Below are 55,144 nucleotides of genomic sequence, written 5' to 3' on the forward strand. Positions count from 1 at the left end.
CATGTACGGGGCGACGGTGCCGTTGGCGCCCGGCGCGATCAACGACCCGAACGACATGATCGTTCTGGGCGCGCCGGGCCGGATGCTGGCACTCCACCCATCGCGGGACACGCCGCTCGTGAACTTCACGTTCCGTGCGGCGCCGGCGCACGAGTACGACCGCCACGACGTCGCGTTGCGGAAGCAGATCGTGGCCGAGGCCTACGCCGACACGGGTTGGCGAGCACCGGAGTTCATCGCCGCCTACCAGGAGCACCCGGCACCCTACTTCGACCCGCTGACCAACGTACGTCTGGCGAAGTGGTCCCGCGGCCGGGTAGCCCTGCTCGGTGACGCGGCGTCCGCCGCAGCACTGCTCGGCGACGGATCCAGCATGGCGATCGCCGGAGCACACGTGCTCTCTCAGGCACTCGCGGCTCATCCGGATGACCACGCACGCGCCTTCCGCGTCTACGAGGCGAAGCACCGGCGGGAGGTGGAGAAACGCCAGCGGCGCGTCAGCCTGCTCGCCTCGTTCATGGTTCCACGAACACGCTATGGACTCGCCGTGCGCAACGCCGTGGCCCGTGCCGCAGGCTTCAGACACAGTCGGCCGACACAACACACGGAACCCGCTTCAGCCGCTTGAACGGGTCTGTCAAACGAGTGGTGTAACTCGGGGTTGAAGAGGGTTACTTGCGTCCGGCGGCCAGGCGGCCGTCGAAGGCGATCTCGAAGGCGTTGAGGGCAGGCTTCCAGCGGATCATCCAGCGTTTGCGTCCGGTGCCGGTCGGGTCCAGGCTCATCACCGCGTGGTGGACGCACGTGAGCGCGGCCTGCTCGTTGGGGAAATGGCCCCGGGCCTTCACCGCGCGGCGGATGCGGGCGTTCACGCTCTCGATGGCGTTGGTCGAGCAGATCACCCGCCGGATCTCCACGTCGAAGGGCAGGAAGGGCACGAACTCGGCCCAGGCGTTGTCCCAGAGCCGGACGATCGCCGGATAGCGGACGCCCCAGGCGTCGGCGAACTCGGCGAAACGCTCCTTGGCGGCGGCCTCGGTCGGGGCGGTGTAGACGGGTTTGAGGGCTTTGGCGATGGCGTCCCAGTGCTGGCGGCCGGCGTAGCGGAAGCTGGTGCGCAGCAGGTGGACGATGCAGGTCTGCACGACCGTGCGCGGCCAGACCGTGGTGACCGCGTCGGGCAGGCCGGTCAGCCCGTCGCAGACCAGCATCAGCACGTCGGCCACGCCGCGGTTGCGCAGCTCGGTGAGCACGTGCAGCCAGTACTTCGCGCCCTCGCCGCCGTCACCGGCCCAGATTCCGAGGATAAGGAGCGGGATGCCGCACGGCTGTGCTCATGCTGCTCACCGATTCGGGCACGGCCGAGGTCGGCGCACTGCGCGAGTTGTGCGACGGCGCGGACGACCCCGAGGAGACTGCCGGTCGTGGTGGGCGCGACGGCGCCCGCTCCGCGTGGACGAGATCGGTCAGGTGGCGGAAGGTGGGCGAGGAGCGTCCCTGAAGACCGACGAAGGTGCGCGTCGTTCCGGCGGCACGCGTCATCTCCTCGGCCTCGCGCAGGTCGACGGCGAGCGGCCACTCGGAGAGCACCGGCGCTCCCGCCTTCAGCACGGGCAACACGAGTTCGCGGTGCTGAGGCACTTTGACGGCGACAACGACGAGGTCGACGTTCTCGTCGCCGGTGAGCTGCTCGACCGATGTGTACGCGGGTACGCCATACGCTGCTCCCGCGGCCTGGGCCGAGGCTTCGGAGCTCGCCGCCAGCGCGCGAAGCTCGATCCCGTCGACGGCGCTCAGCGCGCAGGTGAGCCCCGGCCGCCAGCCTCCGGTGGAGCTCAGGCCGACGATGCCGACGCCGATCGGCTTGCTGAAGTCAGGCACCGAGCTGCCGCTTCAGGGTCTCGGCGTCGTGCAGGGCCGTCATGTGCACGAATCGCCCGTCACGAACCTGGTAGATGGCGTACTCGACGATCTCGAACGAGGCGCCGGTGGGAGCCACGCCGAGCCACTCCTCGGCGGGCGTGCCCGTGTTGGTCAGACCAGGACAATCGTCGTGACCTGCGACGCGAGCGGGCCGAATCGCGCTCCGTTCGCGTCGTAGGCCACACGACCCGCACCTGCCGATCTGTCCGCGAACCCAGAACTGCGAATCGAAGCTGCGGGCCGCCCGTTCTCCACATCCAGCTCGAGCGGCACCGGCCGGGGCCTCGACATCGGTTGCGACCGCTGACCGGCGCGGTTGTCGACTCGACGGCAACGGCTCGACAGGCCGTGCTCAAATGCCAGAAGCACTGGGAATCACGCCGCGCATCGCCCGCCGCGGCACCCGCACGGTTCCGGACTCAGCACCCCGACGGGGCGTGGAGCGCGCCTTACCGCGCTACCGGAGCGAACTTCACCCTCACTCGACGACCGGATGACCATCGCCTCGGCGGAGCCCAGCTCCTCGCTGTGCGCTGTCGTTCACGCCGCTGCGACCGATCAGGCAGACCTGCGCGGTGATCGCACGTCGATGGTCGCTCCGCACGACCGGGGCGGCGCACAGCACAGCCGTGCAGGGTCATCGGGATCAGGAGATCCGCGAGCGAAGGTCAGCTGAAGAACCCTCGAGGGCCGGGGCCGCTCGATCAGAGGCTTCGACGGCCCCCCGGCACTCGAACGCGCCCAGCAGATCACGCTCCGCAGCAGGTGATCATCCCAGCGACCCGACCCACCGCGCCCGCATCGCACTCGATCGCGTCCCCCAGGTCTGCACGATCCCGACATGATCGGTCCCCGAGTCGACTCCTTGCCAGCCGGGCAGTCGAGACGGTGGCCGCGTCCGGGCTGCTCGTCCGGCGCACGGTGATCCGCGTCTGGCCGATCCGCCCGCACCGCCACGACCCCGAGTCGCCGGGCATCCTCCCGCGACCGTCGAGTACGGCCACCGGTGTGCCGACAGCACCCGGCCGACGCCGGCGGGCACCTGCGCGATGAGACCAGCACGTGCCCGCACTGCTGGCGCAGCGCCGAACAGGAGCCCGGCGCAGGTCGGCTCCGGCCGCATCTCGCTTCGTGTGCGTCCCGGCGAACCTCGTGCGGGGATCTGATCGTGCGACGCGGGTGAGCGCGGACGGGATCGGCCACGGATGCGTGGACGAGCACCACGAACACCCGGTCGCACTCGGCGGTGCGCACGACCCGAGAACATCCCGGCCCCTCCGGTTCACCGGCTGTCCAGAGACACGCTGTCTGCAAGACAGGCGCGCCTGAGCGCTCGCGCACCCCCGGAGCGTGGTCAGCGCACGTCCGGCTGGATCGAGCAGGACTGCTGGAGGCCACCGAACGCTCCCACCAACGACACCGCGAGGGGGAAAGCTGTGGTCGCTGAGCCACCGGGGTGTCGGAACACCCCGGTTGTCGGACACGGCGGCCGCACCAGGTGAAGGGGTGCGGAGCGCACACTCCGCGCCCCTTCACGCCGGCACCTCCCCTGGTCGGTGACCGGGGGCTACTGTCCGTAGGACTTCGCGGTCCAGCCGAGCGCGCCGAGCGACCCGCCCTTGATGTCCGTGCCGATTTCGTCACCGCGGCTGGCGTCGAAGTACACCGACGCCGTCCCGGCCGGGGTGATGCCGATGAGCGACCGGCCGTTCGGGTGCGCCTGGCAGGACCCGATGCTCAGGCTGCTGAACCCGGACCAGCCGGCCGACCGCAGGACGGTCGAGTCGATCGTCGTCGGCGTGGCCAGGTTGATCCGCCACTCCTTCAGCTCGCCGTTGGTCTTCGTCCCCACCAGCACGTCGACCTCTGCGCTGCCCGTTCCCTCGCTGCGCGCGAAGGTCAGCGTGTTGACCGAGTCCCACCCGGTCGTGCGCAGCGTCAGCGGCGCGGAGACGGCGAACTGGCCGTTGGTGTAGGACACGGTGTAGCGGTGCAGGGAGCTGCCGGCAACGCGGTACAGGTAGGTCGTGCCGCTGGCCAGGATCCGCGTGTCGGCGAAGCCCGAGGCCATGCGCGTCGCGGTGTTCCTGGTCATCACCCACACGCCGTTGATCCGCTCACCCCGGCGCTCGATGTCGTACAGGTACCCGTCGGTGGGATGCGCGGCCACCTCGCTGCTGATGAACAGGTCGGGGTCGCCACCTCCGCCGAGCGCCTGCAAGGCGGACGGCACCCACGCCAGCGTGTCACCCCGGTAGGACGTGACATCGGTCGTACCGGCGGCGTACCTGTAGGCGAGCCGCTGGCCATCGGAGCGGTAGGCGGTCGTGTACGTCGAGCAGTCTGCCGGCACGTCGCCGATCGCGGCGTCGGCTGGCGCGGCGGTGAGGGTGGCGCCGACCGCGCTGAGAGCGAGCGCGGCGGCGGCGAAGGTTTTGCGCATGGGTGGTGGTTCCTCCGTGAGTTCACGACACAGTCCGCCTGTGTCGACGCGCGCGACCGCACAGACGGTTCCATCCGGAGATCGAAGTGCTCACGCGGCACCGTCCGACGACGGGGCCCGCGCCCACCCGGAACACCTGACAGCGGTCACTGCGGCGGTCGGGGAGTTCTGCGGCGCGCGGCCCGAACTCCCGCAGGTGCACGTGCCCAGCGAGGGTTCGGGCGGGCCCGGTGACCTGGCACGGGCGATCGCCCCGGTGGTGTTTCCGAGCGACGGCGCCGACCCGGACGAGATCACGCGACGCCAGGAGTGGGGCTCGGGGTCGAACTCGGCTCGATCGCCGTGCTGGTGTCGTTGATCAGGTACTGACCCGGACCACACCGTTCGACGGACCTCGTCGCCCACATCGGAGCAGCGGCGGCTGCACGGGTCTCGCGGACGGGCGCGGTGAAGCCGGAGAGCGGCTGCACCACACTCCCCCGGCAGGGCCCGGGGCTGCTGGTTGCCGTGCTCGACCGGCCGTGTGATCACCTCGCCGCGGTGTGATGGATCGGCGGCCGGGAACGTGGCGGGCCGCTGCGGGCGACAGTGGGTGTGAGGGCGACGAGCGAGCACACCGCCGGAGGCCGAGTGGCCGATCGCGGTTCAGACGACGACGTCGGCGATCGGCCGGACCTGTTCGGGCAGCGGCCCGCCACTTGCACGAGCCAGCGGTCACCACCGGACCAGCACTGACACCCCGCTCCCGGCCCGCCGACCTGTGTCGAACACCGAGTAGTGCGCGACCGCAACCCCGCGACAGGTGAACGGCCCGGACCCCCGACGAGCCGCACACGAGGCGGCGTGCGAACTCCTAGCAGGACACAGCCCGGCGCAGTGCGCACCTTCCGCGCCCCACGACCCGCACATCGTTGCCCACGCCGCGCACCGGCCCGGCGGTCAGGGCAGTGATCGCCGCGTCCCGCTGATGGACGCTCCCTCTCCGCCGAAGACCGACCTGGACCCGCGCGCCCGAGGTCAGGCGTTGGTGGGCGCTTCGGCAGCCGTCGGGTGGTCCACGTAGCCGACCGCGCCGCCGCCGAAGAACGTCTCCGGATCGGAGGTCGTGAGCGGGACTCCGCGGCGGAAGCGTGCGACCAGGTCGGGATTGCTGATGTAGGGCCGCCCGAACGCCGCCAGGTCGATCAGGCCGCTGTGGATCAGCTCCGTCGCGCTCTGCTGCGTCAGGCCTCCGGCCAGGATCACCGCGGTGCGGCCCAGTTCCGGGCGCATCGCGGTTCTCCCCCAGCACCGACACCACCGCGACGACCGACGAACCGCAGCCCGCGTTCAACACCCGGTTCAACGCCGTCGCCTGCATCGACTCCGACAACCCGCGCGATCCGCGGGCCGTCGGCCGCCACGCCCGCCTGGCCGGACCGGCCGCTCCCCGGTTCGCCCCGGCCCGGGTCTACCGCTCGTTGCCGTGCACGAGCTGGCCGATGACCGATCCCGACCGCTGCACCGGCCCGTGGAACCGCCCGACCGCCAACGCGGTGCTGCTCGTCGGCAACCGCCTCGGTGATCCGGCCACACCGTACGAGGACGCGGTGTCCACCAGCCACCTGCTCGGTCGGGCCCGCCTGCTCACCGCGGACGTCTCCGGACACGGGGTGGCCTGCAACGACCGGGACAAGTGCGTGGACCACTGGCTCGACGACTACCTGGTCAACCTGGCCCTGCCACCGGTCGGAACGGTCTGCGCGGCCGACCGCACGCCGTTCGACCCGCCGTCCGCTTCACGCTGACTGCTGGTGTTGTGAGTCGTTGATCCACGGGACCGGCCGAGTCGTCTTTGACGATCACCTGGTCCTCCAGCGCAAGCGTCGCGGGCACACCGGGGTCAACCGTTCCAGCTGAGCCCACAGCTCGTCGGTCAGGACCTCCTCGTGCGTTCCATGATCTTGGAATGTCCCGCCCCGCAGTCGAAATCGATACGCCAGCTCATTGTGAGCTGATCACCGACAGGTCAGAAGAGCGTGAGGCCTGCTCCTCCGCCGACCACGATCTCCTGGCCCGTGACGTAAGCGGCCCCATCAGAAGCGAGGAAGGCGACCGTCTCGGCGATCTCGGTCATCCGGCCGAGGCGGCCGAAGGGGATCTGTTCGGCCTGGTTCCGCTTGATCCGCGCGATGTCCTCCTCGGGAAGACCGGATTTGCCCAGAAGAGGTGTGTCGATGGCGCCGGGGCTGACCGCGTTGACGCGGATGCGGCGCGGCGCGAGTTCGACCGCGAGTGAGGGCACCATGGTGAGCAGGGCGCCGCGGCTGCCGGCTGCAACGCTCGCGCCCGCTACGCCGCGGGTCGCGGCGATCCCGACGGTGATGACGACCGAGGCACCTTCGGCGAGCAGGGGTTCCATCTTCTGCAGGGTGAAGAACTGGCCCTTGGCGTTGACGTCGAAGAGTTCGTCGTACATCTTCTCGTCGACTGTGGCGAGAGTGGCGGCACGGAACACGCCGGCGTTGAGGAAGAGCAGGTCGAGGTGACCGAACCGAGTGCGGACCTCGTCGGTGAGCCGGTCGATGTCCGGCAACGATCGGGAGTCCGCGCGCACCGCGGTGACCCCCTCGGGAAGGCCTGGCGCGACGGCGGCCACCGAGGCGTCGGTGCTGCCGGTGACCACGACCCGGTGGCCACGTCCGGCGAGCAGTTGCGCGGTGGCCAGGCCGATGCCGCTGGTGCCACCGGTGATCAGTGCGTTGGGCATGGGGTTCCTCCGGGCTCGGGGTGGGAGAACGGGTCAGAGCTGGGTGTAGCCACCGTCCACCGCCAGCTCGACGCCGGTGGTGTAGGTGGCGTCGAAGGCGAGGAACGCGGCCGCCGTGGCGATCTCGACAGGGGTGCCGAGACGCCGCAACGGGTTCTCCGCGACCCGCTGCGCGATGAACTCCGCGGCGGCTTCCGGGCTCATCTCCTTCTCGAGGACCCCTGTGTCGATCGGTCCGGGGCTGATCGCGTTGACCCGGATCTCCCGGCTGGTCAGCTCGGCGGCGAAGCTGCGAGCCAGGGAACGCAGCGCCGCCTTGCCGGCCGCGTACGCACTGGTGGTGGGGATGCCCATGACGTTCGCGGCCGAGGTCGTGAGGACGACCCCGGCGCCCCTGTTCAGCAACCGGGCGAGCTTCTGCACCGTGAAGTAGGCACCCTTGACGTTGACGTCGAACACTTCGTCGTACGCCTTCTCGGTCATCTCCTCCAGCGGCGCGGTGCGAGTGATGCCGGCGTTCACGAAGAGCGCGTCGAGGGAACCGAATTCCGCCAGCACCTGTTCGGCCAGCGAGTCCAGGTCCTCCAGCGAAGCCACGTCGCCGCGAACGGTCAACGCGTTCGCTCCGAGCTTCTCGCGGGCGGCGTCGAGCCGTTCCTGAGAGCGGCCGGTGATCACGACCCGCGCGCCGCGCTCCACCAGGAACTCGGCGATTCCGAGTCCGAGTCCGCTGGCTCCGCCGGTGATCACGGCGTGCTTTCCGGTGTACACACCCATCCTGATGTCTCCTGTGATTGGTTTCGCTGAGCTTCGAGGGTTCATCGCCGGTCGGGCGGTGGTGATCGTTCGAGTGTCGGTGACGGGCGAGGTCCACTGTGGAGGGAGGATGGCGAGCCCTCGGTCTCGGCCAGCCCGGACTCGCGCGGCGGCTGCATCGTGGACGAGCTGGAAGCCGGTGAAGCGCACCGTCCTGCCTTGCCAGACGCGGCCAGAGAACATCGCCAGGCCACCGTGCCTCTGGCGGTGTTCCCCTCCACGACTCGATCTCCGTGTCCGGTTCGCCCGGTGCGCAGAAGCTCGCCCATCAAGTCAGACCCAGCTCTCGCGGTGCCGGATCTGTCCCTGCGGGATTCCGGCATCACGACGTTGCGCGCTCTGGCCTCCGGCACGCCGACCACCGGTGCGGTGGTCGGGATGTCACCGAGGTCCATCTGGTCACCGACCTGCTCGAACCCGAACGGCTGATCGTAGAACGACCGCAGCGGCCCGGGTCGGTCGTGCGCACACCCACGTGGTGAACGCCCCGGATCACGGGCCTCCTCGGAAAACCGGTGGGCCCGGCCAGGACAGGCGGCCTGGTGTCAGCGGCGGGTTTCGATCTTCATTTCTCCGTGGGCCGCCATGCGGATGTGGTCGCTCGCGAGCAGGTCGTGCGGGTTGCCGAGGCTGATCGCGCTGACCTCGTCGAGGCGGGCGAGCTGATCATCGGTCAGCTCGACCTGCAAGGTGTCCAGGTTGCCCTGCAGTTGGTCAGGAGTACGTGCGCCGACGATCGGCGCCGCGACGTCCGGGTTTCGCAGAACCCACGCCAGTGCGACCTGGGCCGGTGTGCGGTCCTGCTCGACCGCGATGTCCCGCACGACGTCGGCGATGCCGAGCGTGCGTTCGGTCACCATGCCCAGGTTCGCGTTGAAGCTCTTGCGGTTGCTCTCGCCGGGTTCGGTGCTCGCCGGGGTGAGGTCGGCGCGACCGTACTTGCCGGACAACACGCCGCCGCCCAGCGGTGAGAACGGGGTCACGCCCAGCCCCATCCCGCGGGCCATGGGGATGAGGTCGCGTTCCGCGTCCCGGTTGATGAGGCTGTATTCGACCTGCAGTGCGATCAGTGGCGACCAGCCGCGCAGGTCGGCGACGGCCTGCATGCGCGAGATCTCCCAGGCCGGGACGTTGGACATCGCCACGTAGAGGACCTTGCCCTGGCGGACCACGTCGTCCAGGGCGCGGAGGATCTCCTCGACCGGTGTCGTGAAGTCCCACACGTGCAGGTACAGCAGGTCGATGTAGTCCGTGCCGAGTTGCCGCAGGCTGGCCTCGACCGACGAGAACAGGCTCTTGCGGTGCGGCCCGCCCGAGTTGGGGTCGCCGGGCGTGCGCAAGGTGGAGTACTTCGTGGCCAGGACCAGGCTTTCGCGCTGGCCACGGCTGAACTCCCCCACCAGCCGTTCAGAGCTTCCGTTGGTGTAGGTGGGAGCGGTGTCGATGAAGTTGCCGCCGTTCTCGAGGTAGGTGTCGAACAGCACGCGGGCATCGTCCTGCCCGGCGCCCCAGCCCCACTCGGTGCCGAACGTCGCGGTGCCGAGCGCCAGCGGGGAGACGCGGAGTCCGGAACGACCCAGCAACCGGTAGGTGTTCAGGGTGAGGGGCATCGAACTCTCCTGTGCTTGGTGAGCTCTGCGTGACAGATCGGCGTGGGTGCGGGCCTGCCACACGAGAGCGGGACACTTAAGTACAACGTCTGTGTACATAAGCTAGCGAAGGGGGCGCGATCCCGCAAGTTAAGTACACCGATCATTACCGGAGCTCGTATACTGGCGTCATGGCCGAGCTGGAGATGGGCCCGTCTAGCCGACGACGCGGTAGGGGCGCTCGCGAGCGCATCCTGGAGACGTCAGAGCGCCTGTTCCGCGAGCAGGGGATCGGCAACACCGGTATGGATCAGCTCTCCGCCGAGGCGCAGGTGTCCAAACGCACCGTGTACCAGCACTTCGGCGGCAAGAACGAGCTTGTGGCCGAGTACTTGCGCCGGCGCGACCCCGACACCATGCCCGAGGTCTTCGACCGCGACGACCTGTCTCCGCGCGACCGGCTGCTCGCGGCGTTCGACAAGCCCCGATCGGTGCCCCCGAACGAAACGACACCGCTGTGCCCCTTCATCGCGGCTGCCGTCGAGATCGCCGACCCGGAGGACCCCGGGCGCAGGTGCGCGCACGACTACAAGATGTCGGTCGCCACCCGCTTCGCCGAGACCGCTCGCCAGGCCGGTGCCACCGACCCCGAACGACTCGGCGAACAGCTGGCTCTGCTGTTGGACGGCGCCTCGGCGCGCACCAGAGCACTCGACACCGAGACTCTCCCGACTGCTGCGGCCATCGCGGCGATCCTCATCGACAACGCCCTCCGCGATGAGGAGTCCGAAGCTGCCGGGGCCTGACCACGAAGCCCGACGCTCGTCATCACTCGTTCGAGCCGGTAGCACCTGGCGAAGGGAAGAACGAGAAGCTCCATCGCGTGCGGCGCTGTCGTGAACGGTCCGGCTGGCCACGTGCCGGAACAGACCACGGCACCGTCGATCGAACAGGTGCCTTCCACGACCGCCAGCTCATCGATCCTGCGCCGCTACGCGCAGTCAGGGGGAGCTTTGTGAGCTGCCGCCACCGGGGTGCTCGCGCAACCAGAACTCCAGGACGGTCGCGTCGCAGCCGGGCAGGACCGCGACACGTCGACCGGTCCGGGCGTCGGTGATGATCGTGGCGTAGCGGTGGCGTCGGCGCAGGGCGAAGTCGTCCACACCGATCCCCCGCGGGACCATCAGTTCGGGCAGCGGCAGGCGTCGTGGACGGCGCGACGCGGTGCTGCGGGGCACCGGCCTGGCCAACGAGCTGGCCAGGCGCGCGGTCGCCCGACCACACAACCCCTGCGCCACGTGGGACATCTGTCCGACCAGCCGCACCGTCCGGCGGTGGTGCCCGTGCACCTTCGCCGTCGCGGTCCCGCACACGCCACGGCCACGTCCCGAGTGCGGGCCGGGACCACCACCATGCCGCTGTTCTCCGCCACGTCGAACGACCAGCGCCAGCAGTCCGGGAAACATCGTTCCCACGAGGGAGTCGACATCCATCACAAGATCATGATCTTGGCCGACTGCTCGACGTCATCACCGACCACGGGTCAGAGCCGAACGAGCGGTGCAGGTCGGGGTTGAGGGGGTCAGCTGCGTCCGGCGGCCAGGCGGCCGTCGAAGGTGATCCCGAAGGCTCGGACACCGCGGCTGTTGAGCAGCTCTCAGCGCTCGCCGCACCCGAGCAAGCGGCATCTCCGCATCGGGGGAACTCGCTGGCGGTAGCGAGTCCGCGCGTTCGCCGAGGGCTCGGATGCGAGCATGCGCCCGTTGACCGCCTTCTGCCCCCGTGACAGCCGCGGTCGTGCGGCGTGATGGCGGGCCGCGGTCAGGTCGCGGACAGCTCCGGGCAGCGCAGCCGAGGCCCGCACCAGCTGGCCCGTCGGGTCGGTGAGGACTTGGACGTTGACGCCGTGGCGACGGCGTTTGCCCGACCAGTACGGCTTCTGGTCGGCGAGGCGGTCGATCGGGACCAGGGTGCCGTCGAGGATCGCGCAGGCCAGGCGGGCGGCGCGTTCACCGGCGGCGTGGAGCTCCTCGGCCGGGGCGGCGAGCAGGTCCGCCGCTTCGCGGACGTAGCGCCAGACGGTGCTCAGGGAGATGCCGAACTCGGCGGCGAGGCGGGTTCGGGTGTCACCGCCTGCGCAGGTGCGCGAGCACGAGCAGCGCCCGACGACCAGGGTCGCGTCGCCGCCAACGAGACCGACGCCGAGTCCGCTCCGCGCGGATCAGGTCGCCCAGGCGGACGAGGGTGCAGGTGGACAACGGATCGTGGTCGATCGCTGTCCTACCGGGAGCCTCGTCCACCGCGCTTCCCACCGCTCGGCCTGCGCCGCGAGCTGCGACGTGACGATGAAGAAGGGCTGAGGGTTGCACCTTCCGTAGCGGCATGTGGTCCAGTGGACTCACGTCCCGATCCCTTGAGGAAAGGTTCCTGCTCGTGCATTCGTCTTTCATGCCACCCCGCCAGGTCAAGATCGGTGACGCGGCGGCCTTCGTCGGCAGCACGCCACGGGCGATTCGCCACTACCACGAGATCGGCCTGCTCCCCGAGCCCGAGCGGGGCGGTGATGACCGCCGACGCTACGGGTACGAGGACATGATCCGCCTGCTGTGGATTCGCAAGATGGCCAACGCCGGGATCGGCCTGGACGACATCCGTGACGCCTTCACCACCGGCACGGCGTCCGCCGGTGCGGACAGCGGAGACGGTGTCGCGGGCATCCTGCAGCGGGTGGAGGAGACCCTCGCCGAGCAGGAGGCGGAACTGCGACGGCAACGGACCGCCGTGCAGCGGATGCGCACCGAAGGCAGCCGGATGGGCCTGCTCTCCGACCTCGTCACCGAACGCCTCACGAGCCTGCCCGAAGGCTCCCTGCGTCAGGCGGACCTGGACAGTCTGCTGGTCACCGAGCGGATCTTCGGCCCGCTCGGCGCGGCCGTCCAGGCCACCCGCTTCGTCGTCCTGGCCACGCATCCCGCCCTGCGGGAGGAGTCCGACCGCATCGACGACGCCGAGGAGGCGCTCGATGACAGCGTCGCCGTCGATGATCCACGGGTGGCTCAGGTGGCCGTGGAGCGGCACGCCTTCGAAAGCGCCCTGCAGGCCGTCATCGAGGAGTCCGGTCTGGGCGAGGACGACGACGCCCTATTCGACGCCTGGGACACCGTGCACTCTGCTACCGCCGAGGACGACGAGGCCGACCTCAGCTCCGGCAGGCGGGAGGCTGACTCCATGAGCGCGTTCGAAGCCGTCGGCAAGATGCCGTACGACTTCTCCCCGGCCCGCCTGCGCTGTGTGGAACTGGCCGAAGAGCTGTCCGCCCGGGACTCACCCACCACCTGGTGAAGCGAAGGTGATCTGACGCTCTCCGGTTGTGGTGGAGGGCTGAAGGGCGCGTGCGCGGGCCTGCTGCCGAAGTGCTGTGTCGTCGCACCACAGCGGCACACCGCGCTGCTGGCCACCGCGATCGTCTCCTGCGCAGCACGTCGATCGCGGGCGGCACCGCGTCCGGGTCGCTTCTCGACCGCTGGACCTGTTCGGCCTTGGCCGGCATCCGGCAGCGGGAGCCCGGATCGCGCAGCTCGCCGTGGGCGATGTGACGCCACCCGTCCAGCAAGGCGCGGAGGGCGGCCAGGTCCTCGGGTGTCGTGACGTGCTCCGGCACCGGTTCTCACTCGCGGTCGAACACCGCGGTCACCACCGGGACCGCTGTCCGTGCGGCCGGTTCTCCACCGGACGGGACCGCGGCCTCGGGCTGCGGTCTGCCGATCGTCTCGGCGATCGCGGACGAGTCGATCTGGCTGCGTCCCCGGCGCAGGAGGTCGGCGAGCTCGCGGTTCGTGCGGCCACGCGGCCGATCGTTCGCCACCACGCCCGGATCGTGGGTGGACCTGCGCGTCCTAGGCCGCTCAGGGCGCGAGATGGACGTCCGAGGTGGCTCGTCGTGCACCAGGCTCGAACTCGTCCGGACCACACCTCCACCGGCCAGGGCCTCGAACTGGTCGCGCAACCGCTCGAACGCGGCGACCACGTGGCTGCGACGCCGCCGTCGTCACCGCGCCCACCACCGACTTCCCCACCCACCCCTCAGTCACCACGACACAGGAGACGACCACCGGTGAGCAAGATCCTGATCGTCATGTCCGCGGCCAGCACCTGGGAGCGCACCGACGGCTCGCTGTACCCGACCGGGTACTGGGCCGAGGAACTCGCAGTGCCGCACGAGAAGCTCGTCGCCGCGGGCTACACCGTCGACTTCGCCTCCCCCGGCGGGGTGCTCCAGCCGCTCGACGCGCACAGCGCCGATCCCGAGATCGCCGGACCGGACTGCGCGCACCACGTAGCGCACGCCGAGCGGGCCCTGCGCGAGTTCGGACCGCTGCTCGCGCTCGACGAGGTCGACGTCGACGACTACATCGCGGTGGTGCTGCCCGGCGGGCACGGTCCGGTGGTCGACCTGCACCAGGACGCCGCCCTCGGTCGGCTGCTCACCGCGGCCGACTCGGCCGGGAAGATCATCGCGGCCGTCTGCCACGGACCGGCCGCTCTGCTGTCCGCCGTCGCCCCCGACGGCGAGTGGCTGTTCGCCGGGCGGGAGATGACGGCCTTCACCGACGAGGAGGAGGAGCTGTTCGGCACCGCCGAGGGCGCTCCCTGGCTGCTGGCCGGTCGGCTGCGCGACAGGGGCGCGAAGCACTCGGGCGGACCTGCCTACCAGCCCTACACCGTGCGCGACGGAAACCTGTTCACCGGCCAGAACCCCGCCTCGAGCGGCCCCATGACCGACGCCGTCATCACGGCGCTGGCCTGACCACGTGCCGCCGCGGCCGGTGCCGTCCGCTCCTGCGGGCGGCACCGGCCACCTCATCACGACCACCTGAGGGAGAAGCATGAGTTCCGTGGCAGAACCACTGTCCGAGTTCGACGTCGTCGGTCGCGTGGAGAAGGGGCTGCTCGTCGGCGGACGCTGGCGGCCGGCGTCGGGCGGTGACGTGTTCGTGGTGGAGAACCCCGCCACGGGCGAACCGCTGTGCGAGGTGTCCGACGCGACGCCCGACGACGCGCTGGCCGCCCTCGACGCGGCGAACGCCGCTCAGCGGAGCTGGGCGGCCGTCTCCCCGCGCCGACGCGGTGACGTGCTGCGCCGCGCCCACGACCTGCTGGTCGAACGCGTCGAACAGTTCGCGCTGCTGATCACCCTGGAGATGGGCAAGTCGCTGGCCGAGTCCAGGGCCGAGGTCGCCTACGCCGCGGACTACCTGCGCTGGTTCGGCGAGGAGGCCGTCCGGATCGACGGCAGCTGGAAGGTCGGCCAGGACGGCACCACTCGCGTGCTGGTCGTGCGGCAACCGGTCGGTCCCTGCCTGTTGATCACACCGTGGAACGCGCCGCTGGCCATGCCCGCCCGCAAGATCGGCCCGGCCCTGGCCGCCGGGTGCACGGCGATCGTCAAGCCGGCGCCGCAGACACCGCTGACGATGGCCGCGCTGGCCGGGCTGCTGGCCGAGGCGGGGCTTCCCGACGGGGTGCTCAACGTCGTCCCCACCACGCGGGCCGCCGCCGTCACCGAGCCGCTCCTGCGGGACGGCAGGCTGCGCAAGCTGTCCTTCACCGGGTCCACCCCGGTCGGGCGGCTCCTGCTCTCCCGTGCGGCCGACACCGTCCTGCGGACCTCGATGGAGCTCGGGGGCAACGCCCCGTTCGTCGTCTGCCACGACGCCGACGTCGACGCCGCGGTCGACGGCGCGATGACCGCCAAGCTCCGCAACATCGGCGAGGCGTGCATCGCCGCCAACCGCTTCCTCGTCCACGCCGACCTGGCCGAGGAGTTCAGCGAGAAGCTCGTCGCGCGCATGGCCACGATCACCGTGGGCGCCGGCACGGACCCCACCACCGATCTCGGACCGCTGATCGACCACGGCCAGCGGCGCAGGGTCGCCGACCTGGTCGACGACGCCGTCACCGCGGGGGCTCGGCTGCGCGCCGGCGGCGGACTTCCGGCAGGACCGGGGTACTTCTACCCGCCGACCGTGCTCACCGACGTGCCCGCCGGCGCCCGCATCACCAGGACGGAGATCTTCGGCCCGGTCGCGGCGATCCGGACCTTCACCACCGAGGCGCAGGCGCTGCACGAGGCCAACGACACCGAGTTCGGCCTCGTGAGCTACCTCTACACGCGCGATCTGGACCGGGCGCTGCGCATGACCGAGCAGCTCGACACCGGCATGGTGGGCCTCAACCGCGGTCGCGTGTCCGACCCCAGCGCCCCGTTCGGCGGGATGAAGCAGTCCGGGAGCGGCCGCGAGGGCGGCAACACCGGTATCGACGAGTACCTGGAACAGAAGTACGTCGCCATCGACACGGGCCGGGTCGGGGACGGTGCCCGATGAGCGCCAGCACCGTCTTCGACTCCTTCCTGTTCCGCGACGCGTTCGGCACGCCGCAGATGCGCGCGGTCTTCAGCGACGAGTCCTGCGTGAGGACGATCGTCCGGGTCGAGGTCGCGCTCGCGCGGGCGCAGGCGGAGGTCGGGATCGTCCCGCGCGAGGTGGCCGACACCATCGCCGCGTCGTGCGACGCCGCGCGGCTGGACCGCGCGCGGCTGAGCCGCGACACCGCCCTGGTGGGCTACCCCGTCCTGCCGATCGTCGCCCAGCTCGCCGAGCAGTGCGGCCAGGCCGGGAACCACTTGCACTGGGGTGCCACCACTCAGGACGTCATGGACACCGCGACGATCCTGCAGTGCGCCGAAGGGCTGTCGCTGATCGCGGACGCGCTCGACCGCTTGCGCGAGCACCTGCGGCGACTGGCCACCGAGCACGTCGACACCGTCGCCGCCGGGCGTACCCACCTGCAGCACGCCCTGCCCATCACCTTCGGCTACCGGGTGGCGGTGTGGCTCTCGGCGCTGGACCGGCACGCCGAGCGGCTGGCCACCGTCCGGCAGCGGGACCTGGTGGTGCAGTTCGGCGGCGCTGCGGGAACCCTGGCCTCGCTCGGGCCAGGCCCGGAGGGTCTGCGGGCGCGCGCCGCGCTGGCCGCGGAACTCGGCCTGCGCGATCCCGAGATCACCTGGCACGTCGCCCGCGACGGCCTCGTCGAGATCGTCGGGCTCCTCGCCTCGATCGGCGCGTCCATCGGCAAGATCGGCACCGACGTGGCCATCAGCTGCTCGACGGAGTTCGGTGAGCTGGCCGAACCCTTCGTGCCCGGGCGGGGAGCCAGCTCCACCATGCCCCAGAAACGCAATCCGATCTCCAGCGAACTGGTGGTCGCGGCCGCGAAGCTCCTGCGGGACAAGTCCTCCGCCATGCTCGACGCGGCGGTGCAGGACTTCGAACGCGCCACCGGGCCGTGGCACGTCGAGTGGGCCGTCATCCCCGAAGCGTTCCTGCTGCTGTCCTCATCACTGGCGCAGGCCGCCGACATGATCGCCGGCCTGCGCGTCGACCCGGCGCGGATGCGCGCCAACCTCGACCTCAGCGGCGGGCTCATCGTCGCGGAAGCCGTGATGATGGCGCTGGCTCCCGCCCTCGGCCGTCAGCGCGCCCACGACCTCGTCTACGAGATCTGCAGCCGAGCGACCGACACCGGTCACGGCCTGGCCGCAGAACTGCGCGCAGACCCGCACGTGGTGGCACTCCTGGACGACGACCAGATCGAGCAGCTCTGCGACCCCGCCGGTTACCTCGGCAGCGCACGGGCGATGACCCGGTCCGTCACCGACGGTCCCGCACCCCACGGGCAGGCCCGGTGAACGGTGCCGTCATCGCCGGGCGAGGAGGAAGAACTCACCCAGAACCGTCCCGCACCACCACCTGCCGGTAGCAGATCAGCGCCGAGGCGCCGTGGATTCCGTGCCGCGCCCCGCTCGGCGCAGGGACGGGTACCGCGACCGGTGGCCGGGCGGCCCTGTCATCGGGTCGTCCGGCCACCGGTCAGCGTGCGAGCACGCCGTCGTCCGCCCACTCGGTTGCGTGCTCCTGGACGAACTCGGCGAAGGTGCGGGGCGGCCGGCCGGTCAGGTCCAGCACCGCGGTGCTGATCCGATCTTCCCGGCCAGCTCTGATGCCGACTTCCACCGCGGCGAGGGCGGCGGCGAACTCGGCGGGTACGCCTGCCGCCCGGTAGTCGGCCGCCTGCTCCTCGACCCCTGTCGGCACCACGCGGACCGGCCGTCCGGTGCGCCCGGTGATGATCGCCGCCGCGTCCCGGTAGCTCAACGCCTTCGGCCCGGTGAGCAGGTAGTCGCGCTGGTCGCCGGGCCCGACGTCGGGTTCGGTCAGGAGGGCGGAGGCCGCGGCCGCGATGTCCCGCGCGTCGATCCAGCCCACTCGGCCGTCGTCGGCGGCGGTGCGGATCTCGCCGTGCCGCCGGATCCGCTCGCCGACCGGGTGTGGGCTCAGGAAGTTCTGCATGAACCCGGACGCGCGCAGCACGACCCACCCGGGCCGGGACCGCACCTGCGCGGCCAGCTCCAGCGCACCAGGAGCGTTCGGCAGCACGACAGCGGAGCCGAGGAGCACCACCCGGCGCACGCCGAGGCGTTGCGCCTCGGCCAAGAACGGCCGGACCGGCGGCATCGGGTCCACGGTGTTCGTCGGGGGCACCAGGAAGACCCGGTCCACCCCGCGCAGCGCGGCCGGATGGGTGGCCGGGTCGTCCCAGTCGAACCGGACCGCGTCCGGGTCACCGGCGGACGGGTTGCGGCTGGCCACCCGGACCGGCACACCGCTGCCGCGCAGCAGTTCCACCAGCGCGGTCCCGGTCTTCCCGGTGCCGCCGGTCACCAGCACACCGGTCATCGGGCAGTCTCCGGACGCAGCGAGTCGAGCAGCTCGGGCAGCGTCCCGGCCGCCGCAGCGTTGGTCAGCGGGTTCCAGTAGTCCCGGAAGCGGGTGATCGAACCGTCCTGGACGGTGATCACCACGATGTAGTCCATCCGACAGGGCTCTCCGGTGCGCACCGAGTGTCCGTTCGCGTGGTACTCCACGACAACGGTGTCCGGCCGTTGCGTGTGGTGCACGGTGATCGGGGAGATCTCTCGCAGGTCATACACCTGCGGGAAGCTGGCCAGGTAGTCGCGGACCTCTTTCCGCCCGGTCAGCCGGCGCGGCGAGGTCCCGGCGGCGAACGGGAATTCGGCGGTGCCGTCCTCCGCCCACAAGTCGGCGACGGCGTCGGTGTCCTTGGCCAGCATCAGGTCCAGCAGTCGGCGCATCGTTTCCTCGGGAGTGCGCGGCACGGTGTCCTCCACTGTTCGACGGGGGTGCGACCAGTTCAGACTGGACGCGGGCCGGCATCCGGGGAACAGACCGCTGAGCCCCGGACCGCCGGTCCGTGGCCAAGCCGCGCACCCCGTGCCACCATGGGCGGGATGAGCAGAGCCGAACTGGCCGACTTCCTGCGCCGCCGGCGGGAAGCGCTGCGCCCGGACCAGGTGCCGGGCACGGCGACCCGCCCGTCCGGCCGACGCGCCCGGCGCACTCCCGGGCTGCGCCGCGAAGAGGTGGCCGCACTGGCCGGGATGTCGGTCAGCTACTACGAACGGCTGGAGCAGGCCCGCGCACCGCGCCCGTCCCCGGAGGTGCTGGCAGTACTGGGGACGGCACTGCAGCTCACCGCCGCGGAGCGTGAGCACCTGGCGCGGCTGGCCGGGCAGGTCCCGCCCGGCACGGACGCCGATCGGAGGCCGGTGCCCGCCGAGGCCCACCAGCTGCTGGACCGGCTCGGGCCGATACCCGCCTACCTGGTCGACGAGCGGCAGGACGTCGTGGCCTGGAACAGCGCAGCGGTCGCGTTGATCACCGATTTCGCGCTACTGCCCGCCGAAGAGCGCAACACCGTGCGAATGGCCATCCGGCTCGGCGGCACCTTCTGCGGAGCACCAGCAGGCGCGGAGGGCGAGTTCGCCCGGCAGCTCGCCGCCCAGCTGCGCTCGGCCAGCGTCCGCTACCCGACCGACCGCGTCCTCGGCGAGCTGGTCAACGAACTCGCCGCGCACAGCCCGGAATTCGCCGCCGGCTGGCGCGACCACGACGTGCGGCCCGTACCGACGCTGCGCAAGCACCTGCGCCACCCCGAGCTGGGCGACCTGGAGGTGATCTGCCAAATCCTGCTGCTGCCCGGCACGGACCTGCAGCTGGCGATGTACACCGCGGAGCCGGGCAGCCCGAGCGCCGCCGCGCTCGCCCAGTTGGCGTGAGCCCGCACGACGCGTGGCCAAGTGACCCTGGTGCGCGTGCGTCGACACAACGCTTCACTCCCTTCGACCGTCCACTTGACACGGACATCCCACAGGCGGCGCATCTGATCTGTCCAGGGCTCGGCAGACCAGTGCGTCAGTGCCAGCTGCGGAACTCGCTCGACCACCTTCATGAGCAACACGCCCTCACATCGCATTGCAGGACGTTGCGCGATCGCCTCGCGGCACCGACACACCGCGACGGGTGAAGGTGCGACAACTGGCCCGCAAGGACCTGAACCGATCAATCCGGTGCGTCCTCCTGCGTGGTGCGGAGAAACGTCCAGACCCGCGAGCTCGGACCCGGCGAACGCGGTCGCCCTCACGGCACGCCCTGCGAGAGCGAACACGCACCGTTGACTGAACTGTTGAGTCGAAAGTGTTCGGTTGCCCATATGATGGCGTAGCGGAGGTGGCGAGCCTGGAAGTAGCCGCGGACGATGTGCGGCTGACGTTGGCGGCGGCGCAGGAACCGTCGTGTCTCGTGGGCGAGCCGGTCGACGTTGTGGGCGCGTGAGGCGTTGACGTTGCGTGTGAGGTCGGCGCCCCGCAGTTCGTCGGGGTTGAGCGCTGGGCTGTGGTCGGGCACCAGGTGCAGTTCGATGCAGTCCGGGCCGCCGATCAACAGCTCCTCCGGCGTGTAGTCGGCCATCGCCGCGAACAGCGTGCCCCGATCCTCCGCACCGATCAGCTCGGCCGGGCCGGGACGTCCCCTGCGGGTCGTCAGGCCGTCGCGACCGTCCCGCCGGTAGGCACGCCACCAGGTGCCCACCGACCGTTCGGAGATCCCGAACACCTCCGCGGCCTGCCGATACCCCTAACCCGCCCGGCCTCCAACGCCGCCACCACCCGCAACCTCAGCACCTCACGCTCCGCACCTCACGCTCTGCAGGCGACAACCGGTGCGCACCCCCGACCTCCATCACGGAGCCTTTTTCATCCTGCGGTGATCTCGTAGTTCTGCAGGACGTGGATGGCTTTGGCCAGTCGGCCGGCGCGGTGGGGGCAGCAGCGGAGTTTGCGGAGGATGCGCCTGGTCTTGAGCTGGGCGTTGGCGCGTTCACCGGGTCCGCACAGGCGGGCACGGGCGCGGTTGGCGTCCTTCTGCGACTCGGGCTTGTTGCGGCCCTTGTACGGGGTGAGCACGTGTCGGCCGGTCTGGTCGCAACCGTGATGGCCCTTGTCGCCCAGGGCGATCAGCCCGGTGTCGCGCAGGGCGGCGAGGATGTTCCAGATCCGGGCCGCGGCGGTGTCGTGGGTGCTGCCGGGCAGGTCGCCGGACACCCACAGGATCGTGCCGTCTGGGAACGAATCGATGATGCGCCGAATCTTGCTCAGGTACATCCACCAGCGGTTTTCCCATCAGTCCCAGGGGTCATCGCTCCTTCGTTGGAGTACAGCCCGGGAACAGCCCTCCAAGGTCCTTCCGACTACGTCAGGAGTGCAGCAAAGCGCCTCGCGGCGCACACACTCTCCACCATTAGGGCAAAACATCTAGTTCAGCGGTGTAGCAGTACTCACCTGACGCACATTCGTGCAGTTATCTGTGCCCGAACGCGCAAGTCGATATGAACAAGCTGGGGTGGCCCTCTCGACGAAAAGTACCATGATGGACATGAAAATTAGTCGTTTCGCTCAAGGTCGAGGCTCGCTCCGGAGGGGTTTCGTCGCGGCATTGGCTGTCGCGGCTGGCCTGACGGTTGCGACTCCGGCAACCCCCGCCTTTGCGGCCAACTACACGTCTTGTGAGTCGGACGGCGTTCTGCGGACCTACCTTGCATGGATCAAGACGAGCACCGGTTCGCGGGTATGTTTCGCCAATGCGGGCAGCATGAAGATGAATGTTTACCGGGTTACGGATTTTCACACGGGCAACAACAAGGTCACATTTCAGTACACCATCGAAGAGAATGGCCACCAGAACCACCTGACCTTGGACAAGTGGAAGGACCACACCCTTACTTTCGGTCTCCACGCCCACGTAACCGATGTGGTTATCTGGTAACGTCGTTGAGGCTATGACGCTCGAGCACGTCGAGCGGCTCGACGCAGGCGGTCAAGCGGTTGTCCAAGTCAGCTGCCCGCGAACTTATTTCCGGACTGCTGACCTGACTTGCGCTCGAAAATGGATACCGTCACAGGACGCCGCGAGCCTTTTTCATCCTGGGCTGGACGGGATGGCAGGCAAGACTTCTCGTGTTGTTCTGTCGTGCCGCGCTGCGGTTGTCGGATCAGACCCCGACCTTCGTGTCCGGCCTGCTCCGCGCCCATCGCAAGCAGCTCGGATCGGTGTGGCGCACGCTCAACCCAGGACAACAAGCCCTGCTGGTGCTGGTGTACCTGCGCAAAGGGAGAAGTTCGCCGACCTGGGCGCCGGGTTCGCGGTCTCGGCCACGACCTGCTGGCGCTACGTCAACGAAACCCTCGAACTGCTGGCCCAGCGGTCCCCGAAGCTGCGAGAAGCGCTGCGCAAGGCCAAACGCCAGGGCCTGGCCTACGTGGTGATCGACGGCACGCTCATCCCGATCGACCGGATCACCGCCGACCGCCCGTTCTGCTCCCGCGAACCCAGGATGCACGGGGTGGACCTGCAGATGATCGCCTCCCCAGACGGCACGATCCTGTGGGTGTCCGGCGACCTGCCCGGCAGCACCCACGACACCGCCGCGGCCCGGATCTGGAACATCCTCGCCGCCCTGCGCGACACCGGGCTGATCGCCCTGTGCGGACCCGGTGAACGCGCCAACGCCCAGCTCAAGACCAGGCGCATCCTCCGCAAACTCCGCTGCTGCCCCCACCGCTCCGGCCGACTGGCCAAAGCCATCCACGTCCTGCAGAACTACGAGATCACCGCAGGACGAAAAAGGCTCACGGCTGATCGATCCACAGGAAGATGATCAGTTTCGACTCAACAAGATCGGACTCGTCGCATTCCCATCGCAACAGTGCTGGCGGACGGCACTGGGGTGGGCAACCCCCAGTGCGGGTGGTGGGGCTGGCACCAGCACAGGTCGGGTGGTTGGCCTGATCGTTGAGCAGTCGGGAAATTTCTAGAGTTCTCCTCATGCTCAAACAATCTTCCCCCCTGCACCGCAAGGCGATCGCACTGTCCTCCGCGGTCTTCGTGGCCGTCTCGCTCGCGGCGTGCTCGGCACCGCCCGCCGCGAGCAGTCCAACACCCAGCACGCCCGTTTCCTCGGCGAGTGCGCCCGCCGCGTCGGAGACGCGCAAGGTGATGAACGCCGAGCACGAGGTGGTCTTTCACGTCGTGGACGGCAAGCTGCCCGCCCTGGTCCTGGACGCGGGCGGCGGCCTGAGCTCGTCGTACTGGAAGGACCTGGCGCCGCGGTTGGCGAAGGCCACCGGTTCGAAGGTCATCACCTACGACCGGGCGGGCGAGGGTGAGAGCGGCGAGGTGTCGGGGCCGTGGAGGGTGGAGAACGCGGTGTCGGACCTGGAGGCCGGGCTCACGGCGTTGGGGGTGACCAAGGATGTCGTCCTGGTCTCGCATTCGATCGCGGGTGAGGTCGCCACCAACTTCGTGAACAAGAATCCCGGCTGGGTGTCCGGCGCGGTCCTCGTCGACGCGAACGTGCCGGATTTCTTCTCCGAGGAGATGCTCACGGCGTTCGCCCCGCTGGTGGAGCAGCAGCGGACCGCCCTGGTGGCGCAGCCGTCGACCAAGAAGAACCGCCAACTGCTCGCTGTGATGGTCGACTACGCCCCCGTTCACCGCGTCTTCCACAAGCTCTCCTGGCCGCAGGACGTGCCGGTGACCACGATCGTCGCGTCGGAGACCCCGTTCGCTGATTTCCCCGAAGCGGCGAAGCTGTGGCGGGACGGCCACGCCCGGTTCGCCCAGGCCGGCCCGAACCGGAAGCACGTGGTCGCCGAGAACACCTCGCACGAGGGGATCGTGACCGAACGCCCGGACCTCATCGCCGACGCGGTCGACGACGTGCTGAAGACCGTCCGCTAGCCGCACTGATCACAGCGGCCAGGAACACGCCTGTAACAGACATCACGATCTTGGAGTGAGCGGGGGCCTCCGGTTCGGCGTGGATGGACACGTCTCCGCCAAATCCGGAGGCCCTCCTCATAGTGCAGATAAGCCCGCATCCGCTCCCCCGGCCCGCGCTCGGACCCGCGGGCCCGCCCGCGACCGGTCGAGATCATCCGCAACCTTCGCGACCGCGTCCAGGAAGCCCGGATGAACGGCTGGCTCGGTGAGGTCAGCGGTCTGCAAGTCAACCTGGACGAAGCCGCCCGGAAGCTGCGGTCTGATCACGGCGGGAGGTCGCGCCAGCGTTCGGCCGACGCCAGAGCGTCCAGGCTGATCCGCTCCAGGAACGCACCGCCCCTGGCCAGGCGGCGTCCCACGGGCGTCTCGAGCCCGAGCGTCTCCCCCGCCGCCTTCGCGATCTCCGCTGCCGCGAGCGTCTGCCGCGAGCTGATCACCGTCGAGCGGTACCAGGCGTCGTCGTCGACCACGTAGACGTCGCGCCGCCGCTGCGGATCGCGTTCGCGCCTGATCAGCGCCTGGTGGGTCAGATAGCTCACGGCCGCAGAGATCGAGGCGGGACTGACTTTCAGCGCGCGCGACAGCTCGGCCGCGGTGAGCCTGCCGTCCTCGCTCAGCCACAGGCCGATGAGCACGCGTGCCATCATCTTCGGCAGGCCCATTCCGATCGCCATCTCGACGGCTCCCTCTTCCACCTCGACGACCTCGCGGTCCTCGGGTTCGGCCTCGGGCGAACGGGCCGGAGTGCCGCGCCGCGCCCGCCGCGCTGCCGCCCGGTGCGCCCGCTCGGGCCGATAGTCACCGGGACCGCCGTTGCGGCCGACCTCACGGCTGATCGTCGAGGTCGGCCGGTTCAGCCGCCTGGCGATCTCGGCGTAGGAGCGGCCTTCGGCCAGGCCGGTCGCGATGCGCTGGCGGTCCCGCAGCGTCAACCTTCCTTCTGACATGACACCACTATTGCGTTCGGCGTCACACGGTGCAATGTTTCATTGCATTTGGCTTCAGTGTCAACGCATCAATTTGCGGGCCGTGACCTGCGCTTATATTCATCGATTGATTGACAGAATTTTTGAAGGCAACGTAGCTTTCAATTGTGATGAACACGGACTCCCACGACGAGCCGGTCACTCCGTCCTTCGACCGCGCACCCGCCTGTCCCTTCGATCCCGCTCCTTCGCTCACCGCCCTGCGCTCAGAGCAGCCGATCGCCCGCCTGGCCGCGCCCGAGGGCGCCCCCGGCGTCTGGATGATCACCAGATACGACCTGGTCCGCCAGATCCTCGCCGACCCGCGGTTCAGCTCCCGCTGCGAAACCCACTACCACCCCCTGGAGGGTGGGCACCTGCCGCCCGCCCCCGTCGGCGATCTGACCGGCATGGACGCACCCCAGCACACCCGCTTCCGCAAGCTGCTGGCGGGCAAGTTCACCGTCCGCAGGATGAACCTGCTCACCGAGCGGATCACCGAGATCACCCGTGAGCGGCTCGACGCGATGGAGCGGCAGGGGCCGCCCGCCGACCTCGTCGCGGTCTTCGCACAGCCGGTCCCAGCGCTGGTGATCTGTGAGCTGCTCGGCGTGCCGCACGGGGACCGCGATCGGTTCCAGAGCTCCACCCGGGCACTGGCGGACACCGGGACCGCTCAGGCGCAGTACGCCGCCTTCGTCGAGCTCGGCACGTACCTGCGGGAGCTCGCGCTCGCCAAGCGGGCCGAGCCGACCGACGACCTGCTCAGCGACCTGGCCACCGACGGCGACCTGACCGACGAGGAGCTCGGCGGCGTGGCCGCGTTCCTGCTCGGCGCCGGGCTCGACACCACCGCCAACATGCTCGCGCTCGGCACCTTCGCTCTGCTGCGCGACCCGGCCCAGCTCACCGCCCTGCGCGGCGACCCCGACCTGGCCGTCGGCGCCGTGGAGGAGCTGCTGCGTTACCTGTCCGTCGCCGCCACCGGCATGCGCGGCGTGCTGGAGGACGTGGAGCTCGGCGGCAGGCAGTTCAAGGCGGGCGACACGGTCGTCATCGCGATCAACGCCGCCAACAGGGACCCGGCCAGGTTCTCCGACCCCGACGTGCTCGATCTGCGCCGCTCGGCCGCCGGGCATCTGGCCTTCGGCCACGGTGTCCACCAGTGTCTCGGTCAGCAGCTCGCCCGCATCGAGATGCGTGTCGCGCTTCCCGCGCTGCTCGTCCGCTTCCCGACGTTGCGGCTGGCCGCACCGGCTGAAGAGCTGTCGCTGCGCACCGACCCCTCGCAGGTCTACGGCGTGCACAGCCTGCCCGTCACCTGGGATCGGGGGTGAACGCGATGCGCACCTCCGTCTCGGTGACGGGACTGCGCAAGTCCTACGGCGCCCACCGCGTCTTGGACGGCATCGACCTCACCATCCCGCAGGGCACCGTCTTCTCGCTGCTCGGCCCCAACGGCGCGGGCAAGACCACCACGGTGCAGATCCTGTCCACCCTGATCAAGGCCGACGCGGGCGAGATCCGGGTGGCCGGGCACGACCTGGCCGAGGAACCCGACGAGGTGCGTGCCGCGATCGGCGTCACCGGCCAGTTCTCCGCGGTCGACAGCTTCCTCACCGGCGAGGAGAACCTGCGACTCGTGGCCGACCTGCTCCACCTCGGCCGAACGAGGGGACGCGCGCGCGCCCGCGAACTGCTGGAGCGCTTCGACCTCACCGACGCCGCGCGCAAACCCGCGGCCACCTACTCGGGCGGCATGCGCCGCCGGCTCGACCTCGCCATGACCCTGGTCGGCACGCCCGAGCTCATCTTCCTCGACGAACCGACCACCGGCCTGGACCCCCGCAGCCGCCGCACCATGTGGCAGATCGTCAGGGACCTCGTCCAGCAGGACGGCGTGACCATCTTCCTGACCACCCAGTACCTGGAGGAGGCCGACGAACTCTCCGACCACATCGCCCTGCTCAGCCAGGGCCGACTGGTGGCCGAGGGCACCCCCGAGGAGCTCAAGCGAATGGTCCCCGGCGGCCACATCGTCGTGCGCTTCGCCGATCCCGACGGGTACCGCAGGGCGGTGAGCCACGTCGGCGCCACCTCCAGCAACGACGCGGCGCTCACCGTCCAGATCCCCGACCCCGGCGGGATCAGGCCGCTGAGGCAGCTCCTGGAGTGGCTGGACACGCATGCCATCGACGTCGCCGAGCTGTCGGTGCACACCCCCGACCTGGACGACGTCTTCCTCGCCCTGACCGAGGAGCCCTCCCGATGAGAGCGATCACCGACTCGGCGACGATGCTGCGGCGCCAGGTCACACACATCTGGCGCTACCCCACGCTGATCCTCACGTTCGTGGCCGTGCCCGTGGTGTTCCTGCTGCTGTTCGTCTACGTCCTCGGCGGCATCATGGGCGCCGGGATCGGCGGCGACCGCACCGCCTACGCCGGTTACACCACCCCCGGCATCATGATCATGACGATCGCGAGCGCCGCGCAGGGGACAGCGATCTCGGTGGCCGTGGACATGACCGAGGGCATCGTCGCCAGGTTCAAGACCATGGCCATCGCCCGCGTCTCCGTCCTCACCGGGCACGTGCTCGGCGCGCTGGTCCAGAACTTCATCGCGATCACGGCGGTGACGCTGACGGCTCTGCTGATCGGCTTCCGCCCCGGCGCCTCTGCGCTGGACTGGCTCGGGGTGATCGGCGTGCTGGCGATGTTCGCCTTCGCCATCACCTGGCTGTCGGTCGCGCTGGGCATGGTCACCGAGAACGTGGCCACGGCCAGCAACCTGCCGGCGCCGCTGATGCTGCTGCCGTTCCTGGGCAGCGGCGTGGTCCCGCCGGAGTCGATGCCGGGCCCACTGCGCTGGTTCGCCGAACACCAGCCGTTCACGCCGGTCATCGAAACCCTGCGCGCGCTGCTGGCCGGGCAGCCCGCAGGAGCCAGCTTCGCGGCGGCGGCGCTGTGGAGCGCGGCCATCGCGCTGGGCGGATACCTGTGGGCACGCAGGCTCTACAACCGCAGCGGGTAGACGTGCTCAGACGCGTTCTCCAGCACTTGGCCTACTGGTTCTCGCGCCACTGGTCGGCGAGTGTCTGCCCGGCGACATCGCCATCAGCGCACCACCCGTGATCATCGGGCCGATTCCGCTCCGCGGCGGTGGCGCGCTGCTGATCCGCCCAATGCGCCTCCAAGCGGTTCAACCGTCATCGCAGCTTCGGCGAGGCCGGCCTGACCGACCGTCCCAGCGCTCCGCACCCGCCGGATCCTCGACCCGACGGAGGAGAACAACCGCGCGCCCCGCCGAATCATCGCCCGGTGGCCCGGTCCTGTGGTCCACCTCGACGTGAAGAAGGTCGGCGTGATCCCCGACGGCAGCGGGTGGCGGGTGCACGGCCGGGGCAGCGAGCAGGTCAAACAAGTCGGACCCGCCAAGAACACCGCCACCGGGAAGTCCGCCGCGCAGCGCAGCTGCACCCACCTGCACTCCGCGGTCGACGGGTTCTCCCGTCTGACCTGCACCGAGGCCCCGCCCGAGCTGCGACCGGGGCAGTGGCTGCGCTGGCAGATCACGGGGTCCGAGGAGGATCGGAACGGTTTTTAGCGGTAGTCATCTCTGCTGACGGCGAAGCCCCCAGCAGAGATGGAGTGTTCACAGCGCTGGTTCTGGCTATGCCTCGGTCGTCGGAGGCGCGTGCAGGTCATGCTCCGCGGCGGTGACCTGGGCCGCGGGGCGTGGTGGCAGGTGCCGGTAGAGGCTGGTGCGAGTGATCCCGGTCTTAGACCTGGTCTCAAAACTCGGCGTGTCGCTAGGTGAACCAACGGCCCGCCCCTGGCTCCGCACCGCCCGCTCGTGGGCCCGGCCCGGCGGACCGGAAGTCCGTCAGAGAGACTGGGGGCCAGTGCCCGCCCTCTCGACCTGGAGCCTTTGATGCCGCAAGGGACCGTCCGTTGGTTCGACGCCGAACGTGGTTTCGGCTTCCTCGCGCCCGAGGACGGCTCGCCGGACGTGTTCGTGCACGCCTCCGAGATCGTCGAGGACGGCGGCGCGAAAGTGCTCCGCGAGGGTCAGGCCGTCGTGTTCGAGGTCGGCGAGAACGACCGCGGGCCCCAGGCGCTGCGCGTTCGCGTCACCGCCGATGCGGCCACCGGCAGCGCCGTGGGCCTGCTCGGCACCGTCAACTGGTACGAGCCGGGCAAGGGGTACGGCTTCGCGTCGCCGGACGGCGGCGGCGCCGACATCTTCGTGCACAGCTCCGCCATCGTGACCGGCGGCGTGGTCACCGAGGGGCAGCGGGTGGCATTCCTGATCGTCGAAGGCGAGCGCGGCCCGCAGGCCGGGCACGTGATCCCGCTGGGAGCAGGGGCCGGCTCACCCGCTGCGGCTGGTATCTCGGACGGTGCCGACGGCACGGTGGCCTGGTACGACGAGGACAAGGGCTTCGGCTTCATCAACCCCGACTCCGGCGCCGGGGACATCTTCGTTCACGCCAAGGCCCTGGCCGAGGGGCTGACGTGGCTCGCGGAGGGCGACCGCGTCGCCTACGACGTGGCTAGTGGAGACAAGGGCCCGCAGGCCCGCGACGTGCACCTGGTCCGGAGCGCCGAGCCCCAGACGGCGCCGCAGCGGTCGGCACCTGCCGCGGCCGCAGGGCCGGCCGCGCGGGACGTGCCCGTACGAGGCGGCGAGGGCGTCGTCGCGCGCTACGACGGCGACCGCGGCTTCGGCTTCATCACCCCGGACGCAGGCGGCGACGATCTCTTCGCCCACGTGTCCGTGATCATGGGGTCGGAGCCGCTGCAGAAGGGTGACCGGGTCCGGTACGCGGTGCGTCAGAGCGACCGGGGCCCGCAGGCCGACCGCATCGAACGCCTCTGAAGAGGCGGCCCCACCGATGGCTGATCACTTCCCGACGAGAGTGCTCGTTCATCCCCGTCGATGGTGCCGTCAGCAACGCGGCTGCAGCCTCCTCCAGGAGATCGATCTCCCTCGTGGTGACGGGGGCCCCGTGCCGACCCGAGGACCTGCTCCGCGCTCAGAAGCTCACCAGTCACCCCACCCAACGACCCAGCGGACCCGGCCGAGGCGGGACTTGCCCTCAATCCCGCGCCGGGCGATACGGACCTTGATACCGCGGCGGGTCAGGTAGCGGCGGCAGCGGCGGTAGTCGTGGCCCTTGTCGGCGTGCAACTTGTCCGGTCGGCATCGTGGCCGGCCCGCCCGGCCGCGGTGGCCACGCACGGCCGGGTTCGTGTCCAGCAGCGGCTCGAACAGCATGCTGTCGTGGGTGTTTGCCGCCGACAACACGATGTGCAGCGGTAGCCCGTTCGCGTCGCACAGAACGTGGTACTTGGAGCCGGCTCTACCCCGGTCAGTGGGGCTGCGACCGGTCAGCTCGCCCCCCTTTTCGACCGCACCGACACCGCGTCGATGCAGCCTCTGGTCCAGTCGAGCTCGTCGATGTTGGACAGCTCGTCGAGCACGAGCTGGTGCAGCCGATCCCACACACCAGCGTCCTGCCACTCACGTAACCGCCGCCACGCGGTGTGCCCGGAACCGCATCCGAGCTGCTCGGGCAGGTCTCGCCAGCGGCAGCCGGTGTCGAGCACGAACAAGATCCCCTCTAGCGCGGCACGGTCATCGATCCGGGGCCGCCCACCCGGACCGCGCGGCGCTGGTCGGGACGGGATCAGGGGGTCGATCAGCTCCCAGAGCCGGTCTTCGACCCGCCGCTGCTGCGTCGTCTTCGCCATGACTGCCCACGATCGACGACCAGGACCGGCAGGTTGCGCAGTGACACACCCTTAAGTTTTGAGACCAGGTCTTAGTGACGATCTCGGCGATCGTGCTGCCGGTGTCGCGAAGGTGCGCGGCGCAGGCGAGCTTGTCGGGGTCGACGACGGTGGGCCGCCCGATCCGCCGGCCTTTCGCAGTCGCAGCCGCGCAGGCACCGGCGGCGCGTTCGAGGCTGTAGGTGCGTTCCATCTGGGCGAACAGCGCCAGCAGCACGACGGCCAGCTGGGCCATCGGATCATCCGGGTTGGCGGAGTCGACCGTGATGGGGTCGGCGAGGGTGCGGATGCCGACTCCGCGCTCGGCCAGGTCGTGGATCAGGTTTGGGGTGTCGCGCACGGTCCGCCCGAGCCGGTCGAGGGTGTGGATGACGATGACGTCGCCGTGACGGGCGAAACTCATCGCCGCCTGCAGGCCGGGCCGGTTGGTGGTGGCCCCGGACTTCTTGTCGACGTAGATCCGCTCGGGCGGGATGTCGGCCGCCTCGGGCGCCATGATTTGCCGATCAAGATGTTGCCTGGGACGGTCTCGACCTGGGCGTCTGTGATCGGCGCCGAAGCTGGCCGCCGGTGTCCCACTTCCAAGGGGGTGGGACGGCCCGGCAGGCCGCCTGCACATCCCGCCCTTGCGGTAGAAGCTAGGGCGAAACCCGGTGGGTGAAGTTACCGCTGTCCGATCGAGACCGTTGCCCGCTGAGGGTCCGTGCCCAGGGCTCGTCGACGTCGGCCAGGCCGAGGGTCAGCGTGACATTTTCGAGCATGCCGGCGCCGAACCAGTGCCGGACCGCAGCGTCGTCGTGGTTCAGGAGCTCACTGACGAGTTCGACCTGTCGGGCGTAGCACGTGCGCACCGCCTCGGCCACGAGCGGCTCATCAGCTGCGCAACTGGCCTGCATGAGGAACCGCATGACGTCCCGGTCCTGGATCAGGGTGCTGTAGGCGGACCGGATCGCACGCATCACCCCCTCCGCCTGCCGGGGCGGCCCGGCCTCATCGGTGCTGGCGCCGGCTCCGGTCAGAGCATCCGAGAGCAGCTCGGACACGTGGAGGACGGCACCGGCGAACAGCGCCTCCTTACTGGCGAAGAGGCGGTAGACGTAGGGCTGAGAGATTCCGGCCCGTTCGGCGATCTCACTGGTTGTCGTGCCGTAGTAACCCTTGCGCGCGAAACAGGCCACGGCAGCGTCCAGCACGACTCGACGGCGTTGATCGCTTTTCACGCTGGAGCCGGGGGCGGGCATGTCTGCCAGTCTTTCACTGCGGGGTGAGACGGGGTTCGAGAGGGGCAACACGGGTGAGCGACCCATCTTGCCCCCCTCTCACCCCGTCGAATCGGGATCAGCGCCCTGCGGGCCACGACACGTCTTGGCCACTGGCCGCCTGGTCGGGGGTCATGGCCTCGATGACCACGAGAGGGTTCCAGTAGTCGACGAACCGCTCGACCAGGCCCGCCTCGTCGAGGCGGATCACCGTGATGACCGTCTGCTCATACGGCTTGCCGGTGCTGAGGACGCTTCCCTCCGAGCGGTATTCGGCGACCGCGGTGCGGGGGTCGGTCGTCTCGATGAACTTCACGTCGACGAACTTCACGTCGAAGGTCTGCGGGAAGCCGCGCATGTGGGCGATCAGCGCCTCGCGTCCCTGCACCCGGGTGGGCACACCGGCGGGGGCGAAGGGGAACTCGACCGTGCCGTCCGCAGCGTACAGCTCGATCCACTCGTCGATCTGGCCGGAGGACACCAGCCGCAGGTGCTCTGCCAGGGCGTGCTGTGCGGGGGTGAGTTCGCGGGCCGGGTTGGCGTTCACGGTAGCTCCTTGGTTAGTGATTGAACAATAACAAACCTAACCGGAGGCCGCCGAATAGCAAGGGTGAGGACCGTCACGGCCCAGCCAAGACAGATGTGGGCAGTCCGCATGGCGATCAGGACCGAAGGTCACCAAGGTTCCGGGCCAGCAGCGGAGGTGTCCGGCTCGCGAAGCCACAAACCGTAGAAGCAGTGGGACGCTACGTCACCAAAACGGCCCTTAGTTCACCCGCACCGCGACAACCGCAGGTGCCTTCCCCGCACAGCACTACGGCAAGGGATGACGCACCACCCGCCCACGACGGGACGGGCGTGTCCGCGACGACTGCGACTCCTGCGACACGGACCTCGCCGCCCGCCACGTCCCGGCGAGCGCTGCGGCCCCGACGGCGCCGTGCCGCGCTCCCCCTGCCCCCCCCGAGCTGATTGCCACCGCACCGCATCGGCCGCTGACCAGCACACGACACGTCCCCCGCCGAGCGAGGAGGCGGAGACGGCCGGTGGGACGACGGCGTCGACGAGCGCGCACCAGCACCACCTCCACCCGATCCCGAGGAGCAGGACCGGTGACCGGGAACGACCTGCGGCGCGCGCAGGTCACCGGCGCGGAGCGCATCCGCGGTCGTGGTGCGGAACGAGATCAGCGGCAAGACCCTCGCCCTGGCCGTCTACGTCCCACCGCCACGACGACGCTGGAGAGCCTGACCGCAGAAACCACGATCCGTCGGCGTGTGCCGGCACGGGAAGCTGCCGCGACGGGGCGCAGCCGCACCGGTGGGCGACGCGGTGTTGGTGACCACCTCGATCAGCTCGTCGGCTGCTGCGGTCGTGGCCCGCCGGACTCGACGCCCGCGCCGTGGTCGATCAGCCGCGCGAGACGCTCGGCGTCCTGCGTACCCGGCGCGGGTGAGTAGACCACCAGGCGCACGTCGCAGCCGGGAACCTGGAGGACGTCGCCGTCCAGGGCGAGCGTGCCGACGTCGGGGTGGTCGACGTGCTTGCGCATGCCCCGGTAGCGGGCCGGTCGGGCGGCGGTCCACCGTTCGACGAACTCGGGGCTGCTGGCGTGCAGCGCGCTGACGAGGTCGGTCAGCTCGGCGTCGTCGGGGTGCTCCAGCAGCGCCACCCGCAGGTCACCCACGATCGCGTCGCGGAAGGTGTCGTCCTCGCCGGGGTCGACCCACACGCACGGGTTGCGCTGGGTCATCTCGTACCAGACGACGTTGCGCGCTCGCCCCCGCAGCGCCGCAGAATCGCCCAGCAGTGCCGTCCAGGCGTGGTTCCACCGCAGCAGCCACCAGTCCGCGGAGTACACCGCGACCGGCCACTGCCACATGCGGGCGACCATCCGCTCGACACCGTCGGGCACCACCCGGGTCACCGACCCGGTCGCGGGAGCCAGCCCGGCGGCGCGGTGCAGGAGGGCGGAGTCGTCCTCGTCCAGGCGCAACGCTCGGGACAGCGCGGCCACCACGGGCGCGGAGGGGCGGGCGGCGCGTCCCTGTTCGAGCTGGACGAGGTAGTCCACGGAGACCCCCGCCAGCAGCGCCAGCTCTTCACGGCGCAGCCCCGGAGTCCGCCGCGCGGTGGCGACCACGCCCGTGAACTCCACGTCGCAGCGGTTCCGGAACCCGCGCAGCAGCGTCCCCAGCCCCGGGGCTCCCACCGTCCTGGTCATCCGCTCCGCCACGTCACCATTCTGCCCCGCCTCGCGGGTCGAGCGCTCCCGCGCCGCGGGTGGTACCAGCAGTCCTACCGAACCGCACCGCCTTCCGCGCGCCCGTCCCCGGTCGCAGAGTGTCGGACATGGACACGATCACTCTCGTCACCGGCGGCAACAAGGGCATCGGACGCGAAACCGCCCGGCGGCTGAAGCAAGCAGGGCACACGGTGCTCATCGGCGCCCGCGATCCCGAGCGGGGCCGGGCCGCCGCGGCCGAGCTCGGCGTCGGACTGGTGCACCTGGACGTCACCGACCAGACCAGCGTCGACGCCGCGGCCGCGCGGGTGCGCGCCGAGCACGGACGCCTGGACGTCCTGATCAACAACGCCGCGGTCAACAGCGTGGTCGCGCCGCTGGAGCGGACCACCGCGCAGGACGCCGCCGCGGTGCTCGACGCCAACCTGCTGGGGGCGCTGCGCGTCACCAACGCCTTCGTCCCGCTGCTGCGGTCCTCCCAGCACCCCCGGATCGTCAACGTGTCCTCCACGGTGGGCTCCTTCGCGGCCACCCTCGAACACGACATGTTCGACTGGCAGGTCGTGCCGCCCGTCTACGCCATCTCCAAGACCGCGTTGACGATGCTCACTCTGAAGTACTCCCGAGCCCTGCCCGGAATCCTCGTCAACGCCGCCGACCCCGGCTACACCGAGACCGACCTGAACGACCGGCAGGGCACCCAGACCGTCACCGAGGGCAGCGACGCGATCGTGCACCTGGCCACCCTCGGCGACGACGGTCCCACCGGAACCTTCGTCAACCGCGACGGCACCGTGGCCTGGTGAACGTGCGGGCGGTGTTCCCGTCCGCACCGTCCTCGGTGCATCCCGTGCTGCACCACCGGCAGGAGCACCGCCCCGCACCACCGCGTCTCAGATCCGCGCACCCTGGGGGGAAGGTTCCGCGGACCGGCTCGTGCGCGACCGGTTCCGGCTCACCGACTGGTGTGGTGCGCCGGGTTCCGGGAACCAGGAAGCCGCAGGACCGGTCCGCACGGCCCGTGCCGCTACCGGACGAGGTGGCTCTCGACGTGGTCGATCACCGATGACACGGCTTGCCGGTAGGCGGTGCTCGACCGGCGGACCTGGGACAGCAGCATGCCGCCCTGGACCGCGGCCAGCAGCGCGGTGGCGAGGGCGTCGGTGTCGGCGCTGGGGCTCAGTTCGCCGCGTGCCTGCATGCGCGCGAGTCCCGACCTGATGGGAGCTTCCCAGCGGTCGAAGGCCGCGGCGAGGCCGGTCCGCGCCGACTGGTCGCGGTCGGCGAGTTCGCTGGCGAGCGAGCCGATCTCGCAGCCGCCCTCGCATCCCGCGGCGTCCAGCCGGTCCCCCGCGCCGTCGCACCACTCGCGCAGGGCCTCGATGCTGTCCAGGTTGTCCAGCAGGGGACGTTGCTGAGCGATCTTGGCGTCCGTCTGGTGGTCGACGACCGCCAGGACCAGGCCCTGCTTGTCGCCGAAGTAGTGGTAGATCTGCGACGCGCTGACCCCTGCGGCGGCTTGGACGTCCGGGATGCTCGTTCCTCCCGCGCCGTGGCGGAACATCAGCTCCGCGGCGGCCTCGACGATGCGTTCACGGGTCTTGCGGCCCGGCGCGGTGAGCCGGCGCTTCTGCTGCTGTTCGGGCTTCACCGGTGTGGTCACCCGGCCACGCTACCAAAGTTGGAATTGACATTCCAACGATGCGTCGCAGAGATTGGAGAAGTCATTCCACTCCAGGACGACCCCTCCCAGACAGGTGCGCACCATGCCCCTCGACCCCCAGATCGAGATCCTGCTCGAGCAGTTGGCCGCGCGAGGCGGACCGGCCCCCGAGAGCCGAACGGTGGCGGAGAACCGCGCAGCCGGACGCGCCTTCGCCGCCCTGGCCGGTGATCCCGAACCGGTCGCCGACGTCCGGGACACCACCATCACCGCCGTCGACGACGGTCGCAGCATCCCCGTCCGCGTCTACCGGCCCGCCACCGAACCGGACGCCGCACCGCTGCCCGTGACGCTGTTCTTCCACGGTGGCGGATGGGTCTTCGGCGACCTGGACACCCAGGACCACATCGCGCGCACCGTGACCGCCCGATCCGGCACGATCGTGGTCTCCGTCGACTACCGGCTGGCACCCGAGCACCCCTTCCCGGCCGCGAGCGACGACGCCTACGCCGCGCTGACCTGGGTCGCGGACAACGCCGCCGGGTTCGGCGGCGACGCGGAGCGCATCGCCGTGTTCGGCGAGAGCGCCGGCGGCAACCTGGCCGCGGCTCTGGCACAGCAGTCCCTGCGCCGCGGCGGACCCCGCATCACGCTCCAGGTGCTCGCCTACCCGGCCGTCGACCGGTTCGACGACAGCCCCTCGATGTACGAGCACGCGACGGGACCGGTCCTGTCCCGCTCCTACCTCGAGTGGTTCTGGGGCGCCTACCTCAGCTCTCCCGACCAGGGCGCCGACCCGCGGGTCTCCCCGGCGCGCTCCGACGCACTGGCCGGACTCCCGCCCGCCGTCATCGCCACCGCCGAGAACGACCCCCTGCGCGACCAGGCGGACCGCTACGCCCGCAGGCTGGCCGACGCCGGCGTGCCGGTCCAGCACCTCCCGGTCGAGGGCGCCGTCCACGGGCTCCTCTCCTTCACCGGCTCCGTGCAACTCTCGCGAGACGTGCTGGACCAGCTCGCCGACACCGTGGCCACAGCCTTCCGCTGACCCGGCCCGAGCAGCACCGCGCAGCCGCGGGCCCAGACCCCTCCCTCGAACACGACCTGCTGCCGGCCCCGCGTCCTGCCGATGACAGCGACAGCCCGCATCCCCCGCTCCCCCACCGCGACGGTGGGCCGCTCGACGTCCGACCACTGCTCGACCGTCATCGGCCCCCAGCGGGTGCGCGAGAACAGCGGTCACCGAAACAACCGCCACCGGCAGTCCTCCAGCAACTCCACCGGCGCATCAGAACCCGCACCTCGTTGCGCGTCGAGGTCGTGACGCCGATGCGGCCCACGCGGTACCCGCCGACGGCGTCGCGGACCGGCCCCGGTCGGCAGCACCGGGGGCGGTCGCGGCGATCTCGCGCGGGACGGGCGGACGGTGCGGGGGAACCGTCGGCTGACCGGCAGCGGCGTCGAGGTCGGCGGCGATGATCGCTTCGAACTCCGTGCGCACCCACAGCGGGTCGGCGCAGGGCAGCTCGGCGATCACGTCCGCGGGTCAGGCGTCGACCTCCTCGCGGGTGCCCGGCCCGGCGCCGACCTCGATCTTGCGGGGCTTGGCCCGCTCGGCGACCGGGATCCGCAGCGTCAGCACACCCGCGTCGTAGTCGGCGTTGATCCGGTCGGAGTCCAGGGCGTCACCGAGGAACAGCTGCCGGGAGAACACACCCGCGGGCCGTTCGGACACCTGCAGCTCCACCGGCTGCTCGGTCGTGACGGGTCGGCGCTCGGCCTTGACGGTGAGCACGTTGCGCTCGACGTTCACCTCGATCGCGGCGGGGTCGACGCCGGGCAGGTCGAAGGCGACGACGAACTCGTCTCCGGCGCGGTAGGCGTCCAGCGGCATCGCCGCGGGACGCGACCGGGTTCCGGCGCGGTCGTCGAAGACCTGCTGGGTCAACCGGTCGAGACCGCGCAACGGGTCGGTGCGCATCAGCATGATCCCTCCCTGTCGTGTCGGCTCGGGCATCAACGCACACCACAGGTGTACCACGTCATCCGAACGACGACAAGTGGGAGTGTCATCAAGGAGATGACGTACGAGCGGCAGCGGGTGCACGCACCACCGGTGCGGCGTCCAGACCGACGCGAAGGCCCTCGCGGCCGACTCCGGCAGGTCGGCTCCGGTTCCACGGCCGGCCTGCCGGAGTCGCCACCCCTGTCCGCGGGTGTGCGGCGGAGAGTTCCGTCGGGCTCTCCCCACCGCACACCCGCGACGGTCTACAGCAGACCGCGGCGGTAGGCGGCGACCAGCCGCCGCGGCACCACGAGCTGGCGACCGTCGAGGGCGGTCACCGGGACCAGGTCGGGCACCGCGGCCTTCCACTGCGAACGGCGGTGACGGGTGTTGCTGCGCGAGGTCTTGCGCTTGGGGACGGCCATCTCAGCGGGGCCTCTTCCCGTAGCGGCGGTTGAACTTCTCCACACGGCCGGCGGTGTCCATCACGCGCTGGTTGCCGGTCCAGAACGGGTGGGAGTCCGAGGTCACGTCGACCGTGATCAGCGGATAGGTGTTGCCGTCCTCCCACTCGACCGTGCGGGTGGACGTGGCCGTGGACCGCGTCAGGAACGCCGTGCCCGTCGACTGGTCCTGGAAGACCACCGGGTGGTAGTCGGGGTGGATGCCCTGCTTCACAACTCCTCCATCTCGTCGTGCCACTCGGCGAACGGGTCGACGAACTGCAACTCGTCCGCCAGAGCCAACTCCTCGTCGGTCAGCAGTGCGGCGCGCAGCGCGGCGACGATCTCCTCCGGCGCTCCGGGTGCCGCGGTGATGACGACCAGTTCCTGCGACCGGTCGCCGTGCTCGGGGTGCCAGGTCGCCGAGGCCACCGCCCGGCGTTCGGCCGGGAACTCCGACCAGTCGTCCACGGCGGCGAGCCACGGCCCGAGGTCGCCCACGCTCAGGCCACCGCCGGCCGACTCCAGCCACAGCGCGGCGTCCGGCCGACTCGCGATCCACACCCGGCCGCGGGTGCGCACGACGCCGTCGAACAGGACGTCGAGAGCCTCGTGCAGCCGCACCGGGTGGAACGGGCGCCGCTCGACGAAGTGGACGACCGTCACCCCGTGGGCCGGTTCCAGCGGCGGTTGCCCGTGCAGCAGGGCGCCGAAGCCGTCGTCGACCCTTCCCCTGCGCGCGTCGCCGGGGACGGCGGCCAGCAGGGCGGGGACGTCCAGCGCGTGCCGGTCGCGGCGCGGCGCGCGCGGGTTGAGCCGGTCCAGCACGGCGTCGAGCACCGGGTCGGTTGCGACACCGGTCAGCACCAGGGCGTCGGCGAACTCGGCCTGTCCGACGACGACCTGCGCCACGGTCCGGTCGTCGCCCTCGGCGGCGGCCAGGCCGCGGTCGGCCAGCGACTCCTCGCCGGTGGCGTCGGTCAGCCAGGTATCCCGGTCCACCACCGTGATCACGGCCTCCACCCGGACGTCGACCTCGCGCAGCGCGAAGCAGACCGCGTCGGGCTCCAGCGCGGGGTCCAGGTGGACCACGACCCGGCCACCGAGGCGTTCGAGCAGGGGCAGCAGGTCCAGCCGCAGGGTGCAGGAGACGCAGCCGTGCGCGAGTTCCAGCACGGTCAGCTCACCGTCGACCCACCGACGCACCACGCCACCGGCGAGGTCGCGCAGGTCGTGGCGCACCAGCACCGATCCGGGGCAGGCGCGCCAGAGCTCCTCCGCCACGTCGTGGTCGGCCGGACCGGCCACCAGTACGACCTCTGTTCGCATGTGGGCTAGCCTATCGGAAACGATTGTCATTTCGGAAATGGAGGCAGACGTGTCGTCACGGCACTGCCAGGTCACCGGGCGCAAGCCCGGTTTCGGCAAGCAGGTCTCGCACAGCAACCGGCGCACGTCCCGGCGCTGGCTGCCCAACACCCAGCGCCGCCGGTACTGGTTGCCCTCGGAGAACCAGTTCGTCGTGCTCACGGTGTCCGCCAAGGGCATCAAGACCGTGGACCGCCGCGGCATCGAGTCCGTGGTCGCCGGGCTGCGCAAGCAGGGGGTGAAGGTCTGATGGCCAGGGGCACCGACGTGCGGCCGATCATCAAGCTCCGCTCCACCGCGGGCACCGGCTACACCTACGTCACCCGCAAGAACCGCCGCAACGACCCGGACCGGATGGTCCTGCGCAAGTACGACCCGGTCGTGCGCAGGCACGTCGACTTCAAGGAGGAGCGCTGATGGCCAAGAAGTCCAAGATCGCCAAGGACCGGCAGCGACGCGAGGTCGTCGCCCGCTTCGCCGAGCGGCGCGCGGAGCTGAAGGAGATCGTCCGCACCGACTCCGACCGGCGCGACGAGGCGCTGGCCGCGCTGCAGAAGCTGCCCCGCGACGCCAGTCCCACCCGGCTGCGCAACCGCGACGCCGTCGACGGTCGCCCCCGCGCCTTCTTCCGCGCCTTCGGACTCTCCCGCATCCGTCTGCGCGAGATGGCCCACCGGGGCGAACTGCCCGGTGTGACCAAGTCCAGCTGGTAGGAGGAGCCGTGCCCCGCCCCGAACGCCCCGTCAAGCGCCGCGTGAACGCCCTGCACAAGGAGGGGGTGACCACCGTGGACTGGAAGGACGTGACGCTGCTGCGCAAGTTCGTCTCCGACCGCGGCAAGATCCGCTCCCGCCGGGTGACCGGTCTGACGCCGCAGCAGCAGCGCCAGGTCGCCACCGCGATCAAGAACGCCCGCGAGATGGCCCTGCTCCCCTACCCCAGCAAGGGACGCTGAGCGAGCCGGTGCGCCCCGCCGTCACGGCGGGGCGCACCGACGCGCACCGTCCCTGCACGACGATCACCGGGTTGACATGACTTCCGATACACGCGTTCCCGTCACGGTGCTGTCCGGCTTCCTCGGCGCGGGCAAGACCACCCTCCTCAACCACGTCCTGGCCAACCGCGAGGGACGCCGCGTGGCGGTGGTGGTCAACGACATGAGCGAGGTCAACATCGACGCCTCGCTCGTGGCCGGTCGCGGCGGTGAGCGCTTGGTCGAGCTGACCAACGGCTGCATCTGCTGCACACTGCGCGAGGACCTGCTGGACAGCGTCGGCGCGCTGGCCCGCGAGGGGCGCTTCGACACGATCCTCGTCGAATCCACCGGCATCTCCGAGCCCATGCCGGTGGCGGCCACGTTCGAGTGGACCTTCGAGGACGGCACGAGCCTGTCCGACCACGCCCGCCTGGACACCACGGTGACCGTGGTCGACGCCTCCGGGTTTCTCGCCGAGGTGGAGCGCGGTGACCGGCTCGACGAGCGCGACCTCGCCGCGGCCGAGGGCGACGAGCGCGGGATCTCCGATCTGCTGGTGGACCAGGTCGAGTTCGCCGACGTGCTGGTGCTGAACAAGATCGACCTCGCCACGCCCGAACAGCTCGCCACCACCGAGGGTCTGCTGCGCGAGCTCAACCCGAGCGCCCGGCTGATCCGCGCGCGCCGCGGCGTGGTGGACCTGGCCGAGGTCCTCGACACCGGGCGCTACGACCCGGTCACCGCGGCCTCCTCACCGGGATGGGCCGAGGAACTGTCCGGTTCGCACACCCCCGAGACCGAGGAGTACGGCATCCGCTCGGTCACCTACCGCGCCGACCGCCCCTTCCATCCCGCTCGCCTGGCAGCGGCGCTGGAGGGCTGGGAGGGGGTGGTGCGCAGCAAGGGCTTCTGCCACATCGCCAGTCGCCCGCACACCCTGGCCGTCTGGTCGCAGGCCGGGCCGAACATGACGATCGAGCCGGGTGAGCTCCTCGACGGGCACAGCGCCAGTCAGGAGCTGGTGTTCATCGGTATCGGTCTGGACCACGACGAGCCTCGTCGCCGCCTCGACCCGGCACTGCTCACCGACGCCGAACTGGAGGCCGGTCCGGCTGCGTGGCGGTGCCTGGACGACCCGCTGCCGCCGTGGGACGACCTGGAGGCGCACGACCACGGACACGCCTTCGCACTTCCTCACCACCCGCCGCAGCGGTGAACCGGGTCGTCGGCCACCTCCGCTGCGAGGACGGCCGCGGTGGCGTCCTCGGGCTCGGCACTTCGACGAACGCCACGATCGGCCGTGGAGCCCGGTGGCGCGGTCAGGTCCCGCGCGCCTGCCCGACGCCTGGCAGCAGGACGCAGCGGGACGCAGCAGCCGCGGGCCGTTGAGAGCCGCGACGACGGTGGAGCCGTCGTGCCCGGCCACGCCCGGCGGCAGCGGACGGTCGCGGGTGTTCGGGGACATCCTCTCCGCAACCGCTCCCGCGCCACCGGACACGGCACACCACTCGTCACAGTCCCCTCGCGGCGATGCTGCGGCCACCGGTGACTCTCAGCAGGTCGAGCTTGCCGGCGTCCGTTGCCCCCTGCCGTCGTGGTGCAGGTGACCAGGCGCAGGTCGGCTCCCGGAACGGTGAGGACATCGCAGTCGAGGACCAGCTCCCCGACCAGCGGGTGATCGATCACGCACTTCGGCGACTTCCGGCACAACACGGGGATGGTCCCGGCACCGCGGTGGCGCTCACCCCGCGATCTGATGACCCCCGCCACCACGGCGAGCACCGACACCCTCACCGCGGGCCGCGCCGCCCATTCCACCAGCAAGCTCGCGGTCATCCACCTGGTCCACGAATTGGCCCGGCGTCCACCGGCCGGAGTCGACATCTTCTCCTGGAACCCCGGCTTCGTCCCCGGCACCGGCCTGGCCCGTGACGCCAGCGCCGTCCAGCGCTTCGCCGTGAAACGCATCATGCGCCTGATGACCCTCACCCCGCTGTCGGTCAGCGCCAGGACCGCCGGGCAGCACCTCGCGCGACTCGTGCTGCGCGACCAGCCGGCGGAGAACGGCGCCTGCATCAGCCTCGACGAGGCCGAACCGTCCTCCGCCGAGTCCTACGACCCCGACCGCGAACGAGAACTGTGGCACGCCTGCGACCAGGTGTCCGCCCTCGCCTGACGGGGGAATCGCCGGGGCCGACGAACGAGACGGAACGGGTGCGGTCGCCTGGAAGTCGCTCGGAGTCGCCAGTTCGTCGACCCCCTCTGAACGACGGGTGCCGCGTCGTCACGGTGGATCCAGCTCACGGCGACGGACGGGTCGGCCGACCCGTCGGCATCGTCGGTCGCAGGTGCCGGCCCCGTTCCGCCGGGCCGCGCGAGAGTCTTCTGGTCGGCAGCACAGGTCTTCAGCTCGTGGTGGTGGTTCTCGGTGTCGACCTGCGCGTCGACGTCCGGCCGGAACTCGCTGAGATCACACCGCAGGAGCTTCGAGCGCTCGTCCACCCGTCCGCGGAAAGCACGTCGTCCAGATCGTGCGAACCACCGGCTCCGCAACGAGATCCGCTCGTCGGACCGACCTCGGCCACTGCTACAAGCCGGTGGTCGTCCGGCGTCCCGTGGCAGCGGACCGCACGATCGCGTCGAGGAGCCGGTGACGTCTGACGGCGTGGGCGAAGTCCGGGGCGACGGTCGTGCCGTGGACGAGGTCGTCCCGGATCGCGGCGTAGGAGTGGGTCAGCGTGTGGATCACCGTTCCGGCCAGGTCGGGGTAGTCGTCGTAGCCGCTGGGCAACGCCAGTTCGGCGAGCTGGCCGCCACTGCGCGCACCGCGCACCGTGACCGGACCGATGTGCGGGAACTCCGCGGCGGTGACGTCGAGCATCCCCTCCGTGCCGTCGACGACCAGCGAGAAGCCCGCACCCGACGCCGCGCCGCCGCGGTGGTGTGCGGACAGAACCGCTCCGCCCGCCAGCGTGCCGGAGATCGCGATCTGGTCCTCGGCGGTCATCGGAACGACGCGCCCGGTGTCGCCGAGAGGAACCTGGCGGCGCCGGGTCGCGGTCGTGGCGACCACGTCCTGGAGCTCGCCGACGACCATCGACACCAGGTCGACGGCGTGTCCGAACGCGATCGTCAGCATCGTGGCCCCGAGCTCGCGATCGAGGGTGTAGACCGCGCGCTGCGACACCGGCGTTCCCCACTCGGTCGAGGACGCCACGACGGTGACCGAGAGCACTTCGCCCACGTACCCCCGGGACACGAGGTCCCTCAACCAGCGGAAGACGGGCGACGAGCGGCCCTGAAGGCCGACGAAGGTGCGGGTCCGCCCCGCGGCGCGCTGCATCTCCTCGGCTTCGCGCAGGTCGACGGCGAGCGGCCATTCGGTGAGCACCGGCACTCCCGCTCTCAGCACCGGCAGCACGAGTTCGCGGTGCCGGGGAACTTTGACGGCGACGACGACGAGGTCCACCTCGTCGTCACCGGCGAGCTGCTCGACCGAGGTGTACCCGGGAACGCCGTACGCCGCTTCGGCCGCACGTGCCGAGGCCTCCGAACTCGCCGCCAGCGCCCGGAGCTCGATCCCCTCGACCGCCGCCAAGGCGGGCAGGTGGCCCCCGGCCGCCCAGGCTCCCGCAGCGCTCAGACCCACGATGCCGACCCCGATCGGCCTGCGGGGATCGGACGGCGGACGATCGGTGAGCGTGGTCATGACGTCGATGATGCGGCCCCGCGTCGAAAAGATCCACAACGTGCGGTCCTCGGTCTCCCACGCCTCGTCCACCGTCGGTTCGCCCGCTCGGGCCCGGCGGTCCGATCGCCGGCGCCATCGGCCTGCTGCGGCCCCGTACCGTGGTCGACCCCGGCCTGCACGCCGCCGCGGAACCGCGGGCGAACATCGGGGGGCGTCGTGCGCGGTGAGCGCTGGCCGGTCCTCCGCGGACACGAGCCCGTGCTCCTGCGCGAGGGCGACTTCTCCCTGCTGGGCGACCCTCCACCCCACCTGCCGACCAGCAGCCTCACCGCACGACCGCGCCGCGACCGTTGTGGGAGACCGTTGTGAGAAATCGCTGTCGACGGCGTGGTGCGTCTCGGGCCCGAGGCCGAGGAGGTCACCCACCCGTGCGGTGGGCACATCTGGTTCGACGAGAACAACACCGTCGGCCGCTCTGGTCGTGGACCAGCCCGCAGCGGACCGGGCCAGGGGGGTCTCGCCGGTTCCAGCGCGGTTCGACAGCGGGCCACAGCCCGTTGCGTTCGCGCACGGCGCCGGGCCGGTTCGGTGGCGCGAGCGCACACCGGGCGGCCGCCGGCAGGCCCGGGGCGGCCTCACCGGCCGAGCACGGTGAGGCGGAGCGCGTGCGGGAAGCCGACGCGCGGCGTGGTCTCGTGGGCTCCGATGAACGGCGGAAGGTGGTCCGACGAGCCGCCGAGGTAGCTGTCGTCCATGATCACGCTGGTCCAGCGGTCGTTCTGCAGCTGCTGGGCCCGGCCGATGCCGGCGACCGGCGGCAGCGTGCGTTGCACGTCGAGCTTCCGGCCTCGCAGGTGGGCCCACACCGGGTGCGCGTCGTGCAGCGGGTCGGGCGGCACCCGGCTGGAGGTGTGGTAGCTGCGGAGGACCCTGCTCTCGTCCTCCCGCCTCCACCGGTGCACCAGGTCCAGGTAGGCGGGCCAGCCGCCGGTGCCGGGGTGGAAGCCGTCGAGGTCCCACAGCTCCCGCCAGGACCGGCGCCAGTCCCGTCTCGGGTCCTGGCCGGGACCACCGGGCACGCCCCACAGCACCGACCCCAGCGAGACGGGCCATCCCCCGTCGGGCATGAGCCTCTTGACGAAGCCCAGTCCGGTGCTGAACCCGGCGACGGCCACCTTCCCCACCGCCGGGACGGGACCGAAGTGCGTCGCCGCGACGGGCGTGACGGTCGTGCGCACGTTCGGTCCGGCCAGTTCCCTCGGCGAGCCGGTCGGCGGCCGCAGGCCGAGCCTGCTGGTGCGGCACTGGCGGTGCAGGAACAACCCGATCTCGCGGAGCGCGCGCAGCAGGCCCTCGCCACTGGCGAACGGGCCCAGCTCACCCGCGTTGCCGACGGGCACGACCAGCACGGCGCGGTTGCGCTGCGCGACCATCTGGTAGGCGAAGAAGTACTCGTCGAGCAGGTACTTCCTCGCCAGCTCCAGGTACTTCTGCAGCGGCGCGGCGGCGTTGACCAGTCCGTGGGGGTACGTCGCCGCGGTGTAGTCCGGGATCGCGGTGGTCGGGCTGTAGAACACGACGTAGTCCAGGGCGGACGGGGGCGTGTCGTGGGGCAGGTTCGGCGACCAGACCGCCACGGCGAAGCGCGGCTCGCCGGGACGGGCCGCGTGCTCCAGCCAGTAGAACCGCCCGTAGGCGGCGAGGTCCGCGGTCATCTCCTCGGCCTGCAACCGCTTCCACCCCCTCGTCCCCGGAGCCACGGGTGTCGCCGGGAGCAGTTCCGGGAGCGGCACCTGCACCTGGTGCTGGTCGTTCCAGTGCGGGAGGTAGGCCAGGACGCCGCGGAACCGCGGGGGCTCGAACAGCAGCACTCCGCCCGGATCGCGGGCCTTCGTGGCCATGAGGGCGGTGAGCTCGCCGGCCGTGCGGATCGTCGTGGGCGAGGTGTCCATCCGGCCCAGCACCACCGTCAGCAGCACGTCTGGTCCGGTGACCGACCGGCCGACCAGGGAGTTGTTCCAGGCCGAGGTGCGGAGGTCGCCGCTGAACACGCACGTCTCCCGGACGTGGTGCGAGTGGTCGACCGTCAGCGTCAGGGGCTGGGCCGGGTCCGCGACGACGGTGCTCCAGGTCCCGGACGCCAGGTCGGTGCTGCCCCGCGCGCCGCCGAGGCTCACGCCGGCGCCCGGCAGCGCCCGGTTGTTGACGTCCACGACGGTGACCGTGCAGGTGGTGGCCATCGGGGGTCACAACTGCTGGCCGGTCGTGGGGTCGTAGCGCACCGGCACCGCGACCACCTGATCGGTGGGCAGCACCTCGAACCACTGGTCGAAGACCTCGTAGGGCTCCGCGGGGCGGAAGCCGCCGTCGAGCGGGTCGAAGCCCGTCTCGAAGACCTCCTCGGTGACGACCGTGTTGGCGATGTCGGTGTTGGAAGCGCTCAGCTGCGCGGAGAGCAGGGACAGGACCTGACCGACGGTCTTGTTCCGGTACTCCTCGGGGTCCCCCTCCACGAACTGGTAGGGAACGCCGAGCGCCGCCTCGCCCTCCACGTTCGCGTCGGTGAGCCACTGGATGGCGTCGAGCTCGCGACCGGGCCGCACCGGCAGGACGGCCTTGGCCCACGCGGCGTTGAGGAACTCGTTGCGGCGCTCGTCCCCGTCGGCCTGGATCAGCCAGCCCAGCGAGCTGCCCAGCGGAGCGGGCCGGGTGTCCTCGGTGAGGAGGTAGTTCACCCGCCACTCGGGAGTGGCGTGCCCCTCCGGGTCCAGGGCGTTGGTCGGTGTGGTGTGGGAGTACCAGCTGCCCACCGTCTGCCCGTGCAGGACGGGCGGATCGGGTGTCCTGGACGGGGGCGGGGGCACCGGGTACTTGCCGACGCTGCCCTCGGTGGGGTGCGTGACGACCGTGCCCGGCCTCCAGTAGTCGGGCGCGACGAAGTAGAGCATCTCGTCCACGTCGAAGATCTGCCGCACCAGTTCCGAGTCCAGGTGCGGATCGTCGAAGAGCCGGAGCCGGTCGACGAGACTGCCGTAGACGCTCTGGCGCTCCTCGCTGCGCAGGTCCCGCGAGGGGCGGGGTCGCATCGCGCTGATCAGCTTCAGACGGTCGCGGACCGCCTCGGCGTAGGCGGCGCGCTGCAGCTCGGCCACGCGGGCCTCGTACTCGATCATGTCCAGCCGGTGCTGCTCGTGTGCCGCGTCCACCTTCGGCGGGTCCCAGGTCAGGGTGAAGGTGAGCAGGATCGGGGACAGGTCACCGGTGTTGAGGAAGTCGGCGATCACCGTGAAACCGGTCCTGGCGTCGTTGATCTTCACGGGGAGTTCGGGCACGAACGCCCTGTCGGCGCCTCCCGACTTGGCCGAGACGAGGACCGCTCGGGCCAGGGTGTAGCCCGGCGAGGGCGCGCTCGCGCCGAAGTCGGCGGTCGCGACCAGGTGGAACTCGTTGCCGTAGTCGAGGATGCGGTCGGAGCCGGGGGCGTGGATCCCGAAGTTCATGTTGATGTGCGGGTCGTTCGCGGTCTGCGGGTACTTCCGCAGGGGGAAGGGAGCGACGAACGTGGTGTCCACGGGCACCAGGGGCGGCGGTGCTTCGGGCTTCTTGATGGAGGACACGTCCGGCTCGGGAATCACGTGGACCAGGTGTCCCAGCCCGAGGTCGCGTCCCGGCGCGTCGAGGTAGACCTGCCAGCTCAGCCTGGTGCCGACGTGCTGGACCTGCACGCCGACCTTGCGCATCTTGCGCCGCAGCTCGTAGTTGACCAGCTCGTCGCCGGTGTTCTGCACGACGTAGCGGCGGCTGGAGGTGTCCGTCGTGTCGGTGACCGTCTTGAACGTCGTCGTGAAGTTCCGCTTGATCTCGCTGGCGACCTTGATGCTCTGCGCCCTGGTGTGCTTGTGCGTGTGCTCGGAGGACTTCCGCACCGTGCTGCGCAGGCCGAAGCTCGCCGTGGCGTCGGCGTGGTAGATGCCGGCGTTGACCCCGCCGGTGGCGCTGACGCCGAGGGTCGTGTCGTTGGCGTTGTCCTCCTTCACCGCGTCGGTGAGGTCGTCCTGCTCGGTCAGGCTCTCCTCGACCCGGCGGGAGCTCTCCTCCGACTGTTCGGCGGTCCGCTCGACCAGCATGCGCCGTGTGCTGGTCTCCACCAGCTCCACCGTCCCTCCCGGACTGATCCAGAGGTGGCCGACGGGTCCCCCGAGGAAGGTGTCGAACTCGAAGAAGTACTCCCTGAACAGGTTCACCAGTCCCACCGGCGAGAGCACGCCCCGCACGGCGGCGGCCCTGGCGGCCAGCGCGGTCAGCGCCTCGGTGTCCAGCGTCCGCGCCGCCTCCCCCGCGAACGCCGCGGCGTCCAGTCGCGCCAGCCGGTCGTCGCTGGTCGCCCCGGCGACGCGCAGCGAGGTCAGTCGGCCGAACCAGCCCGCCAGCGGCTGGTACACGCCGAACAGTTCGCTGGCGTGGGGAACCGTGCCGGTGAAGTCGACCGGTGGCCGGCCGGTGAACACGGCTGGCCCCGCCACCGGTCCGGGCAGGACCTGCACGGGCTGCGGGGTGCTTCCGGGGCCGCCGAGGAAGGGCACCGCTGCCAGGTTCTGGCTCGACGGTCCCCTGGCGAGCAGCACCTCGTAGGTCGTCTCGCCCGCCGGAGCCACGAAGGAGATGGTGAGAGGTCCCGGCGAGGAGATCTGCCGGCCCACGTACTGCCGGCTGGACGCGGGGTCCCGCTGGACGAAGACGCCTTCCAGCGCAGGGACACCGGGGTAGGACTCCGCGGCGCGGACCTGCACGTCACGCGGCAGCCCGAGCGCGATCCGCTGCCCGGGGGGAAGGTCACCACCGGCCCCCGGACCACCGGACTCGATCCGGTAGGACCAGATGTTCTGTCCAGGGCCGGCTCCAGGAGCGGGCACGGCCGTCCTGCCGGAGAACGTTGCTGTCAGCACGGGTCTCCTCCTGTCGCCGTGACGTCAGCGGCCGACGACGCGCGGCACGCCGAGCCGCTTGTGAGGTACTTCGAGGAAGCCGAGGCCGCCGTTGCACCCGCAGCGTCCCGTTCATCCGAACGGACCAACCGCAGCCGCCACCCGCGGCCTGGCCGGCTGATCAGCGCCAGGACCGGCGCGTCCAGGATCACCGGGTCCCGGGTCGCCTGGGGAGCGGGACGAGCACCCGGAGCGGGTTCCGCTCCGGCACGCTCGAACCACGTCCGAAGGGGGGCGGATTCGTGCGCAAGACCCCGGTCGTGGTGTCCGCGGCGGACACCCGGGAGCGCACCGACGGCTCGTCGCACCCGACCGGTCACCGGGCCGAGGAAGTGGACGGCGAGCTCGCCGTCCACCACCAGGCCACCGTCCACGTCGCCGCCGTCAAGATCCAGCCGCGCCACGTCTGAGACACCCGCTGGTCGCCACCCCGACGATGGAGCTGATGGAGTTGTCCAGCGTGGCGCCGGCCTGCCCGCCGGGCAGCACGTAGCGCAGTGTCGCCAGGTCGGGCAGCTTCTTGCCCTCGTTGTCGATGGCCGGCGTGCGGGGGGACGCCCCTGCGGTGATCTGGACGCCGGCGCCGGTGTTGGAGTTGACCCGGTTCACGACGTGGACGTGGTCGTACCCGGCCTGCGCCGCGCTCCGTGCCGAAGACGACTCGAGCACGCTGAACGTGCCCCCCGGGGGCACACAGCTTCCGCACAGGGCGTCCCCCGGGCGGCGGCACCGGGGACGCGCGGTCAGTGCGCGGGCGGTGTCGGCGGTCGCGGTGTCGCCGGTCGCGGTCGTGGCGTGCAGGGTCTCGCGGGTGCAGCGGCGGCGGTTGCGGTCACCTGCCGCGTTCCGCGCGGCGGGACGGTCCACGATCCCCTCTGCTGTCCCGTCGCACCGTGCCACGACCACCTGGCCCGCAGAAGTCACGTCCCCCGGCCGGAGACGGGACCAGGCGCGCACGAGCACGACGATCGGGCACCGGTGCCCTGCCGTCCGCGGGCCGGTGGGTCAGGCGCGGTAGCGGGCGCTCAGGACGTTCAGGACGTCCTGGTAGCGGCCCTCGGCCTCGGCGTTGCGCTGCCACTTCACCCGCTCGACGAGGACCTGCTCGGCGTCGGGCCGGGTCCGCAGCAGTTCCACGACCTCGGTGAGGAACTCCTCCAGCGGCATGGCGACGTCGCTGTTCTGCTGGTTCATCAGCGTGGTCCGGGTGGCCGGTGGGACCAGTTCGATCACCTGCACGTCGCTCTTGGTCAGCTGTACCCGCAGCGACTCGGTGAAGGAGTGGATCGCGGCCTTGGTCGCGTTGCAGGTCGGTGTGGCGGCCAGCGGCACGTAGGCCAGGCCGGAGCTGACCGTCATGATCGTCGCCGCGGGCCGGGCGAGCAGACCGGGCAGGAAGGCGTTGACCAGGCGGATCGTCCCGAGCAGGTTGACCGCGATGGTGCGCTCGGCGACGTCGAGGGATGCCGGGTCGCGCAGGTCCTCCGGTTCCATGATCCCGGCCGTGGTGATGAGGGCGTCCAGTGCCGGGTAGCGCTGGGCGAGGTCGGCCCGCGCGGCGGCGATGGAGGTCGGGTCGGTGACGTCGATCTCGACGGTGCCGATGCCGGGGTGCTCGGTGGCGATCTGCCGCAGCAGTCCGGTGCGGCGTCCGCCCACGACGACGGTGCTGCCGGCGGCCCGCAGGCGCAGGGCCAGGCCCAGGCCGATGCCGGAGGTGGCACCGGGGACGAAGACGGTGCTGCTGGTGATGTTCACGGTTTCCTTCTCGGCGTTGTCAGGTCGACGGGGTGAGGGCACGAGCGCGTGCCTGTGGACCGCGAGTCCGGTCGGACCAGCGGGGGTGGAGGGGTGAGCGCGGGTGGGGCGAGGTCAGTCGAAGGACTGCTGTCCCAGCACGGCCAGGAAGTCGAACTTCGCTGCGGCGTCGGAGCCCGCACGTGGGCGGAACAGGACCAGGCGGTGCCCGGTCGCCGGGCTGAGCACCACATCGCACTGCAGGTCCAGATCACCGACCAGGGGGTGCAGGATGCGTTTGGGTGCCGAGGACAGCGCCGCGACGTCGTGTTCCTCCCACAGGCGCGCGAACTCGCCGCTGCGGGTCAGCAGGTCTGCCACCAGTCCGTGGGCGACGACGTCGCGGGTCGCGCGCTTGGCCAGGCCGGCGCACAGATCGGCGGTGTAGGCGCGGCCGATGCGGTCGTGCTCGTCCGGGTCGTTGCGCTCACGCGAGGCCGGGTCGGCGAACCAGCGCCAGGTCACGTTCGACTCGTAGCCGGGCAGCCCGGTCCACGCACCGAACAGCACCTCGGCGGCCCGGTTCTGCGCCACGACCGTGAGCAGGTCGTCGCAGACCTGCGCCGGAGTACCGTCCAGCACGTCGAGCAGGTACTGCATCGCCGGATCGACGTGGGCCAGCGGGGAGTGCGGCTCGGGCGGACGCTGACCGGCGAGGCGGAACAGGTGCAGCTGTTCCTCACCGCTCAGGCGCATCGCCCTGGCCAGACTCGCCAGAGCCGCCTCCGACGGGGTCCTCACCCGTCCCTGCTCCAAGCGGGAGTAGTAGTCCGAGGACAGGGTGGCCAGCAGCGCGACCTCTTCACGTCGCAGACCGGGAGTGCGACGCCGACCGCCGGAGCTCAGGCCCACGTCCTGGGGACGCAGCCGCTCACGCCGCGAGCGCAGGAACTCACCCAGCGCGTTGCGCTCCTCCATCACCGCCTCCCGTCCGTTCACGCGGTGACACCAGTGTCGGCCAGCCCGACACCAGCGGCCAGGTCACGTTCAACCGGGGACCGCCAGACCCACCCACCACCACCCGTGCGACGCAGCACGCACAGGTGGCCCCGTCGGCGACGAGTGGGCTCAGACACGTCCTCGTGGACGCTCACCCCGATCTGGCAGTTCGCGACCTCGCCCCAGGTGCCGCAGTACCGCCGGGTCACGCCCGGCGAGCCGGTGCCGTCCTCCGGGGACCCGGTGTCGTCGAACACCCGCGCGACCGGGTCGACGAGCTCGACCGCCCGGCGGGCCAGCCGCGCCCGCACCGCCGCGGCCGGGCCAGCGTTCCGGCACACGCGCCCTGTCGTGCTCCTCCACCGGAACACGGCGCCGAACGTGCGGACAGCGAGGCGCGAGGCTGTGGACGGCACCGGCTGCGGATCGACGCGGAGCAAGCCGCAGCGGACCGGGTCCCCGAACGAGGCACCGGGGAACGCGCGATCTGAGACCGGTCGTCGAGCGCCTCACCGCCGGGAGCGGCTGTCGACGAGCTCGTTGCGCAGGCGGGCGGCGTCGCGCATCGGCGGCAGGCCGTAGGCGCGGCGGTACTCGCGGGTGAACTGGGTGGCGCTGACGTAGCCGACGGCCTCGGCGGTGTGCGCGGCCGTGGTGTCGCCCGCCACCAGCAGGCGCCGCGCTTCCTGCAGTCGCAGGTGCTTCTGGAACCGCAGCGGACTCATGCCGGTGGTGACCTTGAAGTGCCGGTGCAGGGTGGCCGGGCTCATGTGCGCGACGGCCGCGACCTGCTGCACGGTGATGGGCTCGCTGAAGTGCGCTGTGATCCAGTCGGCCGCGGCGCGCACCCTGGTCAAGGCCGAGCCGGTGGCCGCGAACTGGCGCAGGGTCGGACCGAGCGGGCTGCCGAGCAGGCGGTAGAGGATCTCGACCTCCACGCGGGCGGCCAGCGGCCGGATGTCACCGGGGGTGTCGAGCAGCCGCACCCAGCGGGTGACGGCGTCGAGCAGTTCCGGGCCCATCGTGGCGGAGACCGTGCCCGCGACCGCGGCGGCCGGGTCCTCACCGTCGAGTTCGAGCAGCAGGCCGGCCAGAACGGGTCCGTCCAGGTGCAGCACGACCGAGCGGTAGGGCACCTCCTCGAACACGGCGGTCACCGGCAGGTGCAGCGAGTTGAGGAACATCTCGCCGCGACGCGCCAACCGGCTGTGCTCCCCCGTGATGGTGCGCTTGGCTCCCTCGGCGATGAAGCACACCATCGGCTCGTAGCGCACGTCGAGGGGGTTGATCACCTCGTCGAGGGCGACCACCCCGAGCCGGGGCACGGCGGTGGCGCCGGACCACAGGCCGTTGCGGTGACGGCTCACGGCTGCCGCGAGCTGGTCGAGCACGGGCCACTCCGAACGGGGGGGTTGAGAGGATCGGGCAATCCTATGCGGTTCACCGCCCATGCCGACAGGCCGGGCGGGTCCTAACGTCGAGGACATGACACAGCAGAACCTGCCCACGCGCGTGCTCGGCACGCAGGGCTTGGAGGTCGGCGCGATCGGCCTCGGCACGATGGGCATGACGATGGCCTACGGCGCGGGCGACGAGGCGGGCGGCATCGCCACCATCCGCCGCGCCCACGAGCTGGGCGTCACCCTGTTCGACACCGCCGAGTTGTACGGCATGGGCACCGGCAGCAACGAGCGGCTGCTGGGTCGGGCGGTGGCCGGATTCCGCGACGAGGTCGTGCTCGCCACGAAGTTCGGCTTCGACCTGACCGACCCGGCGAACGTGGGCGCGGCACTCGACAGCAGGCCCGAGCACATCCGCGAGGTCACCGAGAACAGCCTCCGCCACCTGGGCACCGACCACGTCGACGTCCTCTACCAGCACCGGGTGGACCCGGACGTGCCGATCGAGGACGTGGCGGGCACGGTCGGCGAGCTGGTCGCCGAGGGCAAGGTCCGCTTCTTCGGGCTCAGCGAGGCGGGCCCGGACGTGCTGCGGCGCGCGCACGCCGTGCACCCGGTGTCGGTGCTGCAGACCGAGTACTCGGTGTTCGAGCGCGCGGTCGAGGTCGAGGTGCTGCCGGTGGTGCGCGAGCTGGGCATCGGGTTCGTGCCGTACTCGCCGCTGGGCCGCGGGTTCCTGACCTCGGCGGTGAAACCGGCGGCGCAGTACCCGGCGGACGACATGCGCAGCTGGGACGACCGGTGGCAGCCGGGCAACTACGAGCGCAACATCGCCGCGGTCGAGGCGCTGACCGCGCTGGCGCGGGAGAAGGACGCGACGGTGACACAACTCGCGCTGGCGTGGCTGCTGGCCCGGGGCGAGGACGTCGTACCGATCCCGGGCACGCGCAGCCCGGACCGCGTGGCGGAGAACGTGGCGGCGGCGCACGTGGTGCTGACGACGGAGGACCTGGCGCGGGTGCAGGAGGTCCTGCCCACGGGTGCGGCCGGTTCCCGCTACCCCGAGGCGATCATGCCGACCTGGTGAGGTGGTGATCGGTCGGCCGAGGTGATGACCGCCTCGCAACGCCGCCCCGACGGGCGGTGACGTCGGCGGTGAGCCGCACAGCACGGCCGCCAGCACGAACGCCGCGGTGGCCGTCGCGGCACCGCCGCAGATCGTCCTGCGGGGAACCCGGTCTGGAACCTCCGGGGCGATCTCGCGGTTCTGCGAGCAGTCCGGAGACAACCCGCGACGGAGCCACCCACCTCCGCCCCCGCACTCCCCTCGGCCGACTGCCGAGGGGAGTGCGGGGGCGCTGGTGGTTCGGCGTTCGTGTGTCCGGGACGTCGACCCGAGCCAGCAGCGACCGGGTGCACTCGTGCCGGTGCTCAGGTCGGTGTCCCCGCACGGCGGGGACGACGGTGGCCAGGGGTGAGCGCCGGTGGCCGGGACGGGGCACTGGGCAGCGTGCGCACCGGGCTCGGACGAGATGCCCGGAGGCACGCTGTCAGATGGTGGCCTTCGGGTGCGCGGGACTGAGGTGGTGGACGGTGCTCTGGGCGGAGTGTCCGGCGAGCAGGTCCTGCAGTTCACCGGCGGCGGTGGTGAGGAGTTGGCCGTCGCGGCTGGCGTGCAGGGTTTCGAGGATGAACGTGACGCGGGTGGAGTCCTCGGTGACGCGGGTGCGGTGGGCGTCGCGGTGGTTCCAGTGGCGGGTGAGGACGTCGGCGGTGTCCGCGTAGATGATCTCTCCGGCCTTGGGGTGCTCCACCGTGTCGGGTTCGCCGAG

Annotated in this window: 54 protein-coding genes and 9 pseudogenes (2 of these 63 cut by a window edge); 26 read left to right on the forward strand and 37 right to left on the reverse strand. The window is 70.8% G+C overall.

The window, feature by feature from the left end; all coding sequences use genetic code 11:
• Positions 1–628: the 3' portion of an FAD-dependent monooxygenase gene (locus tag IMZ35_RS21610; RefSeq protein ID WP_307868553.1), read on the forward strand. Its footprint begins 509 nt before the window's first position; 628 of the gene's 1,137 nt are visible here — the last part of the coding sequence; the start codon falls outside the window, past its left edge; it ends in the stop codon at positions 626–628.
• 43 nt (positions 629–671) lie between these two features.
• Here the strand turns inward: IMZ35_RS21610 and IMZ35_RS21615 are convergent.
• The 5 genes and pseudogenes from IMZ35_RS21615 to IMZ35_RS21635 form a co-directional block, all read right to left on the reverse strand.
• Positions 672–1,307 (reverse strand): annotated as a pseudogene (locus IMZ35_RS21615) (IS256 family transposase); the annotation flags it as partial.
• Complete coding sequence (locus IMZ35_RS21620) at positions 1,285–1,881, reverse strand: Gfo/Idh/MocA family oxidoreductase (protein WP_307868554.1); 597 nt, start codon at positions 1,879–1,881, stop codon at positions 1,285–1,287. The gene IMZ35_RS21620 and the pseudogene IMZ35_RS21615, both read right to left, overlap by 23 nt.
• Positions 1,874–2,257 (reverse strand): ester cyclase, encoded by a 384-nt coding sequence (locus IMZ35_RS30870; protein ID WP_229372918.1) that lies wholly within the window; start codon positions 2,255–2,257, stop codon positions 1,874–1,876. Before IMZ35_RS30870 ends, IMZ35_RS21620 begins: the two co-directional genes overlap by 8 nt.
• Positions 2,258–3,490: 1,233 nt before the next feature.
• Positions 3,491–4,366, reverse strand: coding sequence for a hypothetical protein (locus IMZ35_RS21630; RefSeq protein WP_199442985.1), 876 nt, complete (start codon positions 4,364–4,366; stop codon positions 3,491–3,493).
• Between the two features lie 1,017 nt (positions 4,367–5,383).
• Entirely contained in the window at positions 5,384–5,638 is a 255-nt protein-coding gene (locus tag IMZ35_RS21635; RefSeq protein ID WP_199442986.1) for a hypothetical protein, read from the reverse strand.
• A gap of 137 nt (positions 5,639–5,775) precedes the next feature.
• Here IMZ35_RS21635 and IMZ35_RS21640 point away from each other — a divergent pair, with 137 nt between their 5' ends.
• Complete coding sequence (locus IMZ35_RS21640; RefSeq protein ID WP_267877220.1) at positions 5,776–6,153, forward strand: alpha/beta hydrolase; 378 nt, start codon at positions 5,776–5,778, stop codon at positions 6,151–6,153.
• Positions 6,154–6,374: 221 nt separating this feature from the next.
• Here the strand turns inward: IMZ35_RS21640 and IMZ35_RS21645 are convergent, their stop codons facing one another.
• From IMZ35_RS21645 to IMZ35_RS21655, 3 genes are all read right to left on the reverse strand, one after another.
• Positions 6,375–7,115, reverse strand: coding sequence for an SDR family oxidoreductase (locus IMZ35_RS21645; protein ID WP_199442987.1), 741 nt, complete (start codon positions 7,113–7,115; stop codon positions 6,375–6,377).
• A 33-nt stretch (positions 7,116–7,148) separates the two neighbouring features.
• The gene (locus IMZ35_RS21650) at positions 7,149–8,114 is read right to left on the reverse strand and encodes an SDR family NAD(P)-dependent oxidoreductase (RefSeq protein WP_229372920.1); all 966 of its coding nucleotides are present in this window, start codon (positions 8,112–8,114) and stop codon (positions 7,149–7,151) included.
• A 362-nt stretch (positions 8,115–8,476) separates the two neighbouring features.
• Entirely contained in the window at positions 8,477–9,541 is a 1,065-nt protein-coding gene (locus tag IMZ35_RS21655; protein ID WP_199443183.1) for an aldo/keto reductase, read from the reverse strand.
• Positions 9,542–9,711: 170 nt separating this feature from the next.
• Here IMZ35_RS21655 and IMZ35_RS21660 point away from each other — a divergent pair, with 170 nt between their 5' ends.
• The gene (locus IMZ35_RS21660; protein WP_199442988.1) at positions 9,712–10,326 is read left to right on the forward strand and encodes a TetR/AcrR family transcriptional regulator; all 615 of its coding nucleotides are present in this window, start codon (positions 9,712–9,714) and stop codon (positions 10,324–10,326) included.
• Between the two features lie 195 nt (positions 10,327–10,521).
• Here the strand turns inward: IMZ35_RS21660 and IMZ35_RS21665 are convergent, their stop codons facing one another.
• Both IMZ35_RS21665 and IMZ35_RS21670 read right to left on the reverse strand, forming a co-directional pair.
• Entirely contained in the window at positions 10,522–11,013 is a 492-nt protein-coding gene (locus tag IMZ35_RS21665; RefSeq protein WP_199442989.1) for a hypothetical protein, read from the reverse strand.
• A gap of 231 nt (positions 11,014–11,244) precedes the next feature.
• Positions 11,245–11,793: pseudogene (locus IMZ35_RS21670) on the reverse strand (transposase family protein); the annotation flags it as partial.
• A 109-nt stretch (positions 11,794–11,902) separates the two neighbouring features.
• Here IMZ35_RS21670 and IMZ35_RS21675 point away from each other — a divergent pair.
• Complete coding sequence (locus IMZ35_RS21675; protein WP_229372921.1) at positions 11,903–12,862, forward strand: MerR family transcriptional regulator; 960 nt, start codon at positions 11,903–11,905, stop codon at positions 12,860–12,862.
• Between the two features lie 163 nt (positions 12,863–13,025).
• On the opposite strand, the pseudogene IMZ35_RS32125 reads toward IMZ35_RS21675, so the two are convergent.
• Together IMZ35_RS32125 and IMZ35_RS21680 are read right to left on the reverse strand one after the other, a co-directional pair.
• Positions 13,026–13,181 (reverse strand): annotated as a pseudogene (locus tag IMZ35_RS32125) (DUF6247 family protein); the annotation flags it as partial.
• Between the two features lie 6 nt (positions 13,182–13,187).
• A complete protein-coding gene (locus tag IMZ35_RS21680; protein WP_199442990.1) occupies positions 13,188–13,388 on the reverse strand; it encodes a hypothetical protein in 201 nt (66 codons plus the stop codon).
• Between the two features lie 246 nt (positions 13,389–13,634).
• On the opposite strand from IMZ35_RS21680, the gene IMZ35_RS21685 reads away from it, so the two are divergent.
• The 3 genes from IMZ35_RS21685 (at position 13,635) to IMZ35_RS21695 (ending at position 17,273) form a co-directional block, all read left to right on the forward strand.
• On the forward strand, positions 13,635–14,327 hold the full coding sequence (locus IMZ35_RS21685; protein ID WP_307868557.1) for a type 1 glutamine amidotransferase domain-containing protein: 693 nt from the start codon (positions 13,635–13,637) through the stop codon (positions 14,325–14,327).
• A 100-nt stretch (positions 14,328–14,427) separates the two neighbouring features.
• A complete protein-coding gene (locus IMZ35_RS21690) occupies positions 14,428–15,906 on the forward strand; it encodes an NAD-dependent succinate-semialdehyde dehydrogenase (protein WP_438816893.1) in 1,479 nt (492 codons plus the stop codon).
• Positions 15,903–17,273, forward strand: coding sequence for a class-II fumarase/aspartase family protein (locus IMZ35_RS21695; protein WP_199442992.1), 1,371 nt, complete (start codon positions 15,903–15,905; stop codon positions 17,271–17,273). The genes IMZ35_RS21690 and IMZ35_RS21695 overlap by 4 nt, the downstream gene beginning before the upstream one ends.
• A gap of 181 nt (positions 17,274–17,454) precedes the next feature.
• On the opposite strand, the gene IMZ35_RS21700 is transcribed toward IMZ35_RS21695, so the two are convergent.
• Both IMZ35_RS21700 and IMZ35_RS21705 read right to left on the reverse strand, forming a co-directional pair.
• Entirely contained in the window at positions 17,455–18,321 is an 867-nt protein-coding gene (locus tag IMZ35_RS21700) for an NAD(P)H-binding protein (RefSeq protein WP_199442993.1), read from the reverse strand.
• A complete protein-coding gene (locus IMZ35_RS21705; protein ID WP_229372922.1) occupies positions 18,318–18,737 on the reverse strand; it encodes a nuclear transport factor 2 family protein in 420 nt (139 codons plus the stop codon). Before IMZ35_RS21705 ends, IMZ35_RS21700 begins: the two co-directional genes overlap by 4 nt.
• Before the next feature lie 156 nt (positions 18,738–18,893).
• Here IMZ35_RS21705 and IMZ35_RS21710 point away from each other — a divergent pair, with 156 nt between their 5' ends.
• On the forward strand, positions 18,894–19,721 hold the full coding sequence (locus IMZ35_RS21710; RefSeq protein WP_199442995.1) for a helix-turn-helix transcriptional regulator: 828 nt from the start codon (positions 18,894–18,896) through the stop codon (positions 19,719–19,721).
• Between the two features lie 361 nt (positions 19,722–20,082).
• On the opposite strand, the pseudogene IMZ35_RS21715 reads toward IMZ35_RS21710, so the two are convergent.
• A pseudogene (locus IMZ35_RS21715) lies at positions 20,083–20,562 on the reverse strand (helix-turn-helix domain-containing protein); the annotation flags it as partial.
• A gap of 134 nt (positions 20,563–20,696) precedes the next feature.
• Positions 20,697–21,065 (reverse strand): annotated as a pseudogene (locus IMZ35_RS21720) (transposase family protein); the annotation flags it as partial.
• A 301-nt stretch (positions 21,066–21,366) separates the two neighbouring features.
• Here IMZ35_RS21720 and IMZ35_RS21725 point away from each other — a divergent pair.
• The 3 genes and pseudogenes from IMZ35_RS21725 (at position 21,367) to IMZ35_RS21735 (ending at position 23,739) form a co-directional block, all read left to right on the forward strand.
• Complete coding sequence (locus IMZ35_RS21725) at positions 21,367–21,765, forward strand: beta/gamma crystallin domain-containing protein (protein WP_199442997.1); 399 nt, start codon at positions 21,367–21,369, stop codon at positions 21,763–21,765.
• A 191-nt stretch (positions 21,766–21,956) separates the two neighbouring features.
• Positions 21,957–22,657, forward strand: a pseudogene (locus IMZ35_RS21730) (transposase family protein).
• A 167-nt stretch (positions 22,658–22,824) separates the two neighbouring features.
• On the forward strand, positions 22,825–23,739 hold the full coding sequence (locus tag IMZ35_RS21735) for an alpha/beta fold hydrolase (protein WP_199442998.1): 915 nt from the start codon (positions 22,825–22,827) through the stop codon (positions 23,737–23,739).
• A 305-nt stretch (positions 23,740–24,044) separates the two neighbouring features.
• On the opposite strand, the gene IMZ35_RS21740 is transcribed toward IMZ35_RS21735, so the two are convergent.
• Positions 24,045–24,728, reverse strand: a complete 684-nt coding sequence (locus IMZ35_RS21740; RefSeq protein WP_199442999.1) for a helix-turn-helix domain-containing protein — start codon at positions 24,726–24,728, stop codon at positions 24,045–24,047.
• Positions 24,729–24,750: 22 nt separating this feature from the next.
• Positions 24,751–25,035, reverse strand: a complete 285-nt coding sequence (locus tag IMZ35_RS31860) for a hypothetical protein (protein WP_307868560.1) — start codon at positions 25,033–25,035, stop codon at positions 24,751–24,753.
• Between IMZ35_RS31860 and IMZ35_RS21745 the strand changes: the two genes are divergently transcribed.
• The 5 genes and pseudogenes from IMZ35_RS21745 (at position 25,028) to IMZ35_RS30885 (ending at position 29,627) form a co-directional block, all read left to right on the forward strand.
• A complete protein-coding gene (locus tag IMZ35_RS21745; protein WP_307868561.1) occupies positions 25,028–26,083 on the forward strand; it encodes a cytochrome P450 in 1,056 nt (351 codons plus the stop codon). The two genes, IMZ35_RS31860 and IMZ35_RS21745, sit on opposite strands and share 8 nt — an antisense overlap.
• 5 nt (positions 26,084–26,088) lie before the next feature.
• Positions 26,089–27,018 (forward strand): ATP-binding cassette domain-containing protein, encoded by a 930-nt coding sequence (locus IMZ35_RS21750; RefSeq protein WP_199443000.1) that lies wholly within the window; start codon positions 26,089–26,091, stop codon positions 27,016–27,018.
• Complete coding sequence (locus IMZ35_RS21755; RefSeq protein WP_199443001.1) at positions 27,015–27,779, forward strand: ABC transporter permease; 765 nt, start codon at positions 27,015–27,017, stop codon at positions 27,777–27,779. Before IMZ35_RS21750 ends, IMZ35_RS21755 begins: the two co-directional genes overlap by 4 nt.
• A gap of 228 nt (positions 27,780–28,007) precedes the next feature.
• Positions 28,008–28,277: pseudogene (locus IMZ35_RS21760) on the forward strand (IS481 family transposase); the annotation flags it as partial.
• 402 nt (positions 28,278–28,679) lie between these two features.
• On the forward strand, positions 28,680–29,627 hold the full coding sequence (locus tag IMZ35_RS30885; RefSeq protein ID WP_199443003.1) for a cold-shock protein: 948 nt from the start codon (positions 28,680–28,682) through the stop codon (positions 29,625–29,627).
• A gap of 183 nt (positions 29,628–29,810) precedes the next feature.
• Here IMZ35_RS30885 and IMZ35_RS30890 read toward each other — a convergent pair.
• The 5 genes and pseudogenes from IMZ35_RS30890 to IMZ35_RS21795 form a co-directional block, all read right to left on the reverse strand.
• Positions 29,811–30,502, reverse strand: a pseudogene (locus IMZ35_RS30890) (IS5 family transposase); the annotation flags it as partial.
• The gene (locus IMZ35_RS21780; protein WP_267877213.1) at positions 30,387–31,160 is read right to left on the reverse strand and encodes a recombinase family protein; all 774 of its coding nucleotides are present in this window, start codon (positions 31,158–31,160) and stop codon (positions 30,387–30,389) included. The pseudogene IMZ35_RS30890 and the gene IMZ35_RS21780, both read right to left, overlap by 116 nt.
• Before the next feature lie 19 nt (positions 31,161–31,179).
• Positions 31,180–31,782 (reverse strand): TetR/AcrR family transcriptional regulator, encoded by a 603-nt coding sequence (locus IMZ35_RS21785; RefSeq protein ID WP_199443007.1) that lies wholly within the window; start codon positions 31,780–31,782, stop codon positions 31,180–31,182.
• A gap of 97 nt (positions 31,783–31,879) precedes the next feature.
• Entirely contained in the window at positions 31,880–32,347 is a 468-nt protein-coding gene (locus IMZ35_RS21790) for a nuclear transport factor 2 family protein (protein WP_199443008.1), read from the reverse strand.
• 804 nt (positions 32,348–33,151) lie between these two features.
• On the reverse strand, positions 33,152–34,036 hold the full coding sequence (locus tag IMZ35_RS21795) for a helix-turn-helix domain-containing protein (RefSeq protein ID WP_199443009.1): 885 nt from the start codon (positions 34,034–34,036) through the stop codon (positions 33,152–33,154).
• A 116-nt stretch (positions 34,037–34,152) separates the two neighbouring features.
• Between IMZ35_RS21795 and IMZ35_RS21800 the strand changes: the two genes are divergently transcribed.
• Positions 34,153–34,851: an SDR family NAD(P)-dependent oxidoreductase gene (locus tag IMZ35_RS21800; protein WP_199443010.1), complete on the forward strand. Its 699-nt coding sequence runs from the start codon at positions 34,153–34,155 to the stop codon at positions 34,849–34,851.
• A gap of 221 nt (positions 34,852–35,072) precedes the next feature.
• Here the strand turns inward: IMZ35_RS21800 and IMZ35_RS21805 are convergent, their stop codons facing one another.
• A complete protein-coding gene (locus IMZ35_RS21805) occupies positions 35,073–35,708 on the reverse strand; it encodes a TetR/AcrR family transcriptional regulator (protein ID WP_199443011.1) in 636 nt (211 codons plus the stop codon).
• A gap of 103 nt (positions 35,709–35,811) precedes the next feature.
• On the opposite strand from IMZ35_RS21805, the gene lipP1 reads away from it, so the two are divergent.
• Positions 35,812–36,756 carry a LipP1 family hormone-sensitive lipase gene (gene lipP1, locus IMZ35_RS21810; protein WP_199443012.1) on the forward strand — a complete coding sequence of 315 codons (945 nt, stop codon included), beginning with the start codon at positions 35,812–35,814 and terminating at the stop codon, positions 36,754–36,756.
• Between the two features lie 498 nt (positions 36,757–37,254).
• Here the strand turns inward: lipP1 and IMZ35_RS21815 are convergent, their stop codons facing one another.
• The 4 genes from IMZ35_RS21815 to mrf form a co-directional block, all read right to left on the reverse strand.
• Positions 37,255–37,695 carry an Hsp20/alpha crystallin family protein gene (locus tag IMZ35_RS21815; RefSeq protein ID WP_199443013.1) on the reverse strand — a complete coding sequence of 147 codons (441 nt, stop codon included), beginning with the start codon at positions 37,693–37,695 and terminating at the stop codon, positions 37,255–37,257.
• Between the two features lie 281 nt (positions 37,696–37,976).
• On the reverse strand, positions 37,977–38,138 hold the full coding sequence (rpmF, locus tag IMZ35_RS21820) for a 50S ribosomal protein L32 (protein WP_199443014.1): 162 nt from the start codon (positions 38,136–38,138) through the stop codon (positions 37,977–37,979).
• Position 38,139: 1 nt separating this feature from the next.
• Positions 38,140–38,391 (reverse strand): type B 50S ribosomal protein L31, encoded by a 252-nt coding sequence (locus IMZ35_RS21825; protein ID WP_199443015.1) that lies wholly within the window; start codon positions 38,389–38,391, stop codon positions 38,140–38,142.
• Entirely contained in the window at positions 38,388–39,485 is a 1,098-nt protein-coding gene (mrf, locus tag IMZ35_RS21830) for a ribosome hibernation factor-recruiting GTPase MRF (protein ID WP_199443016.1), read from the reverse strand. Before mrf ends, IMZ35_RS21825 begins: the two co-directional genes overlap by 4 nt.
• Before the next feature lie 37 nt (positions 39,486–39,522).
• On the opposite strand from mrf, the gene rpmB reads away from it, so the two are divergent.
• The 6 genes from rpmB (at position 39,523) to IMZ35_RS30900 (ending at position 42,676) form a co-directional block, all read left to right on the forward strand.
• Positions 39,523–39,774, forward strand: a complete 252-nt coding sequence (gene rpmB / locus IMZ35_RS21835; RefSeq protein ID WP_199443017.1) for a 50S ribosomal protein L28 — start codon at positions 39,523–39,525, stop codon at positions 39,772–39,774.
• The gene (gene rpmG / locus IMZ35_RS21840) at positions 39,774–39,941 is read left to right on the forward strand and encodes a 50S ribosomal protein L33 (RefSeq protein ID WP_199443018.1); all 168 of its coding nucleotides are present in this window, start codon (positions 39,774–39,776) and stop codon (positions 39,939–39,941) included. Before rpmB ends, rpmG begins: the two co-directional genes overlap by 1 nt.
• Positions 39,941–40,237 carry a 30S ribosomal protein S14 gene (gene rpsN / locus IMZ35_RS21845; protein WP_199443019.1) on the forward strand — a complete coding sequence of 99 codons (297 nt, stop codon included), beginning with the start codon at positions 39,941–39,943 and terminating at the stop codon, positions 40,235–40,237. The genes rpmG and rpsN overlap by 1 nt, the downstream gene beginning before the upstream one ends.
• Positions 40,238–40,245: 8 nt before the next feature.
• Positions 40,246–40,479: a 30S ribosomal protein S18 gene (gene rpsR / locus IMZ35_RS21850; RefSeq protein ID WP_199443020.1), complete on the forward strand. Its 234-nt coding sequence runs from the start codon at positions 40,246–40,248 to the stop codon at positions 40,477–40,479.
• A gap of 76 nt (positions 40,480–40,555) precedes the next feature.
• Complete coding sequence (locus tag IMZ35_RS21855; RefSeq protein ID WP_199443021.1) at positions 40,556–41,716, forward strand: GTP-binding protein; 1,161 nt, start codon at positions 40,556–40,558, stop codon at positions 41,714–41,716.
• 540 nt (positions 41,717–42,256) lie between these two features.
• The gene (locus tag IMZ35_RS30900) at positions 42,257–42,676 is read left to right on the forward strand and encodes a Rossmann-fold NAD(P)-binding domain-containing protein (RefSeq protein WP_229373026.1); all 420 of its coding nucleotides are present in this window, start codon (positions 42,257–42,259) and stop codon (positions 42,674–42,676) included.
• Positions 42,677–43,087: 411 nt separating this feature from the next.
• On the opposite strand, the gene IMZ35_RS21865 is transcribed toward IMZ35_RS30900, so the two are convergent.
• The 3 genes from IMZ35_RS21865 to IMZ35_RS21875 form a co-directional block, all read right to left on the reverse strand.
• Positions 43,088–44,209, reverse strand: a complete 1,122-nt coding sequence (locus tag IMZ35_RS21865; RefSeq protein ID WP_199443022.1) for a Gfo/Idh/MocA family protein — start codon at positions 44,207–44,209, stop codon at positions 43,088–43,090.
• A 617-nt stretch (positions 44,210–44,826) separates the two neighbouring features.
• Positions 44,827–46,431 carry a hypothetical protein gene (locus IMZ35_RS21870; RefSeq protein ID WP_199443023.1) on the reverse strand — a complete coding sequence of 535 codons (1,605 nt, stop codon included), beginning with the start codon at positions 46,429–46,431 and terminating at the stop codon, positions 44,827–44,829.
• Between the two features lie 6 nt (positions 46,432–46,437).
• Positions 46,438–49,137, reverse strand: a complete 2,700-nt coding sequence (locus IMZ35_RS21875; RefSeq protein WP_199443024.1) for a hypothetical protein — start codon at positions 49,135–49,137, stop codon at positions 46,438–46,440.
• 281 nt (positions 49,138–49,418) lie between these two features.
• On the opposite strand from IMZ35_RS21875, the gene IMZ35_RS21880 reads away from it, so the two are divergent.
• Positions 49,419–49,586, forward strand: coding sequence for a hypothetical protein (locus tag IMZ35_RS21880; protein WP_199443025.1), 168 nt, complete (start codon positions 49,419–49,421; stop codon positions 49,584–49,586).
• Here the strand turns inward: IMZ35_RS21880 and IMZ35_RS21885 are convergent.
• The 5 genes and pseudogenes from IMZ35_RS21885 to IMZ35_RS21905 all read right to left on the reverse strand — a co-directional run bounded on the left by IMZ35_RS21885 (position 49,561) and on the right by IMZ35_RS21905 (position 53,303).
• Positions 49,561–49,845, reverse strand: coding sequence for a hypothetical protein (locus tag IMZ35_RS21885; protein ID WP_199443026.1), 285 nt, complete (start codon positions 49,843–49,845; stop codon positions 49,561–49,563). The genes IMZ35_RS21880 and IMZ35_RS21885 overlap by 26 nt on opposite strands.
• 336 nt (positions 49,846–50,181) lie before the next feature.
• Positions 50,182–50,934, reverse strand: a complete 753-nt coding sequence (locus IMZ35_RS21890; protein WP_199443027.1) for an SDR family oxidoreductase — start codon at positions 50,932–50,934, stop codon at positions 50,182–50,184.
• A gap of 114 nt (positions 50,935–51,048) precedes the next feature.
• Entirely contained in the window at positions 51,049–51,912 is an 864-nt protein-coding gene (locus IMZ35_RS21895) for a helix-turn-helix transcriptional regulator (RefSeq protein ID WP_199443028.1), read from the reverse strand.
• A gap of 143 nt (positions 51,913–52,055) precedes the next feature.
• Positions 52,056–52,226: pseudogene (locus tag IMZ35_RS32290) on the reverse strand (transposase); the annotation flags it as partial.
• A gap of 195 nt (positions 52,227–52,421) precedes the next feature.
• A complete protein-coding gene (locus tag IMZ35_RS21905; protein ID WP_199443030.1) occupies positions 52,422–53,303 on the reverse strand; it encodes an AraC family transcriptional regulator in 882 nt (293 codons plus the stop codon).
• A gap of 94 nt (positions 53,304–53,397) precedes the next feature.
• On the opposite strand from IMZ35_RS21905, the gene IMZ35_RS21910 reads away from it, so the two are divergent.
• Entirely contained in the window at positions 53,398–54,399 is a 1,002-nt protein-coding gene (locus IMZ35_RS21910) for an aldo/keto reductase (protein WP_199443031.1), read from the forward strand.
• 463 nt (positions 54,400–54,862) lie between these two features.
• Here IMZ35_RS21910 and IMZ35_RS21915 read toward each other — a convergent pair whose 3' ends face one another.
• Positions 54,863–55,144 carry the 3' end of a B3/B4 domain-containing protein gene (locus IMZ35_RS21915; RefSeq protein ID WP_199443032.1) on the reverse strand. 426 nt of this gene lie beyond the right edge of the window, so only the last 282 of its 708 coding nucleotides appear in the window; its start codon lies off the right edge, out of view; the stop codon is at positions 54,863–54,865.

The organism is Umezawaea beigongshangensis, assembly GCF_016464305.1.
Classification (GTDB): Bacteria; Actinomycetota; Actinomycetes; order Mycobacteriales; family Pseudonocardiaceae; genus Umezawaea_A; species Umezawaea_A beigongshangensis.

Excerpts from the sequence above, each read along its gene's own strand:
- IMZ35_RS21630 (WP_199442985.1), bottom strand. The coding sequence starts at position 4,366 with ATGCGCAAAACCTTCGCCGCCGCCGCGCTCGCTCTCAGCGCGGTCGGC.
- IMZ35_RS21635 (WP_199442986.1), bottom strand. The coding sequence starts at position 5,638 with ATGCGCCCGGAACTGGGCCGCACCGCGGTGATCCTGGCCGGAGGCCTG.
- IMZ35_RS21645 (WP_199442987.1), bottom strand. The coding sequence starts at position 7,115 with ATGCCCAACGCACTGATCACCGGTGGCACCAGCGGCATCGGCCTGGCC.
- IMZ35_RS21650 (WP_229372920.1), bottom strand. The coding sequence starts at position 8,114 with ATGTTCTCTGGCCGCGTCTGGCAAGGCAGGACGGTGCGCTTCACCGGC.
- IMZ35_RS21655 (WP_199443183.1), bottom strand. The coding sequence starts at position 9,541 with ATGCCCCTCACCCTGAACACCTACCGGTTGCTGGGTCGTTCCGGACTC.
- IMZ35_RS21660 (WP_199442988.1), top strand. The coding sequence starts at position 9,712 with ATGGCCGAGCTGGAGATGGGCCCGTCTAGCCGACGACGCGGTAGGGGC.
- IMZ35_RS21665 (WP_199442989.1), bottom strand. The coding sequence starts at position 11,013 with ATGGATGTCGACTCCCTCGTGGGAACGATGTTTCCCGGACTGCTGGCG.
- IMZ35_RS21675 (WP_229372921.1), top strand. The coding sequence starts at position 11,903 with ATGTGGTCCAGTGGACTCACGTCCCGATCCCTTGAGGAAAGGTTCCTG.
- IMZ35_RS21695 (WP_199442992.1), top strand. The coding sequence starts at position 15,903 with ATGAGCGCCAGCACCGTCTTCGACTCCTTCCTGTTCCGCGACGCGTTC.
- IMZ35_RS21700 (WP_199442993.1), bottom strand. The coding sequence starts at position 18,321 with ATGACCGGTGTGCTGGTGACCGGCGGCACCGGGAAGACCGGGACCGCG.
- IMZ35_RS21705 (WP_229372922.1), bottom strand. The coding sequence starts at position 18,737 with ATGCGCCGACTGCTGGACCTGATGCTGGCCAAGGACACCGACGCCGTC.
- IMZ35_RS21710 (WP_199442995.1), top strand. The coding sequence starts at position 18,894 with ATGAGCAGAGCCGAACTGGCCGACTTCCTGCGCCGCCGGCGGGAAGCG.
- IMZ35_RS21725 (WP_199442997.1), top strand. The coding sequence starts at position 21,367 with ATGATGGACATGAAAATTAGTCGTTTCGCTCAAGGTCGAGGCTCGCTC.
- IMZ35_RS21735 (WP_199442998.1), top strand. The coding sequence starts at position 22,825 with ATGCTCAAACAATCTTCCCCCCTGCACCGCAAGGCGATCGCACTGTCC.
- IMZ35_RS21740 (WP_199442999.1), bottom strand. The coding sequence starts at position 24,728 with ATGTCAGAAGGAAGGTTGACGCTGCGGGACCGCCAGCGCATCGCGACC.
- IMZ35_RS21745 (WP_307868561.1), top strand. The coding sequence starts at position 25,028 with ATGATCACCAGATACGACCTGGTCCGCCAGATCCTCGCCGACCCGCGG.
- IMZ35_RS21750 (WP_199443000.1), top strand. The coding sequence starts at position 26,089 with ATGCGCACCTCCGTCTCGGTGACGGGACTGCGCAAGTCCTACGGCGCC.
- IMZ35_RS21755 (WP_199443001.1), top strand. The coding sequence starts at position 27,015 with ATGAGAGCGATCACCGACTCGGCGACGATGCTGCGGCGCCAGGTCACA.
- IMZ35_RS30885 (WP_199443003.1), top strand. The coding sequence starts at position 28,680 with ATGCCGCAAGGGACCGTCCGTTGGTTCGACGCCGAACGTGGTTTCGGC.
- IMZ35_RS21780 (WP_267877213.1), bottom strand. The coding sequence starts at position 31,160 with ATGTGCAGGCGGCCTGCCGGGCCGTCCCACCCCCTTGGAAGTGGGACA.
- IMZ35_RS21785 (WP_199443007.1), bottom strand. The coding sequence starts at position 31,782 with ATGCCCGCCCCCGGCTCCAGCGTGAAAAGCGATCAACGCCGTCGAGTC.
- IMZ35_RS21800 (WP_199443010.1), top strand. The coding sequence starts at position 34,153 with ATGGACACGATCACTCTCGTCACCGGCGGCAACAAGGGCATCGGACGC.
- lipP1 (WP_199443012.1), top strand. The coding sequence starts at position 35,812 with ATGCCCCTCGACCCCCAGATCGAGATCCTGCTCGAGCAGTTGGCCGCG.
- IMZ35_RS21815 (WP_199443013.1), bottom strand. The coding sequence starts at position 37,695 with ATGCTGATGCGCACCGACCCGTTGCGCGGTCTCGACCGGTTGACCCAG.
- rpmF (WP_199443014.1), bottom strand. The coding sequence starts at position 38,138 with ATGGCCGTCCCCAAGCGCAAGACCTCGCGCAGCAACACCCGTCACCGC.
- mrf (WP_199443016.1), bottom strand. The coding sequence starts at position 39,485 with ATGCGAACAGAGGTCGTACTGGTGGCCGGTCCGGCCGACCACGACGTG.
- rpmB (WP_199443017.1), top strand. The coding sequence starts at position 39,523 with ATGGAGGCAGACGTGTCGTCACGGCACTGCCAGGTCACCGGGCGCAAG.
- rpmG (WP_199443018.1), top strand. The coding sequence starts at position 39,774 with ATGGCCAGGGGCACCGACGTGCGGCCGATCATCAAGCTCCGCTCCACC.
- rpsN (WP_199443019.1), top strand. The coding sequence starts at position 39,941 with ATGGCCAAGAAGTCCAAGATCGCCAAGGACCGGCAGCGACGCGAGGTC.
- IMZ35_RS21855 (WP_199443021.1), top strand. The coding sequence starts at position 40,556 with ATGACTTCCGATACACGCGTTCCCGTCACGGTGCTGTCCGGCTTCCTC.
- IMZ35_RS30900 (WP_229373026.1), top strand. The coding sequence starts at position 42,257 with ATGACCCCCGCCACCACGGCGAGCACCGACACCCTCACCGCGGGCCGC.
- IMZ35_RS21865 (WP_199443022.1), bottom strand. The coding sequence starts at position 44,209 with ATGACCACGCTCACCGATCGTCCGCCGTCCGATCCCCGCAGGCCGATC.
- IMZ35_RS21870 (WP_199443023.1), bottom strand. The coding sequence starts at position 46,431 with ATGGCCACCACCTGCACGGTCACCGTCGTGGACGTCAACAACCGGGCG.
- IMZ35_RS21910 (WP_199443031.1), top strand. The coding sequence starts at position 53,398 with ATGACACAGCAGAACCTGCCCACGCGCGTGCTCGGCACGCAGGGCTTG.